Source organism: Cupriavidus sp. FW305-46 (genome assembly GCF_058787075.1).
On record NZ_JBYSZI010000036.1, the window covers coordinates 1 to 54,785 of the forward strand.

56 protein-coding genes (1 of these 56 running past the window's edge) are annotated in these 54,785 nt (G+C 68.6%); 20 read left to right on the plus strand and 36 right to left on the minus strand.

The genetic code is table 11. The annotated features are described in order from the left end of the window. Positions 1 to 65: 65 nt before the first annotated feature. The 3 genes from AC3WON_RS18120 to AC3WON_RS18130 form a co-directional block, all read right to left on the minus strand. Positions 66 to 620: a DUF1439 domain-containing protein gene (locus tag AC3WON_RS18120; RefSeq protein WP_492319411.1), complete on the minus strand. Its 555-nt coding sequence runs from the start codon at positions 618 to 620 to the stop codon at positions 66 to 68. A gap of 119 nt (positions 621 to 739) precedes the next feature. Then, on the minus strand, positions 740 to 943 hold the full coding sequence (locus AC3WON_RS18125; RefSeq protein WP_010811191.1) for a SlyX family protein: 204 nt from the start codon (positions 941 to 943) through the stop codon (positions 740 to 742). Between the two features lie 86 nt (positions 944 to 1,029). After that, positions 1,030 to 1,455 carry a VOC family protein gene (locus AC3WON_RS18130; RefSeq protein ID WP_492319412.1) on the minus strand — a complete coding sequence of 142 codons (426 nt, stop codon included), beginning with the start codon at positions 1,453 to 1,455 and terminating at the stop codon, positions 1,030 to 1,032. Between the two features lie 265 nt (positions 1,456 to 1,720). Here AC3WON_RS18130 and AC3WON_RS18135 point away from each other — a divergent pair, with 265 nt between their 5' ends. Continuing rightward, positions 1,721 to 2,668, plus strand: a complete 948-nt coding sequence (locus tag AC3WON_RS18135) for a LysR family transcriptional regulator (RefSeq protein ID WP_492352413.1) — start codon at positions 1,721 to 1,723, stop codon at positions 2,666 to 2,668. 15 nt (positions 2,669 to 2,683) lie between these two features. Here AC3WON_RS18135 and AC3WON_RS18140 read toward each other — a convergent pair whose 3' ends face one another. Genes AC3WON_RS18140 through AC3WON_RS18150 form a run of 3 tightly spaced genes read right to left on the minus strand, consistent with a single transcriptional unit; the run spans position 2,684 to position 5,657 of the window. Next, positions 2,684 to 3,460 (minus strand): enoyl-CoA hydratase, encoded by a 777-nt coding sequence (locus tag AC3WON_RS18140; protein WP_492352414.1) that lies wholly within the window; start codon positions 3,458 to 3,460, stop codon positions 2,684 to 2,686. 15 nt (positions 3,461 to 3,475) lie between these two features. Further along, positions 3,476 to 4,444 (minus strand): tripartite tricarboxylate transporter substrate binding protein, encoded by a 969-nt coding sequence (locus AC3WON_RS18145; protein WP_492352415.1) that lies wholly within the window; start codon positions 4,442 to 4,444, stop codon positions 3,476 to 3,478. 49 nt (positions 4,445 to 4,493) lie between these two features. Beyond that, positions 4,494 to 5,657, minus strand: a complete 1,164-nt coding sequence (locus tag AC3WON_RS18150; RefSeq protein WP_492319415.1) for a CaiB/BaiF CoA transferase family protein — start codon at positions 5,655 to 5,657, stop codon at positions 4,494 to 4,496. 302 nt (positions 5,658 to 5,959) lie between these two features. On the opposite strand from AC3WON_RS18150, the gene argG reads away from it, so the two are divergent. From argG to AC3WON_RS18170, 4 genes are all read left to right on the plus strand, one after another. Next, entirely contained in the window at positions 5,960 to 7,285 is a 1,326-nt protein-coding gene (gene argG, locus AC3WON_RS18155) for an argininosuccinate synthase (protein ID WP_013954052.1), read from the plus strand. Positions 7,286 to 7,518: 233 nt separating this feature from the next. Beyond that, positions 7,519 to 8,859 (plus strand): MFS transporter, encoded by a 1,341-nt coding sequence (locus AC3WON_RS18160; protein WP_492352416.1) that lies wholly within the window; start codon positions 7,519 to 7,521, stop codon positions 8,857 to 8,859. A 17-nt stretch (positions 8,860 to 8,876) separates the two neighbouring features. After that, complete coding sequence (locus tag AC3WON_RS18165; RefSeq protein ID WP_492319417.1) at positions 8,877 to 9,470, plus strand: RBBP9/YdeN family alpha/beta hydrolase; 594 nt, start codon at positions 8,877 to 8,879, stop codon at positions 9,468 to 9,470. 67 nt (positions 9,471 to 9,537) lie between these two features. Next, entirely contained in the window at positions 9,538 to 10,701 is a 1,164-nt protein-coding gene (locus tag AC3WON_RS18170) for a porin (RefSeq protein ID WP_492352417.1), read from the plus strand. A 93-nt stretch (positions 10,702 to 10,794) separates the two neighbouring features. Here AC3WON_RS18170 and AC3WON_RS18175 read toward each other — a convergent pair whose 3' ends face one another. Further along, positions 10,795 to 11,796 (minus strand): AraC family transcriptional regulator, encoded by a 1,002-nt coding sequence (locus AC3WON_RS18175; protein WP_492319418.1) that lies wholly within the window; start codon positions 11,794 to 11,796, stop codon positions 10,795 to 10,797. A 116-nt stretch (positions 11,797 to 11,912) separates the two neighbouring features. Between AC3WON_RS18175 and AC3WON_RS18180 the strand changes: the two genes are divergently transcribed. The 4 genes from AC3WON_RS18180 to AC3WON_RS18195 are packed head-to-tail and all read left to right on the plus strand — an operon-like array spanning position 11,913 to position 14,971. Beyond that, positions 11,913 to 12,971: a beta-keto acid cleavage family enzyme gene (locus AC3WON_RS18180; protein ID WP_492319419.1), complete on the plus strand. Its 1,059-nt coding sequence runs from the start codon at positions 11,913 to 11,915 to the stop codon at positions 12,969 to 12,971. Positions 12,972 to 13,029: 58 nt separating this feature from the next. Continuing rightward, positions 13,030 to 13,230 carry a DUF1289 domain-containing protein gene (locus tag AC3WON_RS18185; protein ID WP_492352418.1) on the plus strand — a complete coding sequence of 67 codons (201 nt, stop codon included), beginning with the start codon at positions 13,030 to 13,032 and terminating at the stop codon, positions 13,228 to 13,230. Further along, entirely contained in the window at positions 13,227 to 13,943 is a 717-nt protein-coding gene (locus AC3WON_RS18190) for a DsbA family oxidoreductase (protein WP_492319420.1), read from the plus strand. Before AC3WON_RS18185 ends, AC3WON_RS18190 begins: the two co-directional genes overlap by 4 nt. Before the next feature lie 53 nt (positions 13,944 to 13,996). Further along, positions 13,997 to 14,971, plus strand: a complete 975-nt coding sequence (locus AC3WON_RS18195) for a Bug family tripartite tricarboxylate transporter substrate binding protein (RefSeq protein WP_439669490.1) — start codon at positions 13,997 to 13,999, stop codon at positions 14,969 to 14,971. Positions 14,972 to 15,038: 67 nt separating this feature from the next. On the opposite strand, the gene AC3WON_RS18200 is transcribed toward AC3WON_RS18195, so the two are convergent. Genes AC3WON_RS18200 through AC3WON_RS18210 form a run of 3 tightly spaced genes read right to left on the minus strand, consistent with a single transcriptional unit; the run spans position 15,039 to position 18,551 of the window. Further along, a complete protein-coding gene (locus tag AC3WON_RS18200) occupies positions 15,039 to 16,685 on the minus strand; it encodes a fatty acid--CoA ligase (protein WP_492352419.1) in 1,647 nt (548 codons plus the stop codon). A gap of 11 nt (positions 16,686 to 16,696) precedes the next feature. Beyond that, on the minus strand, positions 16,697 to 17,545 hold the full coding sequence (locus tag AC3WON_RS18205; protein ID WP_492352420.1) for a TauD/TfdA dioxygenase family protein: 849 nt from the start codon (positions 17,543 to 17,545) through the stop codon (positions 16,697 to 16,699). Between the two features lie 25 nt (positions 17,546 to 17,570). Beyond that, entirely contained in the window at positions 17,571 to 18,551 is a 981-nt protein-coding gene (locus tag AC3WON_RS18210) for a quinone oxidoreductase family protein (protein ID WP_492352421.1), read from the minus strand. A gap of 191 nt (positions 18,552 to 18,742) precedes the next feature. On the opposite strand from AC3WON_RS18210, the gene AC3WON_RS18215 reads away from it, so the two are divergent. Next, complete coding sequence (locus AC3WON_RS18215; protein WP_492352422.1) at positions 18,743 to 19,741, plus strand: AraC family transcriptional regulator; 999 nt, start codon at positions 18,743 to 18,745, stop codon at positions 19,739 to 19,741. A 12-nt stretch (positions 19,742 to 19,753) separates the two neighbouring features. On the opposite strand, the gene AC3WON_RS18220 is transcribed toward AC3WON_RS18215, so the two are convergent. Continuing rightward, positions 19,754 to 20,701, minus strand: coding sequence for a LysR family transcriptional regulator (locus AC3WON_RS18220; protein WP_492319425.1), 948 nt, complete (start codon positions 20,699 to 20,701; stop codon positions 19,754 to 19,756). A 129-nt stretch (positions 20,702 to 20,830) separates the two neighbouring features. Between AC3WON_RS18220 and AC3WON_RS18225 the strand changes: the two genes are divergently transcribed. The 4 genes from AC3WON_RS18225 to AC3WON_RS18240 are packed head-to-tail and all read left to right on the plus strand — an operon-like array spanning position 20,831 to position 24,115. Next, complete coding sequence (locus AC3WON_RS18225) at positions 20,831 to 21,499, plus strand: HAD family hydrolase (RefSeq protein WP_492319426.1); 669 nt, start codon at positions 20,831 to 20,833, stop codon at positions 21,497 to 21,499. Positions 21,500 to 21,510: 11 nt separating this feature from the next. Beyond that, complete coding sequence (locus AC3WON_RS18230) at positions 21,511 to 22,515, plus strand: tripartite tricarboxylate transporter substrate-binding protein (protein WP_492352423.1); 1,005 nt, start codon at positions 21,511 to 21,513, stop codon at positions 22,513 to 22,515. A gap of 42 nt (positions 22,516 to 22,557) precedes the next feature. Continuing rightward, positions 22,558 to 23,703, plus strand: a complete 1,146-nt coding sequence (locus AC3WON_RS18235) for a DSD1 family PLP-dependent enzyme (RefSeq protein WP_492319428.1) — start codon at positions 22,558 to 22,560, stop codon at positions 23,701 to 23,703. Next, positions 23,693 to 24,115: a RidA family protein gene (locus AC3WON_RS18240; RefSeq protein ID WP_492319429.1), complete on the plus strand. Its 423-nt coding sequence runs from the start codon at positions 23,693 to 23,695 to the stop codon at positions 24,113 to 24,115. The genes AC3WON_RS18235 and AC3WON_RS18240 overlap by 11 nt, the downstream gene beginning before the upstream one ends. Here the strand turns inward: AC3WON_RS18240 and AC3WON_RS18245 are convergent. Then, on the minus strand, positions 24,102 to 25,238 hold the full coding sequence (locus AC3WON_RS18245; protein ID WP_492319430.1) for an NADH:flavin oxidoreductase: 1,137 nt from the start codon (positions 25,236 to 25,238) through the stop codon (positions 24,102 to 24,104). The two genes, AC3WON_RS18240 and AC3WON_RS18245, sit on opposite strands and share 14 nt — an antisense overlap. Next, entirely contained in the window at positions 25,235 to 25,633 is a 399-nt protein-coding gene (locus AC3WON_RS18250) for a RidA family protein (protein ID WP_492319431.1), read from the minus strand. The genes AC3WON_RS18245 and AC3WON_RS18250 overlap by 4 nt, the downstream gene beginning before the upstream one ends. A 145-nt stretch (positions 25,634 to 25,778) precedes the next feature. Between AC3WON_RS18250 and AC3WON_RS18255 the strand changes: the two genes are divergently transcribed. From AC3WON_RS18255 to AC3WON_RS18265, 3 genes are all read left to right on the plus strand, one after another. Next, the gene (locus AC3WON_RS18255; RefSeq protein ID WP_492352424.1) at positions 25,779 to 26,666 is read left to right on the plus strand and encodes a LysR substrate-binding domain-containing protein; all 888 of its coding nucleotides are present in this window, start codon (positions 25,779 to 25,781) and stop codon (positions 26,664 to 26,666) included. Between the two features lie 69 nt (positions 26,667 to 26,735). Further along, positions 26,736 to 27,692 (plus strand): prolyl aminopeptidase, encoded by a 957-nt coding sequence (pip, locus tag AC3WON_RS18260; protein WP_492319433.1) that lies wholly within the window; start codon positions 26,736 to 26,738, stop codon positions 27,690 to 27,692. Between the two features lie 42 nt (positions 27,693 to 27,734). Further along, positions 27,735 to 28,388 carry a glutathione S-transferase family protein gene (locus tag AC3WON_RS18265; protein WP_492319434.1) on the plus strand — a complete coding sequence of 218 codons (654 nt, stop codon included), beginning with the start codon at positions 27,735 to 27,737 and terminating at the stop codon, positions 28,386 to 28,388. Here AC3WON_RS18265 and AC3WON_RS18270 read toward each other — a convergent pair. Continuing rightward, positions 28,346 to 29,653 (minus strand): SGNH/GDSL hydrolase family protein, encoded by a 1,308-nt coding sequence (locus AC3WON_RS18270; protein ID WP_492319435.1) that lies wholly within the window; start codon positions 29,651 to 29,653, stop codon positions 28,346 to 28,348. The two genes, AC3WON_RS18265 and AC3WON_RS18270, sit on opposite strands and share 43 nt — an antisense overlap. Before the next feature lie 134 nt (positions 29,654 to 29,787). On the opposite strand from AC3WON_RS18270, the gene AC3WON_RS18275 reads away from it, so the two are divergent. After that, positions 29,788 to 30,693: a LysR family transcriptional regulator gene (locus AC3WON_RS18275; protein ID WP_492352425.1), complete on the plus strand. Its 906-nt coding sequence runs from the start codon at positions 29,788 to 29,790 to the stop codon at positions 30,691 to 30,693. A 15-nt stretch (positions 30,694 to 30,708) separates the two neighbouring features. On the opposite strand, the gene AC3WON_RS18280 is transcribed toward AC3WON_RS18275, so the two are convergent. The 20 genes from AC3WON_RS18280 to AC3WON_RS18375 all read right to left on the minus strand — a co-directional run bounded on the left by AC3WON_RS18280 (position 30,709) and on the right by AC3WON_RS18375 (position 48,194). After that, positions 30,709 to 31,926 (minus strand): cation:proton antiporter, encoded by a 1,218-nt coding sequence (locus AC3WON_RS18280; protein WP_492319437.1) that lies wholly within the window; start codon positions 31,924 to 31,926, stop codon positions 30,709 to 30,711. A 54-nt stretch (positions 31,927 to 31,980) separates the two neighbouring features. Further along, entirely contained in the window at positions 31,981 to 32,604 is a 624-nt protein-coding gene (locus AC3WON_RS18285; protein WP_492352426.1) for a 4'-phosphopantetheinyl transferase family protein, read from the minus strand. A 68-nt stretch (positions 32,605 to 32,672) separates the two neighbouring features. Further along, positions 32,673 to 33,122: an excinuclease ATPase subunit gene (locus AC3WON_RS18290; RefSeq protein ID WP_492352427.1), complete on the minus strand. Its 450-nt coding sequence runs from the start codon at positions 33,120 to 33,122 to the stop codon at positions 32,673 to 32,675. Positions 33,123 to 33,171: 49 nt separating this feature from the next. Further along, positions 33,172 to 34,401, minus strand: coding sequence for a beta-ketoacyl-ACP synthase (locus AC3WON_RS18295; protein ID WP_492352428.1), 1,230 nt, complete (start codon positions 34,399 to 34,401; stop codon positions 33,172 to 33,174). Next, entirely contained in the window at positions 34,398 to 35,129 is a 732-nt protein-coding gene (fabG, locus tag AC3WON_RS18300) for a 3-oxoacyl-ACP reductase FabG (protein ID WP_010810800.1), read from the minus strand. The genes AC3WON_RS18295 and fabG overlap by 4 nt, the downstream gene beginning before the upstream one ends. Continuing rightward, positions 35,126 to 35,590 (minus strand): hotdog family protein, encoded by a 465-nt coding sequence (locus tag AC3WON_RS18305; RefSeq protein ID WP_492352429.1) that lies wholly within the window; start codon positions 35,588 to 35,590, stop codon positions 35,126 to 35,128. Before AC3WON_RS18305 ends, fabG begins: the two co-directional genes overlap by 4 nt. A gap of 2 nt (positions 35,591 to 35,592) precedes the next feature. Beyond that, positions 35,593 to 36,780 carry a beta-ketoacyl-ACP synthase gene (locus AC3WON_RS18310; RefSeq protein WP_492352430.1) on the minus strand — a complete coding sequence of 396 codons (1,188 nt, stop codon included), beginning with the start codon at positions 36,778 to 36,780 and terminating at the stop codon, positions 35,593 to 35,595. Further along, the gene (locus AC3WON_RS18315; RefSeq protein WP_492352431.1) at positions 36,777 to 37,376 is read right to left on the minus strand and encodes a DUF3261 domain-containing protein; all 600 of its coding nucleotides are present in this window, start codon (positions 37,374 to 37,376) and stop codon (positions 36,777 to 36,779) included. The genes AC3WON_RS18310 and AC3WON_RS18315 overlap by 4 nt, the downstream gene beginning before the upstream one ends. Further along, positions 37,373 to 38,605 carry an NAD(P)/FAD-dependent oxidoreductase gene (locus AC3WON_RS18320; RefSeq protein ID WP_492352432.1) on the minus strand — a complete coding sequence of 411 codons (1,233 nt, stop codon included), beginning with the start codon at positions 38,603 to 38,605 and terminating at the stop codon, positions 37,373 to 37,375. Before AC3WON_RS18320 ends, AC3WON_RS18315 begins: the two co-directional genes overlap by 4 nt. Before the next feature lie 53 nt (positions 38,606 to 38,658). Next, entirely contained in the window at positions 38,659 to 41,058 is a 2,400-nt protein-coding gene (locus AC3WON_RS18325) for an MMPL family transporter (protein ID WP_492352433.1), read from the minus strand. After that, complete coding sequence (locus tag AC3WON_RS18330; protein WP_492352434.1) at positions 41,051 to 41,671, minus strand: outer membrane lipoprotein carrier protein LolA; 621 nt, start codon at positions 41,669 to 41,671, stop codon at positions 41,051 to 41,053. Before AC3WON_RS18330 ends, AC3WON_RS18325 begins: the two co-directional genes overlap by 8 nt. After that, the gene (locus AC3WON_RS18335) at positions 41,668 to 42,084 is read right to left on the minus strand and encodes an acyl-CoA thioesterase (protein ID WP_492352435.1); all 417 of its coding nucleotides are present in this window, start codon (positions 42,082 to 42,084) and stop codon (positions 41,668 to 41,670) included. Before AC3WON_RS18335 ends, AC3WON_RS18330 begins: the two co-directional genes overlap by 4 nt. 26 nt (positions 42,085 to 42,110) lie before the next feature. Then, the gene (locus AC3WON_RS18340) at positions 42,111 to 43,091 is read right to left on the minus strand and encodes a lysophospholipid acyltransferase family protein (RefSeq protein ID WP_492352436.1); all 981 of its coding nucleotides are present in this window, start codon (positions 43,089 to 43,091) and stop codon (positions 42,111 to 42,113) included. Beyond that, positions 43,088 to 43,846: a glycosyltransferase family 2 protein gene (locus AC3WON_RS18345; protein WP_492352437.1), complete on the minus strand. Its 759-nt coding sequence runs from the start codon at positions 43,844 to 43,846 to the stop codon at positions 43,088 to 43,090. The genes AC3WON_RS18340 and AC3WON_RS18345 overlap by 4 nt, the downstream gene beginning before the upstream one ends. Then, positions 43,839 to 45,530, minus strand: a complete 1,692-nt coding sequence (locus AC3WON_RS18350; protein ID WP_492352438.1) for an ApeI family dehydratase — start codon at positions 45,528 to 45,530, stop codon at positions 43,839 to 43,841. Before AC3WON_RS18350 ends, AC3WON_RS18345 begins: the two co-directional genes overlap by 8 nt. Continuing rightward, on the minus strand, positions 45,523 to 46,071 hold the full coding sequence (locus AC3WON_RS18355) for a COG4648 family protein (RefSeq protein WP_492352439.1): 549 nt from the start codon (positions 46,069 to 46,071) through the stop codon (positions 45,523 to 45,525). Before AC3WON_RS18355 ends, AC3WON_RS18350 begins: the two co-directional genes overlap by 8 nt. Beyond that, positions 46,071 to 46,334: an acyl carrier protein gene (locus AC3WON_RS18360; protein WP_037024754.1), complete on the minus strand. Its 264-nt coding sequence runs from the start codon at positions 46,332 to 46,334 to the stop codon at positions 46,071 to 46,073. The genes AC3WON_RS18355 and AC3WON_RS18360 overlap by 1 nt, the downstream gene beginning before the upstream one ends. 46 nt (positions 46,335 to 46,380) lie before the next feature. Further along, entirely contained in the window at positions 46,381 to 46,653 is a 273-nt protein-coding gene (locus tag AC3WON_RS18365) for a phosphopantetheine-binding protein (protein ID WP_492352440.1), read from the minus strand. Continuing rightward, positions 46,640 to 47,425: a lysophospholipid acyltransferase family protein gene (locus tag AC3WON_RS18370; RefSeq protein ID WP_492352441.1), complete on the minus strand. Its 786-nt coding sequence runs from the start codon at positions 47,423 to 47,425 to the stop codon at positions 46,640 to 46,642. Before AC3WON_RS18370 ends, AC3WON_RS18365 begins: the two co-directional genes overlap by 14 nt. Further along, positions 47,418 to 48,194, minus strand: coding sequence for a beta-ketoacyl synthase chain length factor (locus tag AC3WON_RS18375; protein WP_492352442.1), 777 nt, complete (start codon positions 48,192 to 48,194; stop codon positions 47,418 to 47,420). The genes AC3WON_RS18370 and AC3WON_RS18375 overlap by 8 nt, the downstream gene beginning before the upstream one ends. 585 nt (positions 48,195 to 48,779) lie before the next feature. Here AC3WON_RS18375 and AC3WON_RS18380 point away from each other — a divergent pair. After that, positions 48,780 to 49,814, plus strand: coding sequence for an aldo/keto reductase (locus AC3WON_RS18380; protein ID WP_492319439.1), 1,035 nt, complete (start codon positions 48,780 to 48,782; stop codon positions 49,812 to 49,814). Positions 49,815 to 50,037: 223 nt separating this feature from the next. Next, positions 50,038 to 53,304 (plus strand): transglycosylase domain-containing protein, encoded by a 3,267-nt coding sequence (locus AC3WON_RS18385; protein WP_492352443.1) that lies wholly within the window; start codon positions 50,038 to 50,040, stop codon positions 53,302 to 53,304. Here the strand turns inward: AC3WON_RS18385 and AC3WON_RS18390 are convergent. Both AC3WON_RS18390 and AC3WON_RS18395 read right to left on the minus strand, forming a co-directional pair. Next, positions 53,277 to 53,528: a GlsB/YeaQ/YmgE family stress response membrane protein gene (locus tag AC3WON_RS18390; RefSeq protein WP_492319441.1), complete on the minus strand. Its 252-nt coding sequence runs from the start codon at positions 53,526 to 53,528 to the stop codon at positions 53,277 to 53,279. The two genes, AC3WON_RS18385 and AC3WON_RS18390, sit on opposite strands and share 28 nt — an antisense overlap. Before the next feature lie 122 nt (positions 53,529 to 53,650). After that, positions 53,651 to 54,785, minus strand: the 3' portion of a protein-coding gene (locus tag AC3WON_RS18395) for a methyl-accepting chemotaxis protein (RefSeq protein WP_492340393.1). The gene runs 422 nt beyond the window's last position; only the last 1,135 of its 1,557 coding nucleotides appear in the window; the start codon falls outside the window, past its right edge; it ends in the stop codon at positions 53,651 to 53,653.

Consider the following 54,785-nt stretch of genomic DNA (forward strand, 5'->3'; position numbering starts at 1 on the left):
GGTGTTCAGAGGTGGGCGGGGTTGAGGCAGAGGAAGAGGGAGCGAGCCTGGTCCGCAGGCTATGCCTACCGCTGCTTCACCTCAACCCGCACCTCATCCTTGCCCACGGTAATCGCCCCCGGCTCCACGTCCTTGCCGCCGACGCGCAGTTCCTCGGGCTTGAACGTATAGACCGGATAGTCCTTCAGCAACTGCTGCGCCACCACAGCGCCGATGGCGTTGAGCTGTTCGCGGTATTGCCCCATGCCGGCGACTTCCACCTGCTGTACGGTCGGGTTGTCGAGCAGCACCGCGCGTTTGGCCGGGTCGTAGCGCACGCCGCTGTTCAGCGCAAGCTTGCCGTCTACCGGCGGGGAGGGCAGCAAGGCGTTGGTCAGGCGTGCGTCGACATGGGTGGTGACGCGGTTGTTGGCCTCGTCCAGCACCAGCCGGGGATGGCTGAGCTGCACGCTTACGACATCGGCGTAGCGCAGCGTGGCGGGGAAGCGCTGGTCCAGCGCGGTCTGCAGTTCCTGCCGGGAGAGGGAGTACTCGCCGGTCCAGATGTTGTAGCCGGCCAGCGCCGAGGAGGCACCAGCGACACAGGCGGCGGCAATCAGCAGGGAAGGTTTCACACGCATGTGGCGGATGGGGCGCACCTGTCGAGGGCGGCGGTGGATGGGTCAGCCAGTCAGACCGCGCGGGCGGGGTGGCGTTCCGTCACATTGGCGATCGGCCTGCATGGCGCGGGCCGCGTCGATCAGTAGTGCGGTGGGATTTCCTGCTGGGGGTCGGCTTCGGCCGCGGTGGTGGCGGCACTGCGCACCTGCTGGTACAGCGCGCGGAACTGCTCCTGCAGCAGGTCGATCTGTTGCTGCTGGCGCGCCACGGTGCTGTTCAGGGTATCAAGCAGGTCTTCCTGGAAGGCGAGCTTGATTTCGAGTTCGTTGATGCGATCGTCCATGGCAAGGTTTCTCCGGCAGGCGGCGCATTGTAAGCCCATACGCTCAAAGGGCGCGTCGCTGCCGGGAAACTTGCGCGATGTGCCGCTTACTTCGGTGCCGTCAGCAGCATCCACATGATGCCGAAGCGGTCGGTGACCATGCCGAACTGGTCTGCAAAGAAAGTCTTGTCCAGCGGCATCACTACCTGGCCGCCTTCCTTCAGGCTGTTGAAGGCCTTTTCGACCGCGGCCTTGTCAGGGTAGTTGATCGACAGGGCGAAGCCATGGAAGTTGGGCTGGTTCGAGCAGCGGCCGTCGGAGGCCATGATCACGCTCTCGCCGATCTGGAACTCCATGTGCATGACCTTGTCTTCGGTGCCGGCGCCGGGCTGGCAACCCTCGCCGCCCTTGTCGGCCTCCGGGTTGTCCTTGAACGTCATCCGCATGTTGACCTTGGCGCCGAGAATCTTCTTGTAGAACTCAACGGCTTCATCGCAACGGCCTTCGAAAAACAGATAGGGCTGGACTTGCATGACAACTCCTGTAGGTAGGCCGCCGCTCGGGCGGCCGTGGATATCGGCATGGCGCGCGAATCAGGCGGCGCGCTGGCAACTGGCGCATGCTTTTGTGTACGCCGTCCACAATACCTTAGCAAAGAAAATGGACGACGTCCACATTAAATGGGCGGAGTGTGTGCGGACCGGATGGCGGGCGGGAAGCCCACGGTGCTGCACTAGAATGGCCGCGACACCACCAAGCGCCAATCCTTTCGACCGTCCCGCCCCAAACGGAGTTGCCTTGCGTTACGAACTGACCGACCTGCGCCTGTTCCAGGCCATTGCCGATGCGCAAAGCCTGTCAGGTGGCGCATCGGCCACGCATATCACCGCGTCGGCGGCGAGCTATCGGCTGAAGAACCTGGAGCACGCGATGGGCACGCCGCTGTTCTTGCGCACCGCGCGCGGCATGGAGCTGACGCCGGCCGGTGAAACCCTGCTGGTTCATGTGCGCGAGCTGCTGCTTGGCGTGGAGCGCATGCATGGCGAGGTGGGGCGCTTCTCGGCGGGGCTGAAGGGCAATATCCGGCTGCTGGCCAACAGCAGTTCGCTCAACGGCTTCATCATCCCGAGCGTGAGCCGCTTCCTGCTGGCCAACCCGGATGTGAACATCGACCTGGAGGAGCGCGCCAGCCAGTCGATCCTGGCGGCGGTGGCGGCGCATGAAGCCGATGTCGGCATCCTGGCAGGCGATTTCCAGACGGGCGGTGAAGCCACCGGGGTGCGCTCGGTGCGCTACGCGCGCGACGAGCTGATCCTTGCGGTGGCCGCCGATCACCCGCTGGCGCGCGAGCCTGAAGTGCGCTTCGGCGCGGCGCTGGCCTTCGACTTTGTCTGCATGAGCCGCACCAGCAGCAACTTCCTGTTCCTGCGCGACATGGCGCAGCGCGCGGGCAAGGGGCCCAACGTGCGGCTGCATGCGCACAGCTTCGATGCGGTGCTGTCGCTGGCCGAGGCCGGCGTGGGGGTGGCGCTGGTGCCGCGCAGCGTGGCGGCGCAGGCGTTGCGCGAGGCGCGCGTGGTGGGGGTGCGGCTGGCAGAGCCGTGGGCGCTGCGCGAACTGAACCTGATCGTGCGCGCCGACGGCAAGCTGCCGGCGTTTGCCGAGGCCTTTGCGCAGTTCCTGCTGAACGATCCGCGCGTGGTGGCCACGCGCGAAGGCGGCGCCGTGGCGGCTACGGCGCCGTAAGCACTGCCCCGCGCTTCAGCGCTTGCGGTTCAGGAAGGTGGCCATGTGCTGCTGCGGCTCGCCGGTGTCGAAGGCGCTGCCGAACTCGGTCACGCTGTTGTTGATCGATACTTCCAGAGGCGCATCCTCCCACTCGCGCAGCAGGCGCTTCTGCTGGCGCACCGCGGCCGGGCCAAAGCCGGCCAGCAGCGCGGCCACGCGTTCGATTTCCAGATCCAGCTCCGCCAGCGGCACCACGCGGCTCACCAGCCCCCACTGCAGCGCCTCGGCGGCGTCGGAGATCTCACCCGTCAGCAGCATCCACGCCGTGCGCGCATTGCCGATCAGGCGCGGCATCAGCGCGGCGTGGATCACCGACGGGATGCCGACCTTCACTTCCGGCATGCCCAGCTGCGCGTTGTCGGCGGCGATGCGGATATCGCACGCCAGCGCCAGTTCCAGCCCGCCGCCCAGGCACCAGCCCGGCATGCGCGCGATCACCGGCACCGGCAGGTGGCGCACGGCATCGCACAGGCGGCGCAGGCCGCTGATGAAGGCCTCGGCGCTGGCGCGGTCCAGCGCGGCCATTTCCTTGATGTCGGCACCGCCGACAAAGCCTTTCTCGCCGGCGCCGCGCAGCACCAGCACGCGTACCGCGTCATTGCCGGCCAGCGCTTCGATGGCGCGCGTGAGCGATGCGGTCACCGGCGTGCTCAGGATATTGAGCGAGCCCGCCTCGCGGATGGTGACGGTGGCGATGCCGCGCGCGTCGATCTCGACGCCGGCGTGCGGTTCTTGCTGAAGTGCGCTCATGTCGTTCCTTGTGGCTTACTGGAGCTTGGTGAAGTGGATGTCCTCGACGACTTGCTTCCAGTGCGCATTCTGCGCCCGGATCAGGTCGCCGAAGGCCTTGCGCGAAGTCGGTGCCGGGATCGCGCCTTGCTTTTCGATGGCGGCGATCACATCCGGCTCGGCCAATACCTGGCGCACGGCGTCGTTGAGCTTGTCGAGGATGGCTGCGGGCGTGCCTGCCGGTGCACCCAGGCCGAACCACGACGGGTTGTTCATCGCCGGCAGGCCGGCCTCGGCGTAGGTCGGCACATTGGGCAGCACCTTCAGCCGCTGCTTCGCGGCGACCGCCAGCGGCTTCAGGCGCCCGCCCTGGATCAGGCCCGACGACGACGGGATATTGTCGAACACCACCTGGATCTGGCCCGCCACCGCATCGTTGAGCGCCGGGCCCAGTCCCTTGTACGGCACGTGCAGCATGCGCGTGCCGGTGGCGTTCATGAACAGCTCGCCGTTCATATGGCTCAGCCCGCCGTTGCCGGACGAGCCGAACGAGTACTTGCCGGGGTTGGCCTTCAGCAGCTTGATGAACGATTGCAAATCCGTGGCCGGGAACGCCGGGTTGACCACCAGCACGTTGGGCACGTCGGCCAGGTTGCTGACCGGAGCGAAGTCCTTGACCGGGTCGTAGGCGGTCTTCAGGTAGACGTTGGGATTGACCGCGTGCGAGCTCTCCACCTCCATCACCAGCGTGTAGCCGTCGGCCGGCTGCTTGGCCGCGTAGGCGCTGCCAACGGCGCCGCCGGCGCCGGGGCGGTTCTCGACCACCACCGGTTGCCCCAGCACCGGGCCCAGGCGCGTGCCGACGATGCGAGCGATGATGTCGGTGGTGCCGCCGGCGGCATAGGGGACGATCAGCTTGATCGGCCGGTCGGGATACGCGGTGGCATGCGCGGCGCCGCTTGCGCATGCAGCCAGCAGCGCGATGGCGGTGAAGGTTGGTTTCATCGGTGTCTCCGTCTCGGTGTTTTCGGTCTCGTGGGTAGCTGCGCGCCGTTCAGCCTGCCGGGCTGTGTTCGCCCAACAGCGGCGGCGGTGGCAGCGGCAGGTCGTGCCCGGCCAGCATCGGGTTGCGCACCATGGGTACGCGGCCCATGACGGGGTGTTCGGCCATCTGCATCAGCCCGCGGTGCTGCACCTGCGGGTGGGCAAAGACTTCGGCCATGGTGTGGATCGGCCCCCAGGGCACGCCGGCCGCATCGAAGGCATCGGTCCACGCAGCGCGGGTGCGTGTGGGGAAGAGATCGGTCAGCAGGGCGCGCAGCGCGGGCAGGTGTTCGATGCGCGCGGAATTGGTGGCATAGCGCGGGTCGTGCGCAAGATCCGGCATGCCGGCAACGGCGCAGAAGCGCGCGAACTGGCTGTCATTGCCGATCGCCAGGATCAGGTGGCCGTCGGCGCAGCGGAACACCTCATAGGGCGCGCAGTTGGGATGGGCGTTGCCGCTGCGCTGCGGGTTCTGGCCCGACACCAGGTAGTTGGCGGCCTGGTTGGCGTTCATCGCCACCGCGACATCGAGCAGCGCGATATCCAGGTGCGCACCCAGCCCGGTCGCCTGGCGCTGGTACAGCGCGGCCAGGACGGCGGAGGTGGCATACATGCCGGTGCTCAGGTCGACCACGGCGACGCCGGTGCGCAGCGGCCCGGCGCCGGGCGTGCCGTCGGGCTGGCCGGTGTAGCTCATCAGCCCGCCCATGCCCTGGAATACATAGTCGTAACCGGGTTTGTCCGCCATCGGCCCGCTCTGGCCGAAGCCGGTGATCGACAGGTAGACCAGGCGCGGGTTGAGCGCCTTGAGCGTGTCGTAGTCCAGCCCGTAGCGGCGCAGCGTGCCGACCTTGTAGTTCTCGACCAGCACGTCGGCCTCGCGCGCCAGCTCACGTACCTGCGCCGCGCCCTCAGGCGTGCCGTAGTCGATCGCGACCGAGCGCTTGCCGCGGTTGCAGCAGATGAAGTAGCCGGACAGGCGCTGGGTGTCGCCGCTGCCCTCGGGCGCTTCCAGGTAGGGCGGGCCCCAGCCGCGGGTATCGTCGCCGCGCTCTGGGTGCTCGACCTTGGTCACCTCGGCGCCCAGGTCGGCCAGGTTCTGGGTGCACCAGGGACCGGCCAGGATGCGCGACAGGTCCAGGACCCGGACTCCTTCCAGGGCACGATGCAGCATGACGACTCCGCTTTCAGACGACAGTGCGGCGGAGTATAGGGAGGGGTCCTGGCGCGAACCAGTCGAGAGTTTTGAAGGGCGCGTTCGCGGGATTTGAATGGTCCGGCAGGCCCGGATGCAGGTGGCGCCGGCGCCCCCGCCAGCCCCGGCGTTTGGCGCGTGGGCGCTGCCGTGTCACAATTCGCGTTTGGCACTGACGCGGCACGTGACTCGGCCGGCCGCGTCGCCGTGCTTCCCGCCGCCCCGACGCGCGTATCGGAAGCCCGCCCAAGAGCCGACAAATTCACTTAGATTTTCTGGCGATGACTACCATCCTGCAGCACATTCCTTCCGGCCAGCGCGTCGGAATCGCCTTCTCCGGCGGCCTTGACACCAGCGCGGCACTCCTCTGGATGCGCCAGAAGGGCGCTGTCCCCTACGCCTACACCGCCAACCTGGGCCAGCCCGACGAGCCCGACTACGACGACATCCCGCGCCGCGCCAAGGCCTACGGCGCCGAGGAAGCCCGCCTGGTCGACTGCCGCACGCAACTGGTGGCCGAAGGCATCGCCGCCATGCAGTGCGGCGCGTTCCATATCTCGACCGCCGGCATCACCTACTTCAACACCACCCCGATCGGCCGGGCCGTCACCGGCACCATGCTGGTTGCTGCGATGAAGGAAGATGGTGTCAATATCTGGGGCGATGGCAGCACGTTCAAGGGCAATGACATCGAGCGCTTCTACCGCTACGGTCTCCTGACCAACCCCGGCCTGCAGATCTACAAGCCGTGGCTGGACCAGCAGTTCATTGATGAACTGGGCGGCCGCGCCGAGATGTCCGAGTTCATGCGCCAGAACGGCTTCGACTACAAGATGTCGGCCGAAAAGGCGTACTCGACCGACTCCAACATGCTGGGCGCCACCCACGAGGCCAAGGACCTGGAGCACCTGGATTCGGGCATCCGCATCGTGCAGCCGATCATGGGCGTGCAGTTCTGGCGCGATGACGTGGAAGTCAAGCGCGAGGAAGTCACCGTGCGCTTCGAGGAAGGCCAGCCGGTCGCGCTGAACGGCCAGACCTTCGCCAACAGCGTCGACCTGTTCATGGAAGCCAACCGCATCGGCGGCCGCCATGGCCTGGGCATGAGCGACCAGATCGAGAACCGCATCATCGAAGCCAAGAGCCGCGGCATCTACGAAGCTCCGGGCCTGGCGCTGCTGTTCATCGCCTACGAGCGCCTGATCACCGGCATCCACAACGAAGACACCATCGAGCAGTACCGCGACAACGGCCGCCGCCTGGGCCGCCTGCTGTACCAGGGCCGCTGGTTCGACCCGCAAGCCATCATGCTGCGCGAAACCGCCCAGCGCTGGGTGGCCGGCGCCATCACCGGCGAAGTCACCATCGAACTGCGTCGCGGCAACGACTACTCGATCCTGAACACCACCTCGCCCAACCTGACCTACAAGCCGGAACGGCTGACCATGGAAAAGGGCGAGTCGATGTTCACGCCGCTGGACCGTATCGGCCAGCTGACCATGCGCACGCTGGATATCGTCGACACGCGCGAGAAGCTGCAGACGTATGCCAAGAGCGGCCTGCTGTCGACCAAGGTCAGCGCCTCGCTGCCGAAGCTGGAAGACTGAGCGTCGCCGCGCCTCGCCTGACGGCGGGCCAGCGAGAAACCGGCACCTTCGGGTGCCGGTTTTTTTTCGTCTCGGCGTTTTCCCCAGCTGTCCCGGAATGTCAAACGTACGTCCCGGAATATCAAACCGCGCGGTCCCGATCGCCAGATACTGCGTGCGCTCGTCGCCCTTCGGGGGGCGGGCTGTGAACGCACGGCGGCGCGAAGACCGCCGGTCTGCTTCCGGAGACGCCCATGTCCAGACCCCGCCTTGCCCTTGCCGCAGAGCCGGCCACGCCGGTCCTGCCGGCTGCTGCCGGACCGCGCTATGCGTGGCTCGTCTTTGCGCTGACGTTCGCGCTGCTGCTGTCGGACTATATGTCGCGCCAGGTGCTCAACGCGGTGTTTCCGCTGCTGAAGGCCGAATGGCAGCTCGGTGATACGGAGCTGGGCGCGCTCGGCGGCGTGGTGGCGCTGATGGTGGGCGTGCTCGCGATTCCGCTGTCGCTGCTGGCCGACCGCTGGGGACGCGTGCGCAGCCTGATCCTGATGGCGGCGCTGTGGAGCCTGGCCACGCTGGGCTGCGCGGTGGCGGACAGCTTCGGCCAGATGTTCCTGGCGCGGCTTTGCGTCGGCATCGGCGAGGCGGCGTATGGCAGCGTGGGTATCGCGGTGGTGGTGTCGGTGTTCCCGCGCCATCTGCGCGCCAGCCTCAGCGCTGCGTTTATTGCCGGCGGTGCCTTCGGCTCGGTGCTTGGTATGGGGTTGGGCGGCATCCTGTCGGCCCACTTTGGCTGGCGCATCGCCTTTGCCGGGATCGCCGGCTTCGGCCTGGTGATGGTGGCGCTCTACTACCTGACCATCAGCGAGCATCGGCTGCGCGGGCTCCAGCAACGTGTGGGCGCGGCCAACGGCGACGCGGCGGCCTCGGCCCGGCAACTGGAGCCGCGCCGGATCGTGCGCGAGCTGCTGACGGTGCCTTCCATGCTCTGCGCCTGCGCGGGCAGTGCGCTGCAACTGCTGGTGATGGCGGCGCTGCTGGGCTGGCTGCCCAGCTTCCTGTCGCGCGACTACGGCATGGCGACCGGGCGCGCCGGCGTGGCCGCGGCAATGCTGGTGCTGGTGGCCGGCGTAGGCATGGTGGCTTGCGGTGCGCTGACCGACCGCGTGGCGCGGCGCTTGCCCGCGCGCAAATGGCAGATGGCCATCGCCTACAGCGTGATTTGCTGCGTCTTGCTGATGACGGCGTTCCGGCTGCCCGCGGGCCACGCGCAGCTGGTGCTGATCGGCGCGGGCATGCTGGTGGTGGGCGGCACCGCCGGCCCCGCCAGCGCGATGGTGGCCAACCTGACGCGGCCTGCCATCCATGCGACCGCGTTTGCCACGCTGACCCTGATCAACAACCTGCTGGGGCTGGCGCCGGGACCGTTCCTGACCGGAGTGCTGGCCGACCACATTGGCCTGACCGGCGCGCTGCAATGGATTCCGCTGGCCGGTGCGGCCGCGGCCCTGCTGTTCTGCCTCGGCCGCCGGCACTACGCGGCGGACCTGCGCCGCCTGGATGGCCACGCTGTGCCTGACGTGGTTCCTGCCTGACTCTTTCCAATCCGACCATGACTGCTACACCCACCCACACTGTCCTGATGGTGCCGGGCCTGCGCGACCACGTCGCCGAGCACTGGCAAACGCTGCTGCAAGCCGAACTGCAGGCGCAGGGGCACGACGTCCGCTGCGTGCCGCCGCTGGAGCACGACAAGCTCAGCTGCGCGGCGCGCGTCGCTGCACTCGATGCGGCACTGGCGGCCATCGACAAGCCGGTCGTGCTGGTCGCGCACAGCGCTGGCGTGATGATCACCGTGCACTGGGCGGCACGGCACCAGCGCCAGATCCTGGGCGCGCTGCTGGTGACGCCGCCGGATTTCTCGCAGCCGCTGCCGCCCGGCTATCCGGCGCAGGACGCGCTGGTGCAGGGGGGCTGGCTGCCGACGCCGCTCGCGCCTCTGCCGTTCCCAACTTTGGTTGCTGCCAGCGGCAACGACCCTTTGGCCAGCCATGCGCGTGTCGCAGAGATGGCCGCCGCATGGGGCGGCCGCCTGGTGGACCTGGGCAACGTCGGCCACCTCAACCCTGCCGCGGGCTACGGCCCGTGGCCGCGTGCCCATGACTTGCTGGCGGAACTGGGCACCCTGGTCACGCGCGATTCGTGACCCCGCCGCATCCGCGGCACAACAAAAGAATCCGGCCGCAAAGGCCGGGCAATCAAGGAGGAGATAAATGAAAACCAGAAGCACCGTGATGGTCCTGATGCTGGGCTGCCCGCTCGCGGCCGCCGCGCAATCGTCAGTCACGCTGTATGGCGTGGCGGACGTCAACGTCGAATACGTGAACCGCGTCGGCGCTGTGCCGGTTGCCACTAACGGCTTCAACCCGGGGCCGGGCGACAAGGTGTTCCGCATGGCCTCGGGCGGGCTGTCCGGGTCGCGCTGGGGCCTGCGCGGCGCGGAAGATCTTGGTGCGGGATGGCAGGCGTCGCTCGTGCTGGAAAGCGGTTTCAGCCTGGACAACGGCACCATGCAGCAGAGCGGCCGCCTGTTCGGCCGCCAGGCCTTTGTCGCGCTGCAGCGCGCCGGCATCGGCCAGCTCAGCCTGGGCCGCCAGTACACGTCGATCTTTGAAGCGCTGGCGAACTTCTCGCCTACTGCCTACGCCACGCAATATGAACCGGTGGTGCTGCAGGCGGGCGCCAATTTCCGCGAGGACAACACGGTCAAGTACACCGGCCAGTTCGGCCCGCTGACGGCGCGCGCGCACTGGTCGTTCGGCGCCGGGCTGGCGCTGCCGCAAACGGTTGGCATTGCCACGCCGATCGGCGGCAATGGCGAAGTGCCCGGACAGTTCCGGCGTGACACTGCCTACGGGGCTTCGCTGGCGTATGCCACCGGGCCGTTCGGCGCCACTATCGGCTATGACCAGTGGAACCCCACCATCGGCACCAGCAATGGCACCGTGCGCAAGGCGGTCGTGGCGGCGAGCTATGCCTTCGGTCCGGCCAAGATCATGGGTGGCTATCGCTGGGGCCAAAACAAGAATGCCGCCGACGTGGTGATCCAGCGCGATGACTATTACTGGATCGGCGCCAACTACCAGGTCACCCCCGCCGTGGGGCTGACGCTGGAGTACAACTACGATAATGTCAGGAGCCTGTTCGGTAATACGCAGGTGGCCAATCCGTGGCAGGTTGCCTTTGTTGCCAACTATGCGTTCTCGCGGCGCACGGATGTGTACCTGTCTACGGCCTATGCTCGCAATGCCGGGCTGATGCTGGAGTCGCTGGCCACGGTCTATGCCAACAGCCTGTCGTTGGGCAACAGCTATGCTGCGGCCAACGGGCAGCGCAGCATGGTTGGCGTGGCTTTGGGGATGCGGCACAAGTTCTGAGTTGGCTGCTGTTGGATTGTTGCATAGCGACAGCCCAATCAACCACACCGCCAACAGCCACCACCCTCAAATCCGCAAAGGACCTTTCCTCAATTACCCCACCTGCGCCCGCCATGCCGACACACTGCGCCCAAAACGCCCGCTGAACCACCGCGAAAACGCACTCAGCGACGAAAACCCCAGCAGCGCAGCCACTTCCGACAGCGGACGCTCGCGGTTCTCCAGGTAGCGGATCACCAGGTCGGCACGGGCCTCGGCAAGGATGTCGGAGTAGGTCGTATGTTCCTGCCCGAGCCGCCGATGCACGGTGCGCCGGTCGACGCTCAGGTGCTGGGCCACGCGTTCGACCGAGCACAGTCCGGTGGGCAGCAGCGCATAGACCAGCTTGCGCACCATGTCCGACATGGTCGCCGCGGTCGACTGCGCCAGCAGCGTGCCGAGATAGTGCTTGACCTGCTGCGCCATCACCGGGTCATACGACGGCAACGGTGCCTCCAGGTCCGAGGCCAGGCAGACGATGCCGTCGAAATCCTGGTTGAAGGTGCAGGGCATGCCGAACACGCGTGAAAACGTGGCCGCGTTGGCCGGCGCGGGGTGGGTGAAGCAGATGCTGCGCGGCCGCCAGGACTGCCCCAGGAACAGCCTCAGCATCCGGAACACCACGCCGACCGCGAGGTCGGCGGCCTGCCGCAAGGTCCCCGGCGCTTCGGTGAGCACCTGCAGCCGGATCATCACCAGTTCATCGCTGTCTTCGATGCGCATCGACAGCGACTCATTCTGCAGGCCCATGTAGCGGACCATCGACTCCAGCGCGCGGCGCAGCGTGGGCTCTTCACGCACCACGAAGGCGAGCGGGCCGAGGTTGGAGAACTCGCGCAGCTCGGCCATGCGCAGGCCGAAATCGTCGGCCCCGGTGGCGTGTGCCGACGCATCCAGCAAGCGGCCGACCGAGGCCGCAGGGATGCGGATATCGGGATCGAGCAGCACCGAGCGGTTGATCTTTGCCGCCCTCAGTTGCTGGTATGGATCCAGCCCCAGCGAACGCGCGACTTCCACGTAATTGGTCAGGCTGGCGCTGCGCAAATAGTAGGACATTGGGCGGATTCCGTGCTTTCCCTGAGTGTCCCGAAATGTAAATCGGATGTCCCCAATCGTCAAATCGCGGCCGGTCGTTCACCGATACTCCAACCACTAACCAACCGGAGCCATCCATGCAATTCCTTGACGATTCCCTGCACCCCGAAAACATGGACAAGGTGGTGATCACCGTTGCCCCCTATGGCCCGGAATGGATGCCGCAGGACTTCCCCGAAGACATCCCCGTCACCATGGAAGAGCAGGTCCAGAAAGCCGTGGACTGCTACAACGCCGGCGCCACGGTGCTGCACCTGCACGTGCGCGAACCGGACGGCAAGGGCTCCAAGCGCCTGTCCAAGTTCAACGAGCTGATCGCCGGCGTGCGCGCCGCGGTGCCGGACATGATCATCCAGGTGGGCGGCTCGATCTCGTTTGCGCCGGAAGACGACGGCCAGGCGGCCAAGTGGCTGTCCGACGACACCCGCCACATGCTGGCGGAGCTGGAGCCCAAGCCCGACCAGGTGACCGTGGCGATCAACACCACGCAGATGAACATCATGGAGTTGCTCTATCCGGAATACCTGAAGGGCACCTCGCTGGAACACCCGGCCTACCAGGCCGCCTATCGCGAAATGACCGTGCCGGCCGGCCCGGGCTGGGTGGAAGAGCACCTGCGCCGGCTGCAGGCCTCGGGCATCCAGCCGCATTTCCAGCTGACCGGCATGCACGCGCTGGAAACGCTGGAGCGGCTGGTGCGCGCCGGCATCTACACCGGCCCGCTGAACCTGACCTGGATCGGCATCGGCGGCGGCTTCGACGGCCCCAACCCGTTCAACTTCTTCAACTTCGTGCACCGCGCGCCGGACGGCTGCACGCTGACCGCCGAGTCGCTGCTGAAGAACGTGCTGCCGTTCAACATGATGGCGATGGCGATGGGCCTGCACCCGCGCTGCGGCATCGAAGACACCATCATCGACCAGCACGGCAAGCGCATGACCTCGGTGCAGCAGATCGAACAGTGCGTGCGCGTGGCGCAGGAACTGGGCCGCGAGATCGCATCCGGCAAGGAAGCCCGCGAGATCTACCGCATCGGCACCTGGTACGACAGCGCCGACGCCACGTTGGAAGCCAATGGCATGGCGCCCAACCGCAAGGCAGGGCAGAAGAACCTGCCGCTGCGCGCGGCGGCCTGACCCTGGCCGCAGGGCCGGCATAACGGCCGGCCCTTGCCATGCACTACCGGAGTTCGTGATGCATCACCCTGACGCCCTCACCAATCCCTGCATCAACATCTGCCGCATGGACCTCGCCAACCGCTATTGCCAGGGCTGCGCCAGGACGCGGCTGGAAATCGGGCGCTGGGCGCAGATGAGCGAGGCCGAACGCGCGCAAGTGCTGGCGGCGGCGCCGGCCCGCCGCGGGCAGCGTGCCGCTACGGGCGCTCTGCCATGAACCAGCCCGTCTCCCTCTTCATCCAGGTCGGGTTCGACCTGGTCTGCCCCTGGTGCATGATCGGCAAGCGCCATCTTGAAACGGCGCTGGCGCAACTGGCCCAGCAACGGCCCGATGTAGCAGTCACGGTCGAATGGCGCAGCTCTCTCCTGTTTCCGACGCTGCCGCCTGCCGGCATCCCCTATCGCAAGTTCAGCCTGGCGCGGCTCGGCAGTGCCGAAGCCGTGGCGCTGCGGAAGGCGCAGGTGTGCGCCGCCGCGCGCGAGGCCGGCATCACGCTGGAACTCGACCGCATCGAAGTGCTGCCCAACACCGTGCTTGCGCATCGCCTGATCCGGTATGCGCGCCAGGCTGGTGGCGAAGCGGCCGCATCCGTGCTGATCGACCGATTGTTTGAAGGGTACTTCCTGCGCGGTGAGGACCTCGGCGATCCACGCGTGCTGCACGCCGCGGCGATCGCCTCCGGCATGCCGATGCCGCAAGCGGCGGCACCGGCCACTGCGCAAGACCTGGCATGGCTGCCGCCGCTGCATGGCGAGGAGGTGCCGCTACCCAATCCCGGCCTGGGCGTGCCACGCTTTGTGATCAACGGTGCGCCGCCGATCGCCGGCGCCAGGCCGCCGCGTGCCTTGCTGGAGGCAATGCTGCGGGCGCTGGCCCGCGCATCTCCCGCTTCCCCACCCCCGCCAGGCATCGCGCTCACCGCCCGGTGACGCCGCGCCCGGCAATGCTGGACAGAAGATCCATACTACATAACGGAGACAACATGCCCACCCACCCTTCATTCCTGCTGCGCATCGCCGCCGTGGCGGCCGGCCTGGCGCTGGCGGCTCCCGCTGCCATGGCCTGGACCAGCAAGCCGGTCCGGATGCTGGTGCCCGCCCCCGCGGGCGGCACCATGGACGTGCTCGCGCGCCTGCTGGCAGACCAGCTGTCGGCGGACCTAGGCCATCCCGTGGTGGTCGACAACAAGCCGGGCGCCGGCGGCGGCATTGCCATCACTACCATGCTGGCCGCGCCCGCTGATGGTCAGACCATCATGGTCACCGCCAGCAATGTGCTGACCGAGATCCCGCATGTGCTCAAGCAGCCGTTCGACCCGCTGAAAGACATCAGGCCCGTCGCCGCCGTGGCGCGTTCGCGCATGGTGATGATTGGCGCACCTGGCCTGCCGGCCAAGGACCTGAAGGGCCTGGTCAGCTACGCCCGGGCCAATCCGGGCAAGCTCAGCTTTGCCTCTTACAGCGCCGGCACCGCTTCGCACTACGCGGGCATGATCATGAACCAGAAGGCCGGGCTGGACTTGCAGCATGTGCCCTTTGCCGGTTCCGCGCCGGCGCTGACGCAGGTGATGGGCAATCAGATCGCCGTGATGTACGACGGCATGGTGACCTCGCTGCCGATGATCCGTGCCGGCAAGGTGCAGGTTTATGCCGTGGCGTCGAAGAGCCGCTCGGCGCTGCTGCCGCAGGTGCCGACCTTTGCGGAAATGGGTTACCCCGACATGGAGTTCAGCAACTGGGTGGGCGTGATTGCGTCGTCGAAGCTGTCGCCCGAACTGGCCGAGAAGGTCCACGCGGCTGCCTACAAGGCTGCGGCTTCTGCCAAGGTGCGTGACCGCATGGAGGCGCTCGGCTATGAGCCGCTGCCGGCGCAGCCCCTGCCGCAACTGAGCGAATCAGTGCGCACGGAGTTCGAGCGCAATGCCGGCATCGTCAAGGCGTTCAATATCCAGCCCTGAGTCAGTTCCCGGCAACGCAAAAGGGCAGCCTCATCCGAGGCTGCCCCTTCTTCTTCCTGCTGCCGGCTCAGGCGCGGGTGCCGCGCAAGCGCTTCTTGTCGATCTTGCCGACGCTGGTCTTCGGGATCTCGTCGACAAACAGGATCCGCTCAGATTCCGGCACCGCATACTTGCTGAGCCGGTTGGCCTCGACGCGCGCCAGCAGCGACGTACGAATCGCATCCGCGGTCACCGTTGCACCTGGCTTGCGCACCACGAATGCCATCGGCCGCTCGCCCCACCTGGCGTCCGGCACGCCGATGACCGCGCACTCCTGCACGCCCGGCACCTGCGTGACCAGGCTCTCGACCTCGATCGACGAGACCCATTCGCCGCCGGTCTTGATCACGTCCTTGATCCGGTCGACGATCTGCACGAAGCCGTCGGCCCCCATTACCGCGATGTCCTGCGTATGCAGGTAGCCGCCGGCCCACAGCTCGGCCGATGCCTCGGGCTTGCCGTGGTATGCCCTGGTCAGGAACGGTGCGCGCAGCACGATCTCGCCGCGCGCCTGGCCGTCGCGCGGCACGTCGTGCATCGATTCATCCACCAGGCGGAAGTCCACCATCGCCACCGGCCGACCCGTCGAGCAGCGCATGCGCACTTCGGTCTCGTGGTCGCGATGCGCGTCGCCCGGCGGCAACTGGGCCAGCGCGACGATGGGGCCGGTCTCCGACATGCCATAGCCGGCAAACACATCCATGCCGCGCTCGAGGGCAGCCTCGCACAAGGCCGCCGGCAGCGCCGAGCCGCCGATGATGAGCTTCCAGCCCGACAAGTCCTGGCCGCTTGCCTGCGCCGCCTGCAACAGCATCTGCAGCAAGGTCGGCACGCAGTGCGAGAACGTGACCCGCTCGGTCTCGCGCAACTGCAGCAGCATGTCAGGCGCATAGCGCCCCGGCAGCACGAGGCGCAGCCCGAGCATGACCGCGACATATGGGATGCCCCAGGCGAGCACATGGAACATCGGCGTGATCGGCATGTAGACGTCTTCCCGATGCAGGCGCTGTCCTTCGCGCGGCGCGCACAGGCTGGTGGCCGAGGCCAGCGCATGCAGCACGATATCGCGATGGCTGTAGCACACGCCCTTGGGATCGCCGGTGGTGCCCGTCGTGTAGAAGGTGGCGGCGCGGGTGTTCTCGTCGAACTCGGGGAAGTCGAAGTCGGGCGAGGCCGCGCTCAGCAGGGCCTCATACTCGCCGCTGAACGGTAGCGATGTCGGCGGCACCTGCTGGCCGTCGGCCAGCAGGACAAAGCTGCGCACGCTGGTCAGCTGGCCGCGGATCTCTTCCATCACCGGCAGGAAGTCCGGATGGAGCAGCACCACCTCGGCGCCGGAATCGTTCAGCGTGTACAGGATCTGCTGCGCCGACAGCCGCACGTTGACCGTGAACAGCGTCGCGCCCATCATCGGCACGCCGAAATAGCATTCCAGGTAGCGGTGGCTGTCCCAGTCCATCACCGCCACGGTGGTGCCGTGCGCCACCCCCTGCGCGGCCAGCGCTGAAGCCAGCCGGCCGACGCGCTGGCGGAATTCGCGATAGCTATGGCGCAGTTGCCCGCGGTACGTGATCTGCTGGTCGCCGTAGAGCGACAGCGAATTGAGCAGCAGTTGCTTGACGAGCAAGGGATAGGCGTAAGCCTGCGGCGCCGCAGACACAAGGTTTGGTTGCATGTCTGCCTCCTTCAGAACGGCACGTCGCCGATGATGCCGGCGCGCTCCATCTTGCGCACCGTGGGCGCATAGTCCTGCACTGCGTAATGCTGGGTGCAGCGGTTGTCCCAGATCGCCACGCTGTTCTTCTTCCAGCGCCAGCGCACCTGGTACTCCGGGATCTCCGCCTGCGCGCACAGGTAGTGCAGCAGATCGCCCGCGCCGGGCATGAAATCCTTGCCGAAGCGGACCACGTCGTCGCGGTGGTAGTTGGCAAAGTGCGAGGTGAAGGCGTTGACGAACAGGACCTTCTCGCCCGTCTCCGGATGGGTGCGCACCACGGGATGCTCCACCATCGGGAACTGCGCCGCCAGCGCCGCACGCTTCTCCGGCGGCATATTGGCGCCGAAGGTGTGCTCGATGCTGTGCTTGGCGCGCAGGCCTTCAATGCGGGCCTTGATGTCCTGCGGCAGGCGCCGGTAGGCCTCGCCCATGTTCACCCAGATGGTGTCGCCGCCCACTGCCGGCGTTTCCACGCAGCGCAGCACGCAGCCCATCGGCGGCGCCTGGCGCCAGGTGGCGTCGCAATGGAAGGAGTTCTCGTAGTGCTCGACCTTGCTGTCGGGCGACTTGTAGATCTGCACCAGGCCCGGGTGTTCGGGGTCGCTGCCCACCACCGGGTGGTCTTCCAGTTCGCCGAAGCGGCGCGCAAAGGCAACGTGTTCGGCGCGGGTGATGTCCTGGTCGCGCAGGAACAGCACCTTGTGCTGCAGCAGCAGCGCCTTGATCTCGGCGAACAGGCCGGCGTCGCGTGATGCGTCGGCCAGGCTGACGCCGCTCAGTTCGGCGCCGATGGTGCAGGTCAGGGGTTCTGCATGCATGGTGTGGTCTCCTCTGTTGTTGTTCTCAGATGACGAAGATCGACGAACCGGTGGTGCGGCGCGCCTCCAGGTCCTGGTGTGCCTGCACCGCGTCTTCCAGCGCATAGCGCTGGTTGATGCCGATGCGGATGCGGCCCGCGCCCACGTGGTCGAACAGCTCGCCCGCCAGCGCCTGCTTCTCCGCGGGGTCGGCGATGTAGTCGGCCAGCGCCGGGCGCGTCAGGAACAGCGATCCCTTCATCGCCAGCAGCACCGGGTCGAACGGCGGAATCGGGCCCGATGCGGTGCCCACGCACACCATGGTGCCGCGCCGCTTGAGCGAATCCAGCGACGCCATGAAGGTGGTCTTGCCGACGCTGTCGAATACCACCGAGACTCCCACGCCGTCGGTCAGCTCGCGCACGCGCTTGGCCACGTCTTCGCGGGTGTACTGGATGATGTGGTCGCAGCCGTGCGCGCGCGCCACTTCGGCCTTGGCTTCGGTGGACACCGTGCCGATCACGGTCAGGCCCAGCAGCTTGGCCCACTGCGAAACGATCAGCCCGACCCCGCCCGCCGCGGCGTGCAGCAGGATGGTGTCGCCCTGGCTGAACGGATAGATGCGGCGCATCAGGTAGGCCGAGGTCAGCCCGCGCATGGTCATGGCCGCGGCGGTTTCGAAGGCAATGCTCTCGGGCAGGCGGATCAGCGGCGCGGCCGGTACCAGGCGCTCGGTGCTGTAGGCGCCCAGCGTGTTGACGAAGCCGGTGTAGGTGACGCGGTCGCCCGCCGCCACGTTGGTCACGCCCGGGCCGACGGATACCACCACGCCGGCGGCCTCCACGCCCATGCCGCTGGGCAGCGGCACGGGATAGGTGCCATTGCGGAAGTAGGTGTCGGCGTAGTTCAGTCCCACCGCCACGTGGCGGATGCGGGCCTGTCCCGGGCCCGGATCGCCCACTTCCATGTGTTCATAGCGCAGCACTTCGGGGCCGCCGGTCTCGTACATGCGGACAACGTTTGCCATGGTCTTGTCTCCTGGAATCTGGTTGGTGCAGAACACGCTGCAGCTGCAGGGAACTGTAGAGATTGCTGCCCCGGGTGGCTTTGCATTGGCTACCGATGACTTTGCATTTCATGCCACGCGGCCCTATGATCGCTGCTGCGGGCGGGCAGACTGCGCCGCCAACAGACATCTCATCGCAAGGCAACGCTGGCTTGGAAACCCTGATACGTGCAGCCGCACTGACCAACTTCCTCGAGGTTTCACGTGACCTCGGCCTGGATCCGCAGCCGCTGCTGCGCCAGGCGCGGCTGCGGCGCGCCTGGCTGGACGATCCCGACCAGCGCGTCCCGCTCAGCGCCTGCGTGGCACTGCTGGAAGCCGCCGCGCAGGCCTCGGCCTGCCCGACCTTCGGGCTGCGCATGGCGGAGTCGCGCCAGCTGTCGGACTTTGGCGTGATGAGCCTCTTGATCAGCCAGCAGCCCACGCTGCGCGCCGCGCTGGCCACCACCATCCGCTACCGGCACCTGGTCAACGACTCGGTGGCGCTGTTGCTCGAGGATGCCGGCAGCGCCGTGGTCATCCGGCAGGAAGTGCTCAGCGACGCGCCCTCGCGGCAGGCCACCGAGCTGGCCATCGGCGTCGTCTTCCGCATGTGCGCGCTGCTGCTGGGTCCGCGCTGGCAGCCGATCGGCGTGAGCTTCACGCACGCGCCGCCGGCCGACCTGCGCATCCACCGCCGCCTGTTCGGCTGCCCGCTGGAATTCAACGCGGACTGCAATGGCATCATCTGCCGCGCGGCCGACCTCGACGCGCCGAACCCGACGGCGGATCCGGTCATGGCACGCTACGCGCAGCAGTTCATCGACACGCTGCCACGCGCCAACCCGCAGTCCATCGGCCACGAAGTGCGCGCCGCCATCTACCTGATGCTGCCGATGGGCCGCGCCACCTGCGAGGCCGTGGCGGAGGGCCTGGGCCTGAGCCTGCGCACCATGCAGCGCCAGCTCGACGATGCGGGCGAGACCTTTACTGAGATCCTGAACGACGTGCGGCGCGAACTGGCGCGACGGTACGTGGAGAACCCGCGCTATTCGCTGCTGCGGGTGTCGCAGTTGCTGGGGTATGGGTCGGCCAGCTCCTTTACCCGGTGGTTTTCTGCGCAGTTCGGGATGGCGCCGGCCAGCTGGCGCAGGGATCACGCAGGGGGGTAGCGGGATAAGGTCTCAGCCTGGCGGACGGGCCCGGCGCGCCGGCACCTGGTTCCGCTTGCCGCTTCCCAGGGCCTCTTCCAGGAACTGCATCAGCGCCTGCACGCGCGCCGTGCGTCCCCGTCGCGTAGGAACCAGCAGCGTCACCGGCGCGCTGTCGAATTCCCAGTCTGCCAGCACGCGCACCAGCGCTCCGCGCGCCACCGCGTCGGCGGCGTCCCATTCCGAGCGCAGCACCAGTCCCAGCCCCTGTTCGGCCCAGGCCCGCGCGACGCTGCCGTCATTGCTGGTATAGGCCGGCACCACGCGCACGCTCTCGCGCGCCGATGTACGCCGCCCGGTGCCGGCCCGGCGCAAGCGCCAAAGCGTCACGTCCTCGTCATTCTCGCGGATGCAGATGCAGGCATGCTCGAGCAAGTCGCGGGGCACGGCGGGCGTGCCGCGCTGGCGCAGGTAGGCGGGGCTGGCGCATAGCCAGCGCGTATTGGACGCAAGCGTGCGCGCAATCCAGGACGAATCGCGCACGGCGCCGATATGGATGACAGCGTCCGAGTCATGCCGGTCGGGCCAGGGCGTTTCGCGCAGGTCAAGCTGCAGGCGCAGGTCGGGATGCAGCTGGGCGAAGCGCGCCAGCAGCGGGGCCACATGGTGGCGTCCGTAGCCGAACGGCGCGGCAATGCGCAGCGTGCCCGTCAGCCGGCTGTCCTCGCGCCGGAACGACTCGGGCAAGGCGTCGAGCTGTGCCAGCAGGGCCGCCCCCTCTCGCGCGAAGCGCTCACCCTCCGGCGTCAGGCTCAGCCGCCTGGCGGTGCGGGTCGCCAGCGCCAGGCCCAGTGTCGCCTCCAGCTTGCGCAGGCGGGCCGACAACGCGGGCGGCGTCACGTTCAGCGAGCGCGCCGCCGCGCTTAGCGAAGGCGACTGCGCCAGCGCCTCGACCAGGCGCAGGTCCTCGATCTGGATCATTCACTTCAGCTTAACGATTGATGTTCCCGGATTTAACCACGAGCGACCATCCGCTACCTACACTGGCAACCTCAGACAACCGCGCGGAACTTGCCAATCCTCCGCGCAACCTGCCCCGCAAAGGACGCCATGGACACACTTGCCTCATCCACCGCCCCCGCCTGGCCCCGCGCCGTGCTGTTCGACCTGCTGACCGCCCTGCTGGACTCCTGGACCGTCTGGAATGCCGCGGCCGGCTCCGAGGCCCAGGGCCGTGCCTGGCGCGCCGAGTACCTGAAGCTCACCTACGGCTGCGGCGCCTATGTGGGCTACGAGCAGCTGGTGGGCGAGGCCGCCGCGCGGGTCGGCCTGCCTCCCGGCGCCCCGGACGCGCTGGAAGCGCATTGGGACGAACTGCCGCCCTGGGACGGTGCCCGCGAACTGCTGCAGGCGCTGCGGCCGCATTGCCGCCTGGCGGTGGTGACCAACTGTTCCGAGCGCCTGGGCCGGCGCGCCGCGGCCCTGCTGGGGATCGACCGGGATGTGGTCATCACTTCCGAAGCGGCCGGCTTCTACAAACCGGATCCGCGTCCCTACCGGCTTGCGCTGCAGAAGCTCGACGTGCGTGCTGAGGATGCCGCGTTTGTCGCGGGCTCCGGCTACGACATGTTCGGCACCTCCGCCGTCGGGCTGCGCACCTACTGGCACAACCGCGTCGGCCTGGCCCTGCCCGGCGGCGCGCCTGCGCCTGAGGCCGAGTCGTCGACGCTGGCGCCGGCACTGCCATGGTTGCGGTCCTTCCATGCCGGCACGCGCTGAGGAGCTTTGCCATGACCTGCAAGCCTTCTGCAATTTCCCTGCGGCTGCTGCGCCGGCTGGCTGCCGCCGCGGCGCTGGCCATGGCCACGCACGCGATGGCACAGGGCCAGGCCTTCCCGGCACGGCCGATCACCCTGGTGGTGCCATTCCCCGCAGGCGGGCCCAGTGACGCGCTGGCGCGCGGCTTCGCCAGGCAGATGGGCGACGAACTCGGCCAGCAAGTGGTGATCGAGAACCTCTCCGGCGCGGGCGGCACCGTCGGCCTGGGCAAGGTGGCCAGGGCCGAGCCCAACGGCTATACGCTGGGCCTGGGCACTATCGGCACGCATGTGGCCAACGTCGCCTTGTACAAGAAGCTGCCCTATGACCCGGTGGCGGACTTCCGCCCCATCGGCCTGGCGGGTTCGGCGCCGCTCCTGCTGATCGCTCGTGCCGATCTGCCAGCCAGCAACCTGCAGGAGTTCAGCGCCTGGCTGGCCCGCCGCGGCGACCAGGCTTCGTACGGCAGCGCGGGCGTGGGCTCGGTCTCGCACTACGGCTGCGTGATGCTGCTGGCGGCGATGAAGCAGAAGGTCACGCATGTGCCTTACCGCGGCGTGGCGCCCGCCATCAGCGACCTGATGGGCGGCCAGGTCGACTTCATGTGCGACCAGACCACCACGGCGCTGCCGCAGCTGGCCGGTGGCAAGATCAAGGCGCTGGCGGTGCTGTCAGGCGAGCGCCTGAAGCCACTGCCAGCGGTCGCCACGGCCAGGGAATCGGGCTATCCGCTTGACCTGCGCTCATGGAATGCGCTGTTCGTGCCCAAAGGCACGCCGGATGCCGTCGTCACGCGGCTCAACGCCGCCATGACCGTCGCCGCGGCAGATCCCCAGTTGCGCCGTCAGATGCAGGCGGTCGGGGTTGACTTGCCTGCCGCCGGCGCGATGGGTCCGGGCGTGGTCTCCGGCCTGATCTCGCGCGGCCTGCGCGATGACGTGCCCGCCCTGAAGGCCAAGGGGCAGTTTGCCGACTGAAGCGGGCCGCGCCCTCCTGAACCAACCATCACCAACGACAACATGCTTGATTCCTCCGCCACGCTGCGCAGCCTGGAAACGCCTGCGGCAGTGATCGACACCCCGCGCATGCTGCGCAATATCCACCGCATGCAGGCGCGCATGGATGCGCTCGGCGTGCGCTTCCGCCCGCATGCCAAGACCAGCAAATGCACGCCGGTCGTGCGCGCGCAGATCGATGCGGGCGCAAGCGGCATCACCGTCTCCACGCTGAAGGAAGCCGCGCACTTCTTCGACGCCGGCATCACCGACATCCTCTACGGCGTGGGCATGGTGGCGAGCAAGCTGCCCCAGGCGCTGGCGCTGCGCCGCCGCGGCTGCGATCTCAAGATCGTGACCGACAGCGTGGAGTCCGCGCGCGCCATCGTCGCCTTCTGCAACGAACACCGCGAGGCGTTCGAGGTCTGGATCGAAATCGATACCGATGGCCACCGCTCCGGCGTCCGCCCCGACGCCCCCGCGCTGATCGACGTGGCGCGCATCCTGCATGATGGCGATGTGCGCCTGGGCGGGGTGATGACGCACGCCGGCTCCAGCTATGACCTGGACACGCCCGCGGCGCTTGCGGCCATGGCCGAGCAAGAGCGTGCCGGCTGCGTGCGCGCCGCCACGCGGCTGCGCGCGGCGGGCCTGCCGTGCCCGGAGGTCAGCGTGGGCTCGACCCCGACCGCGCTGTCGGCAGCCAGCCTGGAAGGCGTGACCGAGGTGCGCGCGGGGGTCTATGTATTCTTCGACCTGGTCATGCGCAATGTCGGCGTCTGCACCGAAGACGAGGTGGCGCTGAGCGTGCTGACCACCGTGATCGGGCATCAGCCGGAAAAGGGCTGGGCCATCGTCGATGCCGGCTGGATGGCCATGAGCCGCGACCGCGGCACGCAGAAGCAGAAGCACGACTTCGGCTACGGCCAGGCCTGCGCCATCGACGGCACCGTCATGCCCGGTTACGTCCTCAGCGGCGCCAACCAGGAGCATGGCATCCTCTCGCGCGAAGGCACGCCTGATCCGGATATCACCGCACGCTTGCCCGTCGGCACGATGCTGCGCATCCTGCCCAATCACGCCTGCGCCACCGGGGCGCAGTTTCCCACCTACCACGCCATTGCCGAGGATGGCGCGGCCACCGAATGGAGCCGTCTGCATGGCTGGTAAGCTCAACGATGAACACGGCGCGGTACGCACAGTCAGTCCCGCTTCGCTCGCCGCACCAGGCGGCCACTACAGCCATGCCGCCGCTGCCGGCGGCTTGGTCTTTATCTCCGGCCAGTTGCCGATTGCACCGGACGGACGCAAGCTGGTCGACGCGACGTTCGCTGCACAGGCGCAACAGGCGCTGGCCAACGTCGAGGCCGCACTGCTTGCCGCCGGCAGCAGCATCGAGGCGCTGGTACAGGTGCGCGTCTACGTGGACACGATGGACAACTGGCCCGCCTTCAACGCGATCTACGCCGCATGGGCCGGCGAGGCCCGGCCGGCCAGGGCCGTGGTGCCCACCGGCCCGCTGCATTTCGGGCTGAAGGTCGAGGTGGAGGCCGTGGCGGTTGCGACCGTCAGCCCGGCGTGACCGCTGGGCGGCGTGCTTCGCGCAGCGCTAGTTCGGCATCCTTGATATTGCCCAGCGGCGCGAGAACGGCCGCATCGAACGGCCGCACCGGCTGTCCCTCGCGCACCAGCACCGGCCAGTCCGGATTCGCAAGGGCGCCGCGTCCGAGCGCGACCAGCGTCGCGCCATCGTCCAGCAGGCTGGCAGCGCGCGATGGCTCATGCAGGCTGCCGTTGGCCACGATCGCGAGCCCGGGTGCGGCACGGCGTGCAAGCTGCACCAGCGTCGCGCCGTGGTCCGCGAAGGCGGGCTGCCATGCTTCGTGCTCCGTCACGTGGAGGTAGTCCACGGTGCTCGCCGCGAGCGCGGAGAAAACGGCGGCCGCGCCCTCCGCGCCTTCCGGCCACTTGTGGACGAAATCATTGACCTTGCCTTGCGAGATGCGCATGCCGACGGGAAAGACCGCCCCCACGGCAACGCGCACCGCGCGGACGGTTTCCAGCGGCAGGCGCATGCGCTGCGCGATGCTGCCGCCCCACGCGTCCTGGCGTTGATTCGTATAGCCCGTCAGGAACTGATCCAGCAGATAGCCATTGGCACCGTGGATTTCAACGCCGTCGAAACCCGCGTCACGGGCCAGCCGGGCGGCCTGCGCAAAGCCTTCGATGGCCTGCAGGATGTCCGCCTCTTCCATGGCGCGCGGCATCCGGTATGGACCCTTGCCGGCATACACGGTCATCTGCTGCCCCTTGGGCTGCACCGCCGAGGGTCCGACCGTGTGGTCGCGGAAGCGGTTGGCTTGCGACAGCGCACCGGCGTGCATCAGCTGGGCCACGATGCGCCCGCCCTGCTGGTGGACCGCGGCAACCACCTGGCGCCACGCGGCCACTTGCTGCGCATCCGTCAAACCGGGCTGGCCGGCATAGCCCTGGGCATAGGCACGGTCGGTATAGATGCCCTCCGTGACGATGAGGCCAAAGCCGCCGCGGGCAAAGCCTGCGTAGTAGCGCGTCATGGCCTCGGTGGGGACGCCTGCGGCGGTGGCGCTGATGCGCGTCATCGGCGCCACCGCGAGCCGGTTGCGCAGCGGCACGCCGTTCAGCGCCAGCGTATCGAACAGCGATGGGGTGGCGGGCGTGGTCATCGCGCAGCCTCTGCGGCCAGGGCGATGGCTTCGATCTCGATCTTCGCGTCCGGCGAGTAGAGCGCCGAGACCTCGACGATGGTGTCGGCCGGATAGGGGGCAGAGAACCACTTGCGGCGCAGTTCGACGATCTTCGGGAAGTGTGCCATCGAGGTCAGGAAGATCGTCACCTTCACCACGCGGTCCAGCCCCGAGCCGCCCGCCTGCAGCGCGCGCCTGAGGTTGCTGAACGCCTGCTCGGCCTGGGCATCGAAGTCGTCACGGCCCACGATGGCGCCATCGTCGCCGACCCCGGCCTGGCCGGAGACGAAGAGGAAGCCGCCGGCCCGGATGGCTTGCGAAAGCAGATAGGGAGCATAGGGGTCGGGTTGGGTGTGGACTTGTTCCAGCAGCATTGCTGACTCCGGTAGATGGTTTAGTAGAATTCACCTGATCGCCTGGATGGCCGATCCGATGGGTCAAGTATCGGAGCGGGATCAGGCCGCGACAAATGGTTGCTTTTCAGTCGACACATGAATGCATCTCATCTAAGGAGGAAGCTTGCGCAAACTGCCGCCACTGGGTGCCCTGCGCACCTTTGAAGCCGCCGCCCGGCGCGCCAGCTTCAAGCACGCGGCGGACGAACTGCACGTCACGCCGACGGCGGTCAGCCACCAGATCCGGTTGCTGGAAGAGAGCCTTGGCGTGAAGCTGTTCGAGCGCCAGACCCGCAAGGTGCGCCTGACGCCCGCCGGGCATCAGTTGTTTCCCGCGGTGCGGGACGGCCTGGACGGGATGGAGCGCGCCGTGCTGGCGGTGCAGCGCAGCGGACAGGCCAACGTTGCCACGCTGACGTCGACCGTTGCCTTCATGGCCAGGCGCCTGGCACCGTGCGCCGGCCAGTTCCGCGCGGCCTACCCTGACTGGACGCTGCGCCTGGATGCGTCGGACCAGATCGTCGACCTGGACCACGATGCGGACGCTGCCATCCGCTACGGCAGCGGCAGCTATCCCGGCCTGGTGGTCGAGCCGTTGTTCCGCGACCGGTTTGCGCCGGTCTGCAGCCCCGGCCTGAAGCTGGCCAGCGTGCAAGACCTGAAGCACGCCACGCTGGTGCACTTTGAATGGGGCGCCGGCGCGCGCGATGACGAGCGCGCGCCGGTATGGCGCCAGTGGCTGGCGCACGCCGGCGTCGAGGTCACCGATCCACAGGCTGGCCTCAGCTTTACCGACGAGATCCACGCCGTGCAGGCGACCATCGCGGGGCAGGGAGTCGGCCTGCTCAGCCTGACGCTGGTCGCGGAAGAGCTGGCCTCGGGCGTGCTGGTGCAGCCCTTCGGGCTTACGCTGGAGAGCTTCCGCTATGACCTTGTCTACAGCGAGCGCGCCGCGGAGCGTCCCGCCACGCGGTTGCTGAGGGACTGGGTGAAGGCGGTGTTTGCCGGTTAGGGGGCGGGCTACTTGTTTGCAGTTCCCTCCGGCGTACACTGTGGCTCCCGATCTCCGTAGACCATATCCATGCCCGCCTTGCGCACCCTCTATCCCGAAATCGAGCCCTATGAAACCGGCACGCTGGATGCCGGCGACGGGCATGTCATCTACTACGAGCGCGTGGGCACACCCGGCGCCAAGCCGGCGGTGTTCCTGCACGGCGGGCCCGGTGGCGGGATCTCTGCGGACCACCGGCGGCTGTTCGATCCGGCGCGCTATGACGTGCTGCTGTTCGACCAGCGCGGCTGCGGGCGTTCGACGCCGCATGCGGGGCTGGAGGCCAACACCACCTGGCACCTGGTCGACGATATCGAGCGCCTGCGCGATCTGGCCGGCGTGGAGCGCTGGCTGGTGTTCGGCGGCTCATGGGGCTCGACGCTGGCGCTGGCCTATGCGCAGAAGCACCCGCAGCGCGTCAGCGAGCTGGTGCTGCGTGGCATCTACACGGTGTCGCAGGCGGAGCTGGACTGGTACTACCAATACGGCGTGTCCGAGATGTTTCCCGACAAGTGGGCGCGTTTCCAGGCGCCGGTGCCCGAGGCCGAGCGGGGCAACATGATGGCCGCGTACCGCAAGCTGCTGACCGGTGACGACCAGGACAAGCAGGTGGAAGCGGCACGCGCATGGAGCGTTTGGGAAGGCGAGACCATCACGCTGTTGCCGGACGCCGGCAACAGCGCCAAGCATGACGACGGGCACTTCGCGCTGGCGTTCGCGCGGCTGGAGAACCACTATTTCACGCATCGCTGCTGGCTGGAAGACGGGCAGCTGCTGCGCGACGCGCACAAGCTGGCCGACATCCCCGGCGTGATCGTGCACGGCCGCTATGACATGCCGTGCCCGGTGCGCTATGCCTATGCGCTGCACCAGGCGTGGCCCACGGCCGATTTCCACCTGATCGAAGGCGCCGGCCATGCGTGGACCGAGCCGGGCATCATGGACCAGCTGATTGCCGCAACCGATCGCTTTGCGGCGCAGCAGTAGTCGCGCGCCGACCACCACCGAAGATCACCACCGGAGACCACGATGGAGCTATACGCCCACCCGTTTTCGTCCTATTGCCAGAAGGTCCTGGTTGCGCTGTACGAGAACGCCATCCCCTTCGAATTCCGGATGCTGTCGCCAGAACACGCGCAGAACATGGACGAACTCGCCAGGCTGTGGCCGCTCAGGCGCATGCCGGTGCTGGTCGACGGCAGCCGCACGGTGCTCGAGTCGAGCATCATCATCGACTACCTGGACCAGCATCACCGCGGCCCCGTGCGCTGGCTGCCGGATTCGCCCGACGCCGCGCTGGAAGTGCGCATGCTCGACCGCTTCTTCGACCAGTACGTGATGACGCCGATGCAACGCATCGTGGCCGACTACCTGCGCCCGGCGGAGCACCGCGATGCCTATGGCGTGGCCGAGGCGCGCAAGCTGCTTGACTCAGCCTATGCCTGGCTTGAGCCAACGCTGGCCGGCCGGGAATGGGCCGCGGGCGGCGCCTTCACGCTGGCCGATTGCGCTGCCGCGCCGTCGCTGTTCTATGCGGACTGGGTGCATCCCATCCCGGATGCGCGCGCCAATGTGCGCGCTTATCGCAACCGGCTGCTGGCGCGGCCATCGTTCGCGCGCGCGGTGGACGAGGCGCGGCCCTACCGCCCGCTCTTTCCACCGGGTGCGCCGGACCGGGACTGACGGGCAAGCTCAGGCAGCGCCGCATCGATCTGCGCCGCCATGGCGCGATAGCCCGCGTCGCCGGGATGCAGGTGGTCGCCGCTGTCGAACGCCGGCAGCAGCGCCTGCGGGCGCGCGGGATCGCGCACCGCGGCGTCGAAGTCCACCACCCCATCGAACGCGCCGCCGTTGCGGATCCAGTCGTTGACCGCCAGCCGCACCGCTTCCTTGCCCGGGCTGTCATAGCCGCGGATCGGCGTATCGCGCAGCGCCCCCGCAAACGGCGTGATGGTGGCGCCGATCACGCGCACGCCGCGCGCGTGGGCGCGCGCGATCAGGCGGCGGTAGCCCTCGATCAGCGCGGCGGCCTGCGGCACCGCATCGCCCGGTGCAAAGGTGGAGCCCGGCCAGGCGATATCGTTGATGCCGATCGCCGCGATCACGGTGCGCACATGCGGCTGGCTCAGTACGTCGCGATCCAGCCGCGCCAGCGCGGACTCCCCCATGCCATCGCGCAGCAGCCGGCCGCCGGAGATGCCGGCATTGAGCACAGCCACGCCGTTGCCGGCCGCACGCTGTGCCAGCACGTCGGGCCAGCGGCGGTTGGTGTCGGGGGTTGAGCCGTTGCCCTCGGTGATCGAATCGCCGATGGCCACCACGGCGCCGGCATGCCCGGGCGCATCGACCTGCACCTCGCTGAGCAGGATGCGCGCGCTGAACCACTGCGGCGCAGGCAGCATGGCCCGCGTAGTCGCATTGCCGGCCGCGAGCCACGCGGTCTGGCGCCCATCCCAATGGAACGACTCGATCGCTGTCGGTTGCGGCAGGTAGAGGCTGAGTGCCAGTTCGCCCAGTGCGGGGGCGTCGAAGGCGACCGGATCGCTTGCCACGGACTGGCCAGCCGGGATGATCACCGACGCGCTGCCGCGGAACGTCACCGCGCGGCTGCCCGCCGCCTCGGTACTGCCACTGCCGGCATGGCGCGCGAGTTGCGCCGCGCCGACCGCGACCGGGTGGCGGCCGTAAGGGTTGGACAGCACCACGCGCACGCGCTTGCCGCCCACGCTGAGCCGTACCACCTGGCGCAGCGTCTGGCCGGACAGCACCGCGGGCACGCCAGTCGGCAGCGGCTGGGCGCCGGGCTGCCACACCGGCTGCTGGCTTGCCATCCAGCTGGTCAGCCAGGCCGGGTCCTGCAAGGGGCTGGCCAGCGCCGCGGTGCTGGCGATGGTGGCGGAGAACGTCAGCGCAGTCAGGCGGCGCAGGATGCGGGGAATGCGGAGCATGGGTTTGCCTCGGTTCGTGGACCGGCGTTGGTGCCGGCATGACGCCCAAGGTAGGGCATTCCAGAAATGACAGGTAGCAGGCAGAATGGCATATCGCTCATGCCACGATGGAATGAGTGGGCACAAGGAACGGCATGGACACCATCAGGGCAATGCAAGTCTTCGTGCGCGCCGTGGAGCTGGGCAGCCTGTCGGCGGTGGCGCGCGAGCAGCAGTCGACCCAGCCGACCATCAGCAAGACCGTGGCTGCGCTGGAGAAAGACATGGGCGTGCGGCTGCTGGAGCGCAGCACCACCGGCCTGTCGCCGACCGAGGCGGGGCGGCGCTTCCATGAGCGGGCGCGCCGCGTGCTGGATGAATACGGCGAGGCGGTCAGCGATGCGCGTGGCATGTCCGGGCGCCCGGCCGGGCGGGTGCGCGTCAGCGCGCCGGCCAGCTTCGGCGTGCTGCGGCTAAATGCGCTGGTGCTGGCGTTCCAGCAGCGCTATCCGGAGGTGGAGGTGGAGTTGCTGTTCGACGACCGCTTCGTCGACCTGGTGGAGGAGGGCGTCGACATCGCAGTGCGCCTCGGCGCCTCGCTGCCGCCCAACGTGGTCGCGCGCCGCATCGCGGTGTCGCCGCGGCTGCTGGTGGCCTCGCCGGATTACCTCGCACGCCATCCGCGCATCCGGCAGCCGGCCGACCTGGCGCGGCACCAGATCCTGCGCTTCACCTGGCTGGCCGCCGGCGACGAGATCGTGCTCGACGGGCCCGGCGGGCAGGCGCCGGTCAGCGCGCCCTGCCGCTACCGTGTCAACAACTCGCTGGCGATGCGCGAGAGCTTCCTGGCCGGCGCCGGCTTTGGCATGACCCCGGCATGGCTGGTGCAGGACCTGCTCGACAGCGGCGCCCTGCAGCGCGTGTTGCCACGCTGGAGCGGTCCGGCGCAGGAAGCCTTCCTGGTCTATCCGTCGCGGCGCTACCAGCCGGAGCGGGTGCGGCTGTTGCTGGACTACCTGGCGCAGGCGATTGCAGGGTTGCCGGGATTGACCCCGGTGTGAGCGGCCGGATGGCGCTTAATGCAACCGGCCCCGCGCCACCAGCATCGTCAACGGCCGCGCCAGCAGCGTGCTGGCCAGCGCCATCAGCAGCAGCCCGGAAAACGCCGCGGTGCTGATGATGCGCGCGTCCAGCAGCACGGTCAGCACCACCACCTCGACCAGGCCCTTGGTCTGCAGCAGCGTGCCCAGCGCCAGCGATTCGCGCCAGCCCATGCCGGCGCGGCGCGCGGGCAGCGCCACGCCGGCCATCTTGCCGGTGATCGCGATGACCAGCGACAGCAACGCGATCCACAGTGTCATCGGATTATCCAGCGAGATCTCGGTGCGCAGTCCGGCGGCGAGGAAGAAGAAGGGCAGCAGCACCACCACCGTGACCGGTTCGAGCTGCTGGCGCACGCGCTGCGCTTCGCGCGCGGGCCATACCAGCCCGGCGACGAAGCCGCCCATCACATGGTGCAGCCCGGCCAGTTCGCCCAGGAATGCCGAGGCCAGCACCAGGAACAGCGCCATCGCCAGCAGCAGCTCGGTCTCCGGCGCGCGGCGGCGCAGCAGCCATGCCAGCGCGGGGCGCACCGCCAGGAACATGAACCCCAGGTAGGCACCGGCGCGGGCCGCCACGGTGAGGCCGCTGGCGCCGTCCTGGCCGCCATGCTGCAGCAGCACCAGGGTCAGGAACAGCCACACCCAGGCATCGTTGACGGCCGCGCAGCGCAACGCCAGCTGGCCCAGGCGGGTGCCGGTCAGGCGCATTTCGCGCAGCAGCGCACCCAGCACCGGCAGCGCCGTGACGGCGGTGCAGATGCCCATGGCGCAGGCAAACCAGGAGGGGCTGGCCAGTTCCCCCGCGACCGGCCAGCCGGCCGTGGTCATCCACCAGCCGGCAGCGGCCCCCAGCGCGAACGGCGCCGCAATGCTGCCCAGCGAGATCTGCAGGGTCGCGCGCCAGTGCGCAGGCACGCTGTCTTCGCGCAGGTGCAGGCCGGTCAGGAAGCAGAACAGCGTCACCGCCAGCCACTGCAGGCCGGACAGCATCGGCAGGCGATCGGGGCCGAACAGCGCGGTCCAGCCCTGCGGCGCCAGCTGCCCGAACACCGACGGCCCCAGCACGATGCCGGCCAGCACCTGCACGCCGACCAGCGGAAACACCGAGCGCAGGCCGGCACCACGCCATAGCAGGTAGGGCAGGGCGACCACCAGCATCGCTTGCAGGAAGAAGATGCTGACCCCGTTCATGGGGCCAACCTGGCATGGCATGCGCCAACCGGCGCAACGTGTTCAGACATCGATTCAGGCATGGTTGATGGCAGCGGAGCCGCTCGGCACCAGCCGCCAGTAACGCGGGGCTGTGGGCATTTCCGGTGTGGTCACAGTATCAACGTCAGTGGTGCAGAGGGCCAGCACATGGCCGTCATGCATCCAGGTACAGGCATTGGCGTCCCGCGCGCACGCCTCTTCAAACGTCAACGCATGGCCCAGCATGGTGGCGAACAGGCCGCCGCCGTGGCGCTTGAGCCCAGCTTCCTTGAGCGTCCAGGCATGCGCAAACCGATGCATGGTGTCCGCTGGCGTCACGTGGCAGCCAAGCGCGGCACGCTCGGCCTCGGTGGTGATTGCGCCAAAGAGTGCGTCGAGGCCCTTGCGTTGCCGCACGGGTTCCAGGTCGAGGCCAAGTGCATCGCTGCCCACCGCGCAGGCGATCAGGTCGCCGCTGTGCGAGATCGACAGTCTCGCCGCAACCGGGCCGCGGGCTTCGGGCGACGCATCTTCCCCGTCCGTCAGCGACCAGTCCTGCCAGCCGCCGCCGAAGGCCTGCGCCAGCAGCGTGCGGGCCAGCCAGCGGCCCGCCACAAACTGCGCGCGCCGCCGGGTTGCCTGCATCGCGGCCAGGCGCGCGTGCTCGCCTTCTGACATCCACGACCGCGCGTCGGGTGCCTGCGTGGCAAGCGCTGCCACACATCCAAGGCGCAGCCAGGCTGGCATTACTGCGCGATCTTGGCGTAGGTGCCTTTCAGCGCCACGCCCACCACCACCGCACCGGCGTGGCATTCATAGTCGGTTGCGCTCGCGACCTCGTTCTTCTTGTAGTAGCTGACGATGTCGATGACGGCGTTGGCGCCCTTGGACTTGGCCGTGTCCTGCAGAGCGATCAGCGCCGACAGCGCGGCCCAGCGGCAGCCGTCCTCGTCGCTCTTGCCCACGCCATTGGTCTTGCGGTTGGAGACGTCCGACTCCAGGCGCTCCAGCACCTTCGGCGTCTTCTGCCCGGCCAGGTAGAAGCGGAAGGAGTCGTCGAGCTTTTCCTTGGCTTCCGGCATGTTGAGCACTTCCTGCAGCGGCAGCATGTACTTGGTGTCGCGGGCGATCGCGGGGGTGGCGAGCAGGGCGCTGGCGCAGATCGTCAGGGCGACGGCGGAGAGAACGGGCTTCATAGATCTTCCTTTTTCTGGTTGGTATGCGGTTGGCAATCTAAAAAGGACTTCAGTCTTCCCAACGGCGGAACACCAGCGATGTGTTGATGCCGCCAAAAGCGAAGTTGTTGCTCATTACGTAGTCTACCGCCAGCTCGCGCGGGGTCTGCATGATGTAGTCGAGGGGCGCGCAGCGCGGGTCGGGGCTGCTCAGGTTCAGCGTGGGCGCAAACCAGCCGTCGCGCATCATCTCGATGGTCATCCAGGCTTCGAGCGCGCCGCATGCGCCCAGAGTATGTCCCATGTAGCTCTTGAGCGAGCTGACCGGCATGGCAGTGCCGAACACGGCGTGCGTGGCGTGCGATTCGGCCACGTCGCCGTGGTCGGTGGCGGTGCCGTGGGCGTTGACGTAGCCGATGCGGTCAGGTTCCAGGCCTGCGTCTTCCAGCGCCAGGCGCATTGCCACGGCCATGGTTTCGGCCTTGGGCTGGGTCACGTGCGCGCCATCGCTGTTGGTGCCGAAGCCGACGATCTCGGCCAGGATGCGCGCGCCGCGCGCCTGGGCGTGCTCCAGTTCCTCCAGCACCAGAGTGCCCGCGCCTTCGCCCAGCACCAGGCCGTCGCGAGCGCTGTCGAAGGGCCGCGGGGTGGCCTCCGGGGTGTCATTGCAGGTGCTGGTGGCAAAGAGCGTATCGAATACGGCCGCCTCGGTGGCATCGAGCTCTTCCGCGCCGCCCGCCAGCATCGCCACCTGGCGGCCGCTGCGGATGGCCTCGTAGGCGTAGCCGATGCCCTGGCTGCCCGAGGTGCAGGCGCTCGAGGTGGTCACGATGCGGCCGGTGATGCCGAAGAACACGCCGATATTGACCGCCGTGGTGTGGGGCATCATGCGGATATAGGTGGTCGCGCTGATGTCCTCGGTGGTGCGCTCGCTGCGCATGCGGCCGAAGTCGGCGACTGCCTCGGGCGTGCCGGTGGACGAGCCGTAGGCGATGCCAAGCCTGCCGCTGGCCAGCAGCGGGTCGCCGATGAGGCCCGCGTCCTGCAAGGCGGCTTCGCTGGCCAGCACCGACATCAGCGCCACCTTCCCCATCGAGCGGGTCAACTTGCGCGTGTAGTGCGCGGGCAGCGTTAGTGGCGGCACGGGCGCGCCCAGGAGCGTGTTCAGGCCCTTGATGCCTTCCCAGTCCGGCATGCGCACCACGGCGCTGCGCCCCGACGAGAGGAAGCTGCGCACGGATGCCCAGTCATTGCCCAGCGCGCAAACCGCGCCGGTTCCGGTTATGACGACGCGTTTCACCCGAACATCCCCCCGTTGACCGAAATCACCTGGCGCGTGATATAGCCCGCATCGGGCGACAGCAGGAAGGCCACGGTGGCGGCGACTTCGTCGGGCGTGCCCATGCGCCGCGCCGGGATCATGCGCAGCGCTTCGTCGCGCACGTGCTGCTCGACCATGTCGGTGTCGATCAGGCCGGGCGCCACGCAGTTGACGGTGATCGCGCGCTTGGCCAGTTCGATCGCCAGCGCCTTGGTGGCGCCGATGATGCCGGCCTTGGCCGCGCTGTAGTTGGCCTGGCCGCGGTTGCCCACCAGCCCTGACACCGACGATAGCGTGACGATGCGGCCCGGCTGGCGGCGCTGCACCATCGGCATCACCACCGGGTTGAGCACGTTGTAGAAGGCATCGAGGTTGGTATGCACCACCTCGTCCCATTCGGCGCCGGTCATGGCCGGGAAGGCCGCGTCGCGCGCCAGGCCCGCGTTGCACACCACGCCGTAGTAGCAGCCATGCGCGGCAATATCGGTCAGCAGCGCGCTGGCGGCGTCTTCACGGCGGGCCACGTCGAAGCACAGCACGCGGGATTTGCGCCCGCACGCCCGCACCGCGTCGGCGACGGAGTCGGCCTCGTCGCGGCGTGAGCGGCAGTGCACCACCACGTCATAGCCATCGCGGGCCAACCGCAGGGCAATGGCGCGGCCGATGCCGCGGGACGAACCCGTGACCAGCACGGTCGGATTACTCATGGCTGTTGTCCTTGCAGAAAGGCCTGCGCATCCGCAGGCTGGAACACGGAGACATTGGCGCGGGCGACCTCGCAGCCGTCCAGTGCCAGGCGGCAAGCAAACTGGCCCAGGCCGTTGTCCCCGATCAGTTCGGCGCGCACGCTGATGGTCAGCTCGCTGCCGATCGGGAAAGCCGGCACGTCGCACTCATAGCGGCGCGAGCCCAGCAGGAAGCCGATGCCGGGCGCGCGGCCGGCGCGCCGGTCGCGCATGCCCGCCCAGGCGGCGATGGCCTGCGCCATGTATTCGATGCCGACCCAGCCGGGCATACCGGCCGCATCGGTGAAGAGTTGCGCGGGCTGCACCGTGGCGCGCGCCGTGCAGCCTTCGTCGTCGGCATGCACCAGCGCGTCGAGCAGCAGCATGGCGCCGCCGTGGGGCACCACTTCGGCAATGGGTGGCAGGGTATCCAGGTCTTGCATGCTTATCCCTCCCCCAGCACCAGTACGCCGTTGCTGCCGCCGAAGGCAAACGACAGGCTCATCACGTGGCGCGGCGCGCGCCCAAGCGCGCTGCCCGGCCCAGCCACATTCAGCGGCGGCAGCGCCGCATCGGCCACACCGTCCCACCAGTGCGGCGGCAGCTGGCCGCGCGGGTTGCCGGCGAGGGTCAGCCACATCAGGGCGGCTTCGATGGCACCGGCCGCGCCAAGCGTGTGCGCGGTCAGCGGTTTGGTGGAGCTGACTGGCACCTCGTGGCCCAGCACGGCGGCAACGGCATGGGCTTCCATCACGTCGTTGGCGGGGGTCGCGGTGCCATGCAGGTTGACGTAGTCGATCGCCTGCGCTCCGATGCCGGCACGCGCCAGCGCCTGCCGCATGGCCAGTTGCGCGCCCTTGCCCTGCGGGTCGGGCGCGGACATGTGGTAGGCGTCGGACGATTCGCCCCAGCCGGCCAGGCGCACCGGCCCGGCTTCGGGCGACATCACGAACAGCGCCGCGCCTTCGCCGATATTGATGCCGTTGCGGTTGGCCGACAGCGGGTTGCAACGCGCGGCGCTGACCGATTCCAGCGAGGAAAAGCCGGCCACGGTAAAGGCGCACAGTGTATCGACGCCGCCGGCCAGAACCACGTCCGCCAGCCCGTGGCGCAGCAGCCGCGCGCCCGCCGCCAGCGCTTTCGCGCTGGACGAACAGGCGGTCGAGATTGTGTATGCAGGTCCGGTGGTACCCAAGGTGGCGGCGAGAAAGCCGGCGGGCGAGCCGAGTTCCTGCTGGCCGTAGTGGTAGCCAGGCGGTAACGCGCCGATGCCTGCCAGTGCCTGCATCGCCAGCTCGGCTTCACGCATGCCCGAGGTGCTGGTGCCCAGCACCACCGCCACGCGGGCGGGGCCGACGCGGGCGATGGCAGTGTCCACGGCCGGGCGCACCTGGACCAGCGCGTCAAGCAGCAGGGCGTTGTTGCGGCTGCGATGGCGCGGATCGGCATGCGCGGGCACGGAATCGTCGGCAAGGTCGCTGACCGTGCCGAGCAACAGCGGACGGCCCGGGCTGTAGCGGTCGGTGACTTCGCCGGCCGTCGGTGCACCGGCTTGCCACATGGCTGTGCGCACCGCGTCCTGGCCGCGCCCGAGCGCGCAGCGGATGCCGACGGTATTAAGGTATGCCGTCATGCCGAACCACCTGCGTTCACGTTCGCCTCGGCGGGCAAGTTGCGGATGGTCAGCCGGTAGCCATCGCGGTGCTGCACGAACAGCGTGGTGACAGCATCCGGGTAGCGGATCTCCGCCACGGTTTCGCTGCCCTGGCGCAACTGGCGCAGCATGGGTGTCGCATCGAAGCTCCAGCCCCCGGGCAGGGCGGCGCGGACCGCCGCGGCCGGCCACAGCGCCAGCTGCAGGTCGCTCAGGATGCGTTCGGGCTGCAGCTCGGCCGGCGCCCAGGGCGCGCGCGATACCTGCAGCGTGGTGCCGTCCCAGTCCAGCCGCGCCAGCACCTGCCCGCCGCCGACGGCGGCCAGGCGCGTGTGCGCGGCATCGGCTTCGAGCAGCGCCAGCAGTTCGCGGCGCTCGGTGCGGCCCAGCACGGTGAACTCGACCGTGATGTGCTGCTGCAGCTTCAGCTCGCGCTGCAGCGATGCCGGCGGCAGGCGCAGCAGCGCGGTGGCGCCGGCGGCCGGCACCGTGCGTTCGGGAGCGGAGCCGGGCGCGGCACAGCCCGCTGCCAGGGCAGCAGCCAATGCCAGCGCGGACAAGGTGGCGCGGGTCATCTCACGTTGCAGAATTCTTCCAGCACCGCCAGCCGGCGGCGCGGTTCGGCGACGAAGGGATTGTCGCGGTCCCACGCGTATCCGGCCAGGATCGCCGAGATCATGTCGCGGATTTCCGACGTGGCGTTGGGATGGAAGATCAGCGTCTGGAAGCGGCCTTCATACCAGGCTTCGACAAAGACGCGGAAGCAGTCCACGCCGGCCTTGAGCGGCCGTGCGAAGTCCTGTTCCCAGTCCACGGCCTCGCCGGCGAGCTGGCGCACCAGGCATTGCGCGGCCAGGCTGGCGGACTTGAAGGCGATGGTGACGCCGGACGAGAACACCGGGTCCAGGAATTCGCCGGCGTTGCCGAGCAGCGCGTAGCCGTTGCCCCACAACGATTTCACGTTGGCCGAATAGCCCGCGATCTGGCGCGCGGGGGTGTCCCACTGCGCGTTGGCCAGCAGCTTCGCCAGGCCGGGCTCTTCGGCCACCAGCGCCTGCAGCCGTTCGGTCTCGGTGCCGGTGTAGCGGTCCAGGAACGCCTTCTCCGCCACCACGCCCTGCGAGCAACGGCCGTCGGAGAACGGGATGGTCCAGTACCAGACATCCTGGTGCTGCGGGTGCACGCTGATCAGGATCTTGTTGCGGTCGAAGGTGCCGGTGGGGATGCGGTCTTCCACGTGCGTGAAGATCGCGCTGCGCACCGGGAAGCCCGACGGCGTTTCCAGCTGCAGCAGGCGTGGCAGGATGCGGCCGAAGCCCGAGGCATCGAGCAGGAACCTGGCGCGCACCTTGTACTGGCTGCCGTCCGGCGCGCGCACGGTGACTTCCGGCTGCGCGCCGCTGACGTCGACATCTTCCACCAGGTGCGAGAAGCGCACCTCGGCACCCTGGCGCGCGGCCTCGCGGATCAGCACGTCGTCAAAGCGCGCGCGCTGTACCTGGTAGGTGGTGCCCCAACCGGGCGAGAACTTCTCGCGGAAGTCGAAGGCGGTCTGCTGCGTGCCGCGCGAGAAGGCGGCGCCGTTCTTGTACTGGAAGCCCGCTTCCACCACCGCGCGCAGCATGCCGGCTTCTTCGATATAAGCCATGCTCTGCGGCAGCAGGCTTTCTCCGATCGAGAAGCGCGGGAAGGTCTCTTTTTCGATCACCAGCACCGGAATCCCGTGCTTGCGCAGCAAGCCGGCAGCGACCGAGCCCGCTGGCCCTGCGCCGATGATGACGACATCCGTGGTTTCCGTTTTCATATGCTTCAAGCTCCGATTCTTGGGATTGCAGGTTGGGGCGCGAATCCTTGCGGTCAGTGCCTGTCATGCGCATCGCCCGCCGGTGCCGGCGGGCGGAACCACGGCGACAGCATCCAGACCGCGCCGACGCCAGCCAGCATGGTGACGCCGAACGCATGCAGCGCCGGCGTTGACGATAGCGCCAGCAGGCCGAATGCCAGCAGGGTGCTGGCCGCGCCCAGCACGATCGCGGTCCACGACACGCCATCGCCGGGGTGTTCTAGCAGGAAGATGCCATAGTCGACACCGACGCCCAGCAGCAGTGCCAGGGCCAGCACCGGGAACAACTGCAGCGGCACCTGCATCCAGCCCAGCAGCGCCACGCTGAACAGCGCCGCGAGCAAGGTCGGCACCAGCGCGCGCCACGCGGCGCGGCCGTAGCGCCATGCCAGCAGCACGCTGACCGCGCCGGCGCCGGCCAGCAGCAGCCACGTCATCAGCACGCGGTAATGGTGCAGCAAGCCCGACAGGTCCGCCACCCGGTCGACCCATTCGACTCCGGCCACGCCGGCAACGGCAGCCCGCACCTTCGGCATGGTGTTCGGGTCGTCCAGGCCGCGCAGCAGCATCACGCTGGCATAGTTGCCGTCCTTGCCGCCCTTGTCCTGGCCCAGCCAGAGGTGGCGCAAGGCCTCCGAGACAGGATGCGCCAGCCACGCCTGCAGGGTCAGTACATCTTGCGGGCCTGCCATGCCGGATGTTGCAGCGGTGCCAGATGACCCTGTCATCCGCGCGATGCGCTCACGCACCTGTGCCTCCAGCGGTGCGGCCAACGCCGCATCGGCCCGCTGGCGTGCCGCCGAGGGCACCCAGTCCGACAGCGCGACAAAACTGCCTAGTTTACCCTGCGCCACGATGCCCGCCAGTGCCGCCTTGGCCGCTTCCTCGCGCTGCAGCACCTGGTCGGCAGAGGCGCCGCGCACCAGCAGGAACTGCGCGGGGCTGGGGCTGCCGAGCAGGCGGCCGGCGCTGCGTTGCGCCTCGATCAGCGCGGGCGGCGAGTTTTGCATCTGGCGCACGTCGTCGACCACCTTCACCTGCAACAGGCCAGGCACGATAAAGGCGGCCAGCACCGCGGCCAGCAGCGCCGTGCGGCGGTCGGCGTGCACGCGCGGCCAGCGTGCGAGGCTGTCGGCCAGCCACGCAGACAGCCGCGTGGGCCGCAGGCTGCCGCGGTCGAGCAGCGGAAACCACAGCACCACGGTCAGGAATGCGGCCAGCAGGCCCACGGCGGAGAACAGCGCCATCTGCCGCAGACCCGGGAACGGCGCGATGCCCAGCGCCAGGTAGGCGACGACGCTGGTGGAAAGCGCCAGCGTCATGCCGGGCAGCAGCAGGCGCATCACGCCTGCCGGCGTGCGCCGGCCATCGGCCTGGCGGGTCACGAAGTAGTGGATGCCGTAGTCTTCGGCCACGCCTACCAGGCTGGCGCCGAATACCAGTGTGATCAGGTGCACGCGCTCGAACACGATGCCGGTCACGGAGATCGCTGCGGCGGTGCCGATCAGGAGCGACAGCGCCACCAGCACGATCGGGCGCAGCGAGCGGAAGGCCAGCCATACCAGCAGCAGCACCGCGGCCAGCGAGCCCAGGCCGATCACGTTCATCTCGAAGCTGGCCTGCGCCGCCGCCGCTTCCGCATGCAGCGGGATGCCTGCCATCACCACGCGCACCGCGTCCTGCCCGGCGCGCGCGCTGGTGTCGGCGCGCGCCAGCAGGTCGCCATAATCGGTATCGCCGCTGACCGAGAATGCGGGCTTGTTGATGCGGTAGGTCAGCAGCACCCAGTGCAAGCCTTCGGCGGAGAAGGCCGGCAAGCCGTCGCGCTCGCGCACGCGGGTCAGGTCGGCGCGTGACAGCCACCAGTCCTGCCACAGCCCGAGCGGGTCGGCCGACCAGCCCGACAGGCTGGTGCCGGCAGTGAACTGGTACAGCCGCGCCAGCGCCTGCTGCGCCAGCGTATCCGCATCGGCGTGGCCAAGCATGGCGCGCTGGCTGTCGGTCAGCAGGTGGTCGCGCCACGGCCGGTAGAACGCCAGCGCGGCATCGAAGTCGAACGCGGCGATCCTGTCGACCGGGCGCAGCAGCTCGGGATGTGCGCCGGTGGCCTGGCCGAAGCGCTGTGCGGCGGTCCTGGCCTGCTGCCAGTCGGGCGCGCCGACCAGCACGATGATCTCGCGCGAGACCCCGTCGGCCAGCTGGCGCAGCACGCGGTCGGCGGTGGCGGTGCGCTCGCTGCCGGGCAACAGCGCCATCACATCGGTATCGATGCGCGCGCTGCGCCAGAAGCTGGCCTGGTGCAGCGCCAGCCCGACAACGATCACTAGCCAGGCCAGCGCCAGCACCCGCGCAAGCGGCGCCATGCCCGCGGCGGCGCGGGCCCCGTTGGCTGCGCGGTTGGCCGAATCACTCAAAGCGCTGGGCCTCCGCGGCGGAAAGGCGCGGCGCGGCCACCGGCTCGATCAGCCGGATCCGGGTGGCATCGCCGCCGGCCTCTTCCAGCCGGATGCTGCGCACATAGCGGTCGCCGGTGAGTTCAATGCGCGCAAAGGCGCGGCGGATGCCGCTGTCGGTCGGCGTCAGCGTCAGCGCCCAACCGTCCTTGCCTGCCAGCCGCGCGTCGATCGCAAAGCGCGCCGACAGCGCCGACAGGTCGCCGCGCAGCACCGCGATCATCGATTCGCCGACCACGCGCATGGCCGGCTGCGCGTCCGCCGCCAGGCGCTGCTGCACCTGGCCATCGGAGCCGCGCACCACCAGCTGCGTGGGCGTGACCACCAGGCTCGACACGATCGGCTCGCGCGTGGTCCAGGCGAGGCCGCGTTCGCGCGCCAGCACGAAGTCGCCGCGCGACACCAGTGGATTGGTAAAGCCGGCCAGCTGGCGCTGCTGTTCGAAGCGGCCGCGGATCACCGGCGCGTCAGCCAGCCGCGCCGCGATTGCGCCCGGCGTGTCGGCGCCTTGTGCCGGCAGCGCCGGCAGGCAGGCGGCCAGCGCAAGGGCGGCCAGCAAGGTGCGGCGCTTCACGGCTGCACCCCCAGCCGCTCCCACAGCACTGGCGGGCACTCGTAGCACATCTCGCCGTTGCGCATGTCCACTGCCACCTGCACCGAATAGCCCTTGGACAGGCGCTCGCCGGTCGCAGCATCGCGCAGCAGGTAGTCGATCTTGAGGCGGTTCTCCCATTCGACGACGGTGGCGCGCACGGTCACGGTCTGGCCGTAGACCAGCGGGCGCACATAGCGCAGGCGCAGGTCGACCACCGGCCAGGCATAGCCGGAATCACGCATGGCGGGATAGTCGTAGCCAAAGCGCGCCAGCAGCGCGCAGCGCGCCTGTTCCAGGTAGCGCACATAGTTGCCGTGCCACACCACGTCCATCGGGTCGAGGTCGTGGAAGGCGGGGCTCAGGGTGATCTCGTGGCTGAGGTCTGGGGTCATGGCACGGTAGGTTTTCGATCAATGGCTCAGCGCGCCCGCCCGGCGGTGGCGTCGGGGTCGGCCCAGAAATCGTAGAAGTTGAACCAGTCATAGGGAGACAGCACCAGCAGTTCGGCCAGCCAGTCGGCATAGGCGCGGGCATAGCCGGCCAGCGCCTCGGCGCGGCCGGCGCGCGGCAGGCGCACAGTGCGCGCCAGTTCGGTAAAGCGCAGCAGGTGGCCGTCGCCGTGGCGGATGCAGCCCATCGCGAACAGCGGGCAGTCCATCAGCGCGGCCAGCACGTACGGGCCTACAGGAAAGCGCGCCGGCGCGCCCAGGAACGGGATGCTGACGGCGCGTCCGCCATGGGCGGGGGCGCGGTCGCCGGCAATGGCGACAAACTCGCCGGCGCAGATCTTGTCGGCCAGCTCCTGCGCAGTGGCCGGCGAGATCTCGTCGACCTGGTACAGCTGCAGCGTGGCGCCGGGATCGATGCGGGACAGGATGCGGTTGAAGCGCTGCGCATGCGCGGTATGCACCAGCACCGTCAGGCGCAGGCCGCGGCGATGGCGCGCCAGCACGCGGCACAGCTCCAGGCAGCCCATATGGGCAGTGACGATGATGCCGCCCTGGCCGCTTTCGATCTGGCGCAGCATCACCTCCGCGCCTTCGCGCGTGACGTTGCCGAAGGCATAGCGCCCGCCGATCGCCAGCAGCTTGTCGAGCAGCGTGTCGGCGAACGCATACAGGTGCCGCAGCGTACTGCGTGCGCCGGGCCTGGCGCCAGCCCCGGTCACCCGGTGTACGCGGCGCAGGTAGTCGAGAGAGGCCCGGCGTGCGGTGCTATGCGTCAGCCAGTAGTAGGTGACCACGGGGTACAGCACTGCGCGGAACGCCAGGCGGCCGAACAGGCGATGGATCGCGTACAGGCACCAGACTCCCCACACGCAGGTGGCTTCGCCGATGCGGCTCCAGTGGCGCGCGGCGGTGGTGGTGGCCGGCGCCGCGCCAGGTGCGGTCATGCTCATGCGAGCTTGCGTCCTATCAGCGCCGGCAGGCGGCGCAGCATGCCGAAGAACAGGCGCGTGTGCATCCATGAGATGCGCAGGTTGTCGCGCCAGACCCGGAAGTGCGAGACGCCATCGCTGGGGTAGGTCACGGGCGTGGGGATATTGATGATGCGCACCCCGCGCCAGACCAGCCGCACCAGGATCTCGATATCGAATTCCATGCGCGGGCCGATCCGCGCCGCGCGCGTCACTGGCACCACGTCAGCCAGCGGGTAGACCCGCAGCCCGCACATCGAATCGCGCACCGCGAACGACAGCGTGTGGACCCAGACCCATACATGGGTCAGATAGCGCCCGATCAGGCGCCCGCGCGGCACCGAGGCATCGTAGACCGGGTTGCCGCACACCATGGCCGCCGGATGCCGTTGTGCCATGTCGAGAAAGGCGGGAATGCAGCCGGCGTCGTGCTGGCCGTCCGCGTCGATCTGCAGTGCGTGGGTGTAGCCGGCGCGCCAGGCGGCCTCGAAACCGGCGGTCACGGCTGCGCCCTTGCCCTGGTTGTGTTCGAGCCTGACCAGCGTGACGCGGCCCGCGGTGCGGCCATCGTGGCGCGCGGCGAGCCCGCGCAGCACGGCTGCGCATGCGGGGCTGCTGCCGTCGTCGACGAGCAGGCACGGCACCGGATGGGACAGGATCGCATCGACCATGGCGCCGATGGCGCGCTCGTGGTTGTAGACCGGCACCAACACCACGGGCCGGAAGGCGTCAACCATGTTCGCTCCTGAAGATGATGCGGCCGCTGGCGTGTGAACCCGATGCCGAGGTCAGGCGGAATGCCAGCGCCAGTCTGGCCGGCTGCCATTCCAGGTCCAGCCGCACCTGGCTGCCGGGCCGGATGATGCCCTGGAACTTGAGCACGTCCAGGCGCAGGAAACGCTCGCGCGGCGGCACCGGCAGTCGCTGCGGCGCCAGCGCCATGGCCCAGTCGACCTGCGCCACGCCGGGCACGATCGGCGTGCCGGGAAAATGTCCGTCGAAAACAGCCAGGTGCGCGCCGATATCGAGCATGGCCGCGGCGGCGTGCTCGCTGCTTTCGATCCAGATCGCGCGCGGCAGGGTCTGGCGGAACAGGTCTCGCAACAGAACTTCGGTGGTCTTGCCCTGCGCGTTGCACGGCAGCGCCTCGGTCGCCAGGTGCCAGCGCCGCGGGAGGGCCAGCGCATCCACGGAACCGGCCAGCGCTGCTCTCAATGTGGCGATCAATGCCGCGCGGCCTGCATCGGCCAGCATGGCGGCGCCGCCCTCGTTCAGCACCACGGCAGCGGCCACGCGCGTGCCAACATCCAGGTCCACCAGCACCACGCGTGCGTCCTGCACCAGTGGTGATGCTGCCAGCGCCTGCTCGATGCGGGTCAGCGAGACGCGCTTTTCTTCAATCTTGGCCACGCGGTCGGCGCGGCCGGCCAGCACGAAGCCGTCTTCGCCGTCGGCCAGCGCCCGGTCCGCGCAGAGATGCCAGCCATCGTCGGGCAGGTGCGCGGAGCACACCGCCAGGATGCCGTCCTGCAGGCGCCAGGCCACGCCGGGCAGGGGCGTCCAGCGCTCCTGCTGGTGCGCGCGCTGGCGCCAGGCGATGCCGCCGGTTTCGGAACTGCCGAATACCTCGATGGGCGATTGCCCGAGGTGGCGCAACGCGTCCTCGGCCGCGGACTGCGGCAACGGCCCACCCGAAGAGAACAGCGCGCACACTGCGGCCCGCGCCGCAGTCCAGTCCACGGATTCAGGCATGCGGCGCAGGTGTGCCGGGCTGCTGACCAGTACTACGGGAGCATCGCCGCAAGCCGCAACCACTTCCTCATGGAAGGCAAGCCGTGCGTGCGGCAGGGCGCGGCCGGCTGCCAGCGGCCAAAGCACGCAGAACAGCAGGCCGTAGATGTGCTGGTGCGAGACCGTGGTCAGCAGCCGCACATGGCGCGGAAGCTGCGTGCCGAATGCCATCTGCAGCGCGCGGGTTTCGGCATCGAGCTGTGCCAGCCGCTTGTGGATGGCCTCGGGCGTGCCGGTCGAGCCAGACGTGAACAGCGTAATGGAGGTGGCGGGCGGCAGCAGCGGCCAGTCGCTGGCCTCGCCGTCAGCGTCTTGCCGCGGCTGCAATCCTTGCGGCAACTCGCCGGCCCAGCCGTCGGTATGCGCGCGTAGCGCCTGCAGCGTATCGGGGCGCATGTCGCCGGGCAGCACCACGTGCTTGCCCGCATGCCAGGCGCCGAGCAGCGCGGCAGCAAAGTCCGGGGTCGATTCGAGATAGATAGCCCAGCGCTCGCCGGGTGCCGCGGCAAAGGCCGCGCGCCATGCGGCTGCGCGCGCCAGCAGGCGCGCTGCATCGTCATCGGCCTCACCGCTTGCGTTGCGGCGGGCGAGCGCGGCCATCGCGCCACGGATTCCCGGCCACTCAGTCATGCCGGCCTCCCGCCATGACCTGCCGGCGCACCAGCCACTCGCCGGCGAACATGGCGCCGGTCAGCACGTAGGCAATGACGCCGTTGTATAGCGCCCAGACCCGGTCACTCGCAAACAGTGCCGTGCCGATTGCCAGGGTGCCGTTGACGCTGAAGAACAGGCACCATGCGACAGTGACCTTGCGCGTGTAGGACACGCCCGACGGCGGCAGCGCCTGCTCGCGCAGCCGCGCGATGCGCTCCACCACGCTGGGCGGACGCCAAAGGCTCCAGCCGAACACGGCCAGCAGCACCGCGTTGACCAGCGCCGGGTACAGCTTGAGCGGCATCGCCTCGCCGGAGGCGAACACCGCCAGCGCGAGCGCGGCCGCGGCCAGCGCCAGTGGCCGCCAGCCCGCGTGCCGCACGGCGGCCAGGCGCAGTGCCAGCAGCGCGACCAGCAGCAGCGCCACCATGCGCGGCGGCCAGTATTGCAGGCCGACGTAGACTGCGACCGGGTAGCACAGCATCAGCGCGCCCAAGGCCCAGGAGCGCCACGCCATCAGGCCGTCGCAGCGGAATCGGAGTCGATCAGCAGCGCCAGTGCCTGTACCACATCCTGGATGGTACGCACGGACTTGAACTGCTCGGGCTTGAGGGGTTTGTCCAGCATCGGCTTGAGCTTGACCAGCAGGTCCACCGCGTCGATGCTGTCGATGTCCAGGTCCTCGTAAAGCCGGGCTTCCGGCCGGATGCGGTCCGCTTCGATTTCAAAGGAGTCCTGCAGGACTGCTGAAACGCGCGCAAAGATTTCGTCGTGGGTCATGGCCATGCCTACTAGCTTGAAGGGGTCAGGGTACTCGGTGGGCGCCTCAGGCCGCGGCCTGTTCGGCGCGATGTGCGGTCACGAAGGCCGCCAGCGCCGCAACGCTGGCAAAGCGTCCGCGCACCACTTCCTTGTCGCCGCTCATGGAGACGCCGAAGCGCTTCTGCAGTGCCAGGCCGAGCTCGAGTGCATCGATCGAATCCAGGCCCAGGCCCTCGACGAACAACGGCGCATCGGTATCGATGTCGTCGGGCGCCATTTCCTCAAGCGACAGCGACGAGACGATCAGTTCTTTGATTTCTTGTTCAAGCGCCTTCACGGCGTATCTCCCTGGAAAAATAGTTGGTCAATGCCAGCGTGACTGCGCGTACAGCCATGGCGTCGTTGGTACCAGCGATGCCGGGTCCAGCCAGTTGCCGGGGGTCGAGGTCTTCGCGCACCTCGATGACGTAGCGCGGCCGGCGTACCGGCACGCGGTACCACTTGTCGCCCTTGCGCAGCATGGGCGGCTCGCAGCGGATGATCACCGGCGTCAGCGCAATGCCGCCGCGCACCGCGATGTTGGCGGCGCCGCGCTGCAGCCGCAAGCTGCCATCGGCTGGCGTGCGCGTGCCCTCCGGAAAAATCAGCAGGTTATTGCCCGCGCGCAGCGAAGTGATGCAGCCCTGCACCATGGCCGCACCGGAATCGTTCTGCACATAGCCGGTGGCCAGCACCGGCCCGCGCGTGAACGGGTTACGTGCCAGGCTGGCCTTGACCACGCAATCGGAGCGGCGCGTCAGCGCGATCAGGAAGATCACGTCGATCAGCGACGGATGGTTGGCGACGATCAGCAGCCCCTGGCGCCGCAGCCGTTGCGCGTTCCGCACCTCATAGCGGATCACGCCCACGGTACACATCAGCCACAGGAAAAGCCGGAACGCGTAGTGAATCACATCCTTGCAAACGCGCTGGCGCCGCACCGCGCTCCAGAGCGCCAGCGTCAGCACCGGAAACACCAGCACGCGCAGCACCAGCCCGCCCAGCCCGAAGCCGGAAAAGCACAGGCCGGTGGCGCAGACGCGCCAGGCGCGATCGAGGCGCTCAACCATGGCGCTGCCACTGCCAGGTTGCGTTCTCGCCCCGATGGCGCAGCTGGGCGTCGCCGGCGAGCACGAAGCGCAGCACCTCGAGGCCGTGGGGCAACTGTGGCGTCGGTGCAGCGGCGGGCTCGTTTGCCAGTGCAAGCGTGTACCAGGGTTCGCCCGTGCGCGGGGCGCCGATGCGCCAGCACCAGCTGTACAGGCAGCCGGGCTCGTCCTCGAACTCGGCATAGGGCGTTGCCACCGGCGCGTCGTAGTTGACCAGCATGACTTCGGGCGCGCCGTCGGCCAGCAAGCTGCACGCTTCCAGCACGGCCGTCTCCACGGTGTCCCGTCCGGCGGACAGCGCCTGCAGGTTGCCCGTATCGGCCAGGTCTATCGAGCGCACTGCGCCAATAGCGTTGTGCACCGCCAAGCCGAACGCGGTCGGCGACAGCGGCTCGCCGGCTGCCAGTTCCGTGAGCATCGTTACCAGCCGGCCGGTATCTCCGTGGCGCGAGGCAAAGACCGCGGGGACCCTGGTATTCCCGATATCGCCTGGCGCGCAGGCATAGGCCGACGCCAACGCCACGCGACCCAGCAGGGGCAGGCGGCGGCGCAGCATCGCGGCCATTTCCGGCAGGGCCGGGGCCTGCGCCTGTGGCGCTGGCAGGTGCGGGGCGGCGCTCCACTTGCGCCAGTCAGCCTGCGTCTGCAGGCCGTCGGCCCAGGCCGACCAGGCACGAATGCCAAAGGCCAGCGCCGCGCTGCGGTTGTCCCCGGCGGTGCCCGCCTTCATGCCCGCCCGCCTTTTGCGCAAACCGGGCGCCCGAGCGCCGCCGACGCGCCGTGCTGGCGGTCTGGGGCGGAAAGGCAGGTATGGCGATTCATGATTCTGGCGGGAAAAATCAATGGTGAAAGGGTCGCATTTTGGCGGGCGTCATTTTACTCAGTTCGCTGCCGGCGGAATGTCAAAAATATTGCTGTTGTGGCGAAAATGCTTATTTTCCGTTCCCTGGCCCGCAAATGGGCGACTCGCCTTGGCGCATCTGAAATGTCTTAGTCATTTCGGTAAAAAATCCTTGCTAAGCTTGCCCAGTATCTTGCTCAGTACCGGTCCCAGGCATTGCAGCGAACGGAATCAGGTTGGCGGGTGTTCAAAATTCCCCTGTCCGCATATATCCCAATCACGTTCGCCGATTCTTTCTGCAGATGGCCGGCAATAAATCGGGGAGTATCGGCGAATTTCCCCGGTTGTTCTCTGGCGGCGCCAGCATGCCGGACCCGGAAGCGGCAGAATGTGGGATTGTGATCACAATTGGCCATTCCGTTCAGTCCGGCCTGGCCACCCCGACGCCATCCCACCCCATCCCAAGGAGCCACCATGCCCGCCACCACCATGCCTTACCGCCGCCTCGGCGCCAGCAACCTGCGCGTTTCGGCACTCTGCCTGGGCACCATGATGTTCGCCGACCAGACCGATGAGGCCGAAGCCGCCCGCATCGTCGCCAGCGCGCGCGATCACGGCGTGAACTTCATCGACACCGCCGACGTGTATACCAAGGGCGCGTCGGAGCAGATGGTCGGGCGCCTGCTGACCGCCAGCCGCCACGACTGGGTGCTTGCCACCAAGCTGGGCAACGCGATGCAGGCGGCGCCCAATCACGGGCACTATTCGCGGACCTGGATCCTGCGCGCGGTGGAGGACAGCCTGCACCGGCTGGCGACGGACTACATCGACCTTCTCTACCTGCACCGCGACTATCCCGGCGCGAACCTGGAAGAGGCGGTGCGGGCGATGGGCGACCTGGTGCGCAGCGGCAAGATCCGCTACTGGGCGGTGTCGAACTTCCGCGGCTGGCGCATCGCGGAGATCGCACGGCTGTGCGGCGAGCTGGGCGTGCCGCGCCCGGTGGCGTGCCAGCCCTACTACAACCTGCTGAACCGGATGCCGGAGGTGGAGATCCTGCCGGCATGCGAGCACTACGGGCTGGGCGTGGTGCCCTACAGCCCGGTGGCGCGCGGCGTGCTGACCGGCAAGTACGCACCCGGGCAGGCACCGGGCGAGGGCACGCGCGCCGGCCGCGCCGACCGCCGCATGATGGAAACCGAGTTCCGCGAAGAATCGCTGGTGATCGCACAGCAGCTCAAGGTCCATGCCGAAGGGCGCGGGCTGACGCCGGGCCAGTTCGCCACGGCGTGGGTGCTGGCCAACCCGATCATCTCGTCGGTCATTGCCGGTCCGCGCACGCTGGCGCAATTCGAGGACTATCTGGGCGCTCCCGGTGCCGTCATCACACCCGAGGAAGAATCGATGGTCGATGCGCTGGTGTCGCCGGGTCATGCCTCGACGCATGGCTACAACGACCCGGGTTACCCGTTCGGGGGACGGCCCGTGGCACGCGCGCAGGCAGCCTGATGACCCTTTCGGACAGGGGCGCAATGTGGCGCAGGCGCTGCCTGGAGTGATGCCTGTATGCAACGGCACGATGCCCGCGCGCGCGCTTGCTGCAGGCTGCCTTTACTCCTACTAATATCAAGACAGGCGGCGCGCGGCGTGCGCGCGCCGCGAGAACATAGCGCTTCGAGCCGGTGCATGGCAGCGCCTGCGCGCTGCATCGGCCCAACAGGGAAGCCCAAACGTGTCGCGTCGTGGCTGGATCTTCGCTGGCTTGGCGGTCGCCCTTGGTGGGGGCGCCTATGTCGTGTACAGCTTTGTCGCAAGCGAAGTGCGCAACTCGCACTTGCAGGCGCGGCTGATCGGCAGCCTGGGGCAGCGACTGACATTCGAGATCCAGCCGGGCGCCAGCGACAGCATCCGTTTCCCGCATTCCGGGCCCTATGACGCCCGCATGGGCTACGGCCGGATGCCGCTGTTCGCGCAGCGGCTGGAGCAGCGCGGCTACGTTCCTGCCGAACAGGCGCGCATGTCGCCCGACATGGTGCGGCTGATCGACGAAGGCCTGTTCACGCCCTACCGCGAGAAAAACCAGGCGGGCCTGCTGCTGCGCGACTGCAACGGGCTGACGCTGGCGTTCGAGCGTTATCCGCAGCGCCAGTACCAGGACTTCGGCGCGGTGCCGCCACTGCTGGTGAGCGCCTTGCTCTATGTCGAGAACCAGGGCCTGCTCAACCCGGAATACCCCAATATGAACCCGGCGCTGGACTGGCGCCGGCTGTCGCGCGCGGTGCTTGACCAGGTGATCCGGCTTGCCGACAAGTCGCATGACGCGCCCGGCGGCAGCACGCTGGCCACGCAGATCGAGAAATACCGGCACTCGCCCGAAGGCCGCACCGCATCGATCCCCGAGAAATTCCGCCAGATGGCGTCGGCGTCGCTGCGTGCCTACCTGGACGGCCCCGACACCCAGCGCGCGCGCGAGCGCATCGTGGTCGACTACCTGAACACGGTGCCGCTGTCGGCGCGCGCCGGCTTCGGCGAGATCAACGGCATCGGCGATGGGCTCTGGGTCTGGTATGGCGAGGACTTCGGCGAGGTCAACCGGCTGCTCAAGGAACTGGACCAGCGCGCGCCCGATCCGCGCCAGGCGCAGGCCTTCAAGCGCGCGCTGTCGCTGATCATCTCGCAGCGCCGCCCGTCCTACCACCTGCGCCGCGACGACACCAACCTGGATGCGCTGACCGGCAGCTACCTGCGCCTGCTGGCGGCCAACAATGTCATCACCGCCGAGCTGCGCGACGCGGCGCTGGCGCAGCCGCTGGACAAGGCCGCGCCACCCCAGAGCCCGCCGCAGGAGCCCTTTGTCACGCGCAAGGCCGTCAACCGGGTGCGCGCCGATATCACCCGGCTGACGGGGGTGGAGAGCCGCTACGACATGGACCGGCTCGACCTGAGCGTGGACAGCACCGTCAACCGCGAGGCGCAGCGCATCGTCACCGAGACCCTGCAGCGCGTGAACAACAAGGCCGATGCGCGCGCCATGGGCCTGTACGGCCACAACCTGCTGCGCGACCACGACGATCCGTCGAAGCTGATGACGAGCTTCACGCTGTATGAGCGCGTGGGCAATGCCAGCGTGGTGCGGATCCAGGCCGACAATATCGACCAGCCCTTTGATATCAACAGCGGCGCGCGCCTGAACCTGGGTTCCACCGCCAAGCTGCGCACGCTGGTGACCTACCTGGAGATCATCAGCGAGCTGCACGCACGCTACGCCGGCATGACCAGCGCCCAACTGGCCGCGGTGCCGCTGGCACGCCAGGATGCGCTCAGCCACTGGGCGGTCGAATACTTGCTGAAGGCGCGCAAGCCCGCCGAGCGCGAGCTGATGGCCATGCTCGAGGCCGCCATGGAGCGCAAGTACTCGGGCGGCGCCGGCGAAGCCTTCTACACCGGCGGCGGCCTGCAGAGCTTCACCAACTTCGAGCGTGAATCGGGCATGCGCAACCTGACGGTGCGGACCGCATTCCAGCACTCGGTCAACCTGGTCTTCATCCGCATGATGCGCGACATCGTGCGCTACGAGACCTTCCACGCCAGCCCGGACATTGGCGAGCTCTTCGATGACCGCGACGCGCCCGGCCGGCGCGCCTACCTGGAGCGCTTTGCCGACCAGGAGGGCAGCGCCTACATGACGAACTTTTACCAGCGCTACCGCGGCAAGAGTTCTGAGCTGCGCCTGACCACGCTGCTGGGCCGCGTGCGCATGACTACGCCGCACCTGAACGCGGTGCGCATGTCGGTGACACTGCTGAGCGCGCGGCCGCAGCTGGACGAGGACAGCTACATCCGCATCATGCGCGCCCGCCTGGGCGACAAGCAGCTGGCCGGCGAAGACCTGAGTGCGCTGTACCGCAAGTACGGCAAGGACAAGTTCAACCTGAACGACCGGGGCTACCTGTCACGGGTGCATCCGCTGGAACTGTGGATGGTGGAGTACCTCGACCAGCACCCCGACGCGACCCTGGCAGAGATCCTGAAGGCCAGCACCGCCGAGCGCCAGGAAGTTTACAAATGGCTGTTCCGCACGCGCAGCAAGGCCGGCCAGGACAACCGCATCCGCGCGCTGCTGGAGCAAGATGCCTTCACGCGGATTGCGCGGCGCTGGCAGCGGCTGGGCTATCCGTTCGATTCGCTGACACCGTCGTACGGCAGCGCCATCGGTGCCGCGGGCGACCGGCCGGCCGCGCTGGCGGAGCTGGCCGGCATCCTGCTGGCGGGCGGCGTGGTCACGCAGAACACGGCGGTGCGCAGCCTGGCGTTTGCCGACGGCACGCCGTACGCCACGCGCTACGTGCTGCAGCCGGGCCCGGGCAAGCGGGTCTTGCCGGCCGAGGTGGCAGAGCTGGCACGGCGCTCGATGCTGGACGTGGTGGAGCGCGGCACTGCCAAGTCGATTCGCGGCGCCTTCACGGTGCCGGGGCGTGATGGCGCCACGCTGGCGGTGGCGGGCAAGACCGGCACCGGCGACCAGCGCTACCAGGTCTACGGGCCGGGTGGGCGGCTGATTTCGTCGCGCTCGGTGAACCGCTCGGCCACCTTTGTGTTCACGCTGGGCGAGCGCTTCTTCGGCACCGTGGTGGTCAATGTGAGAGAACCCTATGCGGCGCGCTACAGCTTTACCAGCGCGCTGGCGGTGCGGGTCCTGCGGGCGATCGCGCCGCAGGTGTCGGCGATGGCGCCGGGTGGCGACCGCGCGCTGCTGCGCTGCCGCGATGCTGCGCCCGGGCTGCGTACGCCGCGCGTGCCCACCATGGCCGCGCCGGCCGATGCCGTGCCTGGCGCCGCGCTGGCCCAGGGTCTCCAGGCGCCGGCGCGCAGCGGCAAGCCCGATGCTGCCGCGGTACCGCAGGCGCCTGCCGCGCCCGAGGTACCGGACCTGGCCGACGCCAACGATGCCGTTGGCGTGCGCCGCGCCAGTCAGCCCTTGCGCCGGACCATGCCGTAGATCACCAGCAGCACGATCGCGCCAAGCACCGACGCGATCCACCCGGCCGGCTGGCCCGGCTGGTACCAGCCCATGGCGCGGCCGACGTAGCCGGCAGCCAGCGAGCCCAGCACGCCCAGGACGATGGTCATGATCCAGCCCATCTTGTCGTCGCCGGGTTTGACCGCCCTGGCGATCAGGCCGACGATCAGGCCAACGAACACGGTGCCAATGAATGCCATCATGATGCGCTCTCCCGGTAGTGGTCAGAGTCCATGCCGACCGCATGGGGCGGCCGGCTGCGCTTCATGATACACGCAGCAGTCTGGTGCGTATGACGCCCAAGTGACAAGCGGCGGCGCTGCCGTCAAGCCTGCGCCAGCCGGAACTGGCCGACCGCGTGATGCAGCGCGTCGGCCTGGTCTTCCAGCGAGGCGGCGGCGGCCGCGGCTTCTTCCACCAGCGCGGCGTTCTGCTGCGCCATCTGGTCCATCTGCGACACCGCCTGGTTGACCTGCTCGATGCCGCCGGTCTGCTCCTCGGTGGCCGCGCGCATCTCGGCCATCAGGTCGGTCACGCGCTTGACCGCGCCGACGATCTCGTCCATGGCCTTGCCCGCGCTTTCCACCAGCACCGCGCCGTCGTCAACGCGCTGCGCCGAGTTGCCGATCAGCGCCTTGATCTCCTTGGCCGCGGTGGCGCTGCGCTGTGCCAGCGTGCGCACCTCGCCGGCCACCACCGCGAAGCCGCGGCCCTGGTCGCCGGCCCGCGCCGCTTCCACTGCCGCGTTGAGCGCGAGGATGTTGGTCTGGAAGGCAATGCCCTCGATCACGCCGATGATGTCGACCACCTTGCCCGAGGCGTTCTTGATCTCGCCCATGGTGTCCACCACCTGGCTGACAATGGTGCCGCCGCGCACGGCGATGTCCGATGCGCCTTCGGCCAGGTGGCTGGCCTGGCGCGCGTTCTCGGCGCTCTGGCGCACGGTGCTGGTGAGCTGCTCCATGCTGGCGGCGGTTTCCTGCAGCGACGCGGCCTGTTCTTCGCTGCGGCGCGACAGGTCGGCGTTGCCCGCGGCGATCTGCTTGGCCGCGCCCGCGATCGAATCGGCCGAGCCGCGGATGCTGCCGATCGCGCCGGTCAGGCGCGCCTGCATGCGCTGCATCGCATAGAGGACGCTGTGCTCGTCGCCGGGGCGCACCTCGACCTGGCTGCCGAGGTCGCCTTCGGCAATGCGCGCGGCGATGTGCGCCGTGGTGGCGGGCTCGCCGCCCAGCTGGCGCTGCAGGCTGGCGGCCACGCGCACCATCACCAGCGACATCAGCAGGCCAACCCCCAGCAGGATGCCGAACGCCTTCATCAGCTCGGCGCGGAACGCCGCCTCGATGTCGTCCAGGTACAGGCCCGCGATGAAGTTCCAGTCCCACGGGCGGAAGTTGGCCACGTAGCTCAGCTTGGGCTGCGGCGCTTCGGCGCCGGGCTTGGGCCACAGGTATTCGACG

Excerpts from the sequence above, each read along its gene's own strand:
- AC3WON_RS18270 (WP_492319435.1), bottom strand. The coding sequence starts at position 29,653 with ATGCTCCGCATTCCCCGCATCCTGCGCCGCCTGACTGCGCTGACGTTC.
- AC3WON_RS18285 (WP_492352426.1), bottom strand. The coding sequence starts at position 32,604 with ATGTCAGAAGGCGAGCACGCGCGCCTGGCCGCGATGCAGGCAACCCGG.
- AC3WON_RS18245 (WP_492319430.1), bottom strand. The coding sequence starts at position 25,238 with ATGACCACGCCCGCCACCCCATCGCTGTTCGATACGCTGGCGCTGAAC.
- AC3WON_RS18185 (WP_492352418.1), top strand. The coding sequence starts at position 13,030 with ATGCATCACCCTGACGCCCTCACCAATCCCTGCATCAACATCTGCCGC.
- AC3WON_RS18280 (WP_492319437.1), bottom strand. The coding sequence starts at position 31,926 with ATGAACGGGGTCAGCATCTTCTTCCTGCAAGCGATGCTGGTGGTCGCC.
- AC3WON_RS18170 (WP_492352417.1), top strand. The coding sequence starts at position 9,538 with ATGAAAACCAGAAGCACCGTGATGGTCCTGATGCTGGGCTGCCCGCTC.
- AC3WON_RS18355 (WP_492352439.1), bottom strand. The coding sequence starts at position 46,071 with ATGGCGTGGCGCTCCTGGGCCTTGGGCGCGCTGATGCTGTGCTACCCG.
- AC3WON_RS18195 (WP_439669490.1), top strand. The coding sequence starts at position 13,997 with ATGCCCACCCACCCTTCATTCCTGCTGCGCATCGCCGCCGTGGCGGCC.
- AC3WON_RS18165 (WP_492319417.1), top strand. The coding sequence starts at position 8,877 with ATGACTGCTACACCCACCCACACTGTCCTGATGGTGCCGGGCCTGCGC.
- fabG (WP_010810800.1), bottom strand. The coding sequence starts at position 35,129 with ATGAGTAATCCGACCGTGCTGGTCACGGGTTCGTCCCGCGGCATCGGC.
- AC3WON_RS18180 (WP_492319419.1), top strand. The coding sequence starts at position 11,913 with ATGCAATTCCTTGACGATTCCCTGCACCCCGAAAACATGGACAAGGTG.
- AC3WON_RS18140 (WP_492352414.1), bottom strand. The coding sequence starts at position 3,460 with ATGAGCGCACTTCAGCAAGAACCGCACGCCGGCGTCGAGATCGACGCG.
- AC3WON_RS18390 (WP_492319441.1), bottom strand. The coding sequence starts at position 53,528 with ATGATGGCATTCATTGGCACCGTGTTCGTTGGCCTGATCGTCGGCCTG.
- AC3WON_RS18125 (WP_010811191.1), bottom strand. The coding sequence starts at position 943 with ATGGACGATCGCATCAACGAACTCGAAATCAAGCTCGCCTTCCAGGAA.
- AC3WON_RS18360 (WP_037024754.1), bottom strand. The coding sequence starts at position 46,334 with ATGACCCACGACGAAATCTTTGCGCGCGTTTCAGCAGTCCTGCAGGAC.
- AC3WON_RS18175 (WP_492319418.1), bottom strand. The coding sequence starts at position 11,796 with ATGTCCTACTATTTGCGCAGCGCCAGCCTGACCAATTACGTGGAAGTC.
- AC3WON_RS18130 (WP_492319412.1), bottom strand. The coding sequence starts at position 1,455 with ATGCAAGTCCAGCCCTATCTGTTTTTCGAAGGCCGTTGCGATGAAGCC.
- AC3WON_RS18350 (WP_492352438.1), bottom strand. The coding sequence starts at position 45,530 with ATGACTGAGTGGCCGGGAATCCGTGGCGCGATGGCCGCGCTCGCCCGC.
- AC3WON_RS18380 (WP_492319439.1), top strand. The coding sequence starts at position 48,780 with ATGCCCGCCACCACCATGCCTTACCGCCGCCTCGGCGCCAGCAACCTG.
- AC3WON_RS18305 (WP_492352429.1), bottom strand. The coding sequence starts at position 35,590 with ATGCAAGACCTGGATACCCTGCCACCCATTGCCGAAGTGGTGCCCCAC.
- AC3WON_RS18210 (WP_492352421.1), bottom strand. The coding sequence starts at position 18,551 with ATGGCAAACGTTGTCCGCATGTACGAGACCGGCGGCCCCGAAGTGCTG.
- AC3WON_RS18225 (WP_492319426.1), top strand. The coding sequence starts at position 20,831 with ATGGACACACTTGCCTCATCCACCGCCCCCGCCTGGCCCCGCGCCGTG.
- AC3WON_RS18375 (WP_492352442.1), bottom strand. The coding sequence starts at position 48,194 with ATGAAGGCGGGCACCGCCGGGGACAACCGCAGCGCGGCGCTGGCCTTT.
- AC3WON_RS18235 (WP_492319428.1), top strand. The coding sequence starts at position 22,558 with ATGCTTGATTCCTCCGCCACGCTGCGCAGCCTGGAAACGCCTGCGGCA.
- AC3WON_RS18160 (WP_492352416.1), top strand. The coding sequence starts at position 7,519 with ATGTCCAGACCCCGCCTTGCCCTTGCCGCAGAGCCGGCCACGCCGGTC.
- AC3WON_RS18150 (WP_492319415.1), bottom strand. The coding sequence starts at position 5,657 with ATGCTGCATCGTGCCCTGGAAGGAGTCCGGGTCCTGGACCTGTCGCGC.
- AC3WON_RS18345 (WP_492352437.1), bottom strand. The coding sequence starts at position 43,846 with ATGGTTGACGCCTTCCGGCCCGTGGTGTTGGTGCCGGTCTACAACCAC.
- AC3WON_RS18335 (WP_492352435.1), bottom strand. The coding sequence starts at position 42,084 with ATGACCCCAGACCTCAGCCACGAGATCACCCTGAGCCCCGCCTTCCAC.
- pip (WP_492319433.1), top strand. The coding sequence starts at position 26,736 with ATGCCCGCCTTGCGCACCCTCTATCCCGAAATCGAGCCCTATGAAACC.
- AC3WON_RS18230 (WP_492352423.1), top strand. The coding sequence starts at position 21,511 with ATGACCTGCAAGCCTTCTGCAATTTCCCTGCGGCTGCTGCGCCGGCTG.
- AC3WON_RS18315 (WP_492352431.1), bottom strand. The coding sequence starts at position 37,376 with ATGACCCGCGCCACCTTGTCCGCGCTGGCATTGGCTGCTGCCCTGGCA.
- AC3WON_RS18250 (WP_492319431.1), bottom strand. The coding sequence starts at position 25,633 with ATGCTGCTGGAACAAGTCCACACCCAACCCGACCCCTATGCTCCCTAT.
- AC3WON_RS18265 (WP_492319434.1), top strand. The coding sequence starts at position 27,735 with ATGGAGCTATACGCCCACCCGTTTTCGTCCTATTGCCAGAAGGTCCTG.
- AC3WON_RS18240 (WP_492319429.1), top strand. The coding sequence starts at position 23,693 with ATGGCTGGTAAGCTCAACGATGAACACGGCGCGGTACGCACAGTCAGT.
- AC3WON_RS18275 (WP_492352425.1), top strand. The coding sequence starts at position 29,788 with ATGGACACCATCAGGGCAATGCAAGTCTTCGTGCGCGCCGTGGAGCTG.
- AC3WON_RS18205 (WP_492352420.1), bottom strand. The coding sequence starts at position 17,545 with ATGCATGCAGAACCCCTGACCTGCACCATCGGCGCCGAACTGAGCGGC.
- AC3WON_RS18320 (WP_492352432.1), bottom strand. The coding sequence starts at position 38,605 with ATGAAAACGGAAACCACGGATGTCGTCATCATCGGCGCAGGGCCAGCG.
- AC3WON_RS18340 (WP_492352436.1), bottom strand. The coding sequence starts at position 43,091 with ATGAGCATGACCGCACCTGGCGCGGCGCCGGCCACCACCACCGCCGCG.
- AC3WON_RS18220 (WP_492319425.1), bottom strand. The coding sequence starts at position 20,701 with ATGATCCAGATCGAGGACCTGCGCCTGGTCGAGGCGCTGGCGCAGTCG.
- AC3WON_RS18190 (WP_492319420.1), top strand. The coding sequence starts at position 13,227 with ATGAACCAGCCCGTCTCCCTCTTCATCCAGGTCGGGTTCGACCTGGTC.
- AC3WON_RS18370 (WP_492352441.1), bottom strand. The coding sequence starts at position 47,425 with ATGGTTGAGCGCCTCGATCGCGCCTGGCGCGTCTGCGCCACCGGCCTG.
- argG (WP_013954052.1), top strand. The coding sequence starts at position 5,960 with ATGACTACCATCCTGCAGCACATTCCTTCCGGCCAGCGCGTCGGAATC.
- AC3WON_RS18310 (WP_492352430.1), bottom strand. The coding sequence starts at position 36,780 with ATGACGGCATACCTTAATACCGTCGGCATCCGCTGCGCGCTCGGGCGC.
- AC3WON_RS18290 (WP_492352427.1), bottom strand. The coding sequence starts at position 33,122 with ATGAAGCCCGTTCTCTCCGCCGTCGCCCTGACGATCTGCGCCAGCGCC.
- AC3WON_RS18120 (WP_492319411.1), bottom strand. The coding sequence starts at position 620 with ATGCGTGTGAAACCTTCCCTGCTGATTGCCGCCGCCTGTGTCGCTGGT.
- AC3WON_RS18200 (WP_492352419.1), bottom strand. The coding sequence starts at position 16,685 with ATGCAACCAAACCTTGTGTCTGCGGCGCCGCAGGCTTACGCCTATCCC.
- AC3WON_RS18145 (WP_492352415.1), bottom strand. The coding sequence starts at position 4,444 with ATGAAACCAACCTTCACCGCCATCGCGCTGCTGGCTGCATGCGCAAGC.